General features: G+C 68.1%; 53 protein-coding genes and 1 pseudogene (1 of these 54 only partly in view). 26 read left to right on the forward strand and 28 right to left on the reverse strand.

The window, feature by feature from the left end; translation table 11 throughout:
* Positions 1 to 470 precede the first annotated feature (470 nt).
* Complete coding sequence (locus tag DFQ15_RS13965) at positions 471 to 1418, reverse strand: LysR family transcriptional regulator (protein WP_110466569.1); 948 nt, start codon at positions 1416 to 1418, stop codon at positions 471 to 473.
* 104 nt (positions 1419 to 1522) lie between these two features.
* Between DFQ15_RS13965 and DFQ15_RS13970 the strand changes: the two genes are divergently transcribed.
* Positions 1523 to 2530, forward strand: a complete 1008-nt coding sequence (locus DFQ15_RS13970; protein ID WP_110466570.1) for a bile acid:sodium symporter family protein — start codon at positions 1523 to 1525, stop codon at positions 2528 to 2530.
* A 128-nt stretch (positions 2531 to 2658) separates the two neighbouring features.
* Here the strand turns inward: DFQ15_RS13970 and DFQ15_RS13975 are convergent, their stop codons facing one another.
* The 10 genes from DFQ15_RS13975 to DFQ15_RS14020 form a co-directional block, all read right to left on the reverse strand.
* On the reverse strand, positions 2659 to 4311 hold the full coding sequence (locus DFQ15_RS13975; protein ID WP_110466571.1) for a Na/Pi cotransporter family protein: 1653 nt from the start codon (positions 4309 to 4311) through the stop codon (positions 2659 to 2661).
* A gap of 82 nt (positions 4312 to 4393) precedes the next feature.
* A complete protein-coding gene (locus DFQ15_RS13980) occupies positions 4394 to 5236 on the reverse strand; it encodes a phosphodiesterase (RefSeq protein WP_110466572.1) in 843 nt (280 codons plus the stop codon).
* On the reverse strand, positions 5233 to 6366 hold the full coding sequence (locus DFQ15_RS13985; RefSeq protein WP_110466573.1) for an ABC transporter ATP-binding protein: 1134 nt from the start codon (positions 6364 to 6366) through the stop codon (positions 5233 to 5235). The genes DFQ15_RS13980 and DFQ15_RS13985 overlap by 4 nt, the downstream gene beginning before the upstream one ends.
* Positions 6356 to 7153: an ABC transporter permease gene (locus DFQ15_RS13990; RefSeq protein ID WP_110466618.1), complete on the reverse strand. Its 798-nt coding sequence runs from the start codon at positions 7151 to 7153 to the stop codon at positions 6356 to 6358. Before DFQ15_RS13990 ends, DFQ15_RS13985 begins: the two co-directional genes overlap by 11 nt.
* A gap of 39 nt (positions 7154 to 7192) precedes the next feature.
* Positions 7193 to 8008: an ABC transporter permease gene (locus DFQ15_RS13995; protein ID WP_110466574.1), complete on the reverse strand. Its 816-nt coding sequence runs from the start codon at positions 8006 to 8008 to the stop codon at positions 7193 to 7195.
* A 40-nt stretch (positions 8009 to 8048) separates the two neighbouring features.
* Positions 8049 to 9059, reverse strand: coding sequence for an ABC transporter substrate-binding protein (locus tag DFQ15_RS14000; protein ID WP_110466575.1), 1011 nt, complete (start codon positions 9057 to 9059; stop codon positions 8049 to 8051).
* Between the two features lie 74 nt (positions 9060 to 9133).
* Positions 9134 to 10153: a LacI family DNA-binding transcriptional regulator gene (locus tag DFQ15_RS14005; protein ID WP_110466576.1), complete on the reverse strand. Its 1020-nt coding sequence runs from the start codon at positions 10151 to 10153 to the stop codon at positions 9134 to 9136.
* Positions 10154 to 10239: 86 nt separating this feature from the next.
* Complete coding sequence (gene lspA / locus DFQ15_RS14010) at positions 10240 to 10758, reverse strand: signal peptidase II (RefSeq protein WP_110466577.1); 519 nt, start codon at positions 10756 to 10758, stop codon at positions 10240 to 10242.
* A gap of 61 nt (positions 10759 to 10819) precedes the next feature.
* A complete protein-coding gene (gene ileS, locus DFQ15_RS14015) occupies positions 10820 to 13723 on the reverse strand; it encodes an isoleucine--tRNA ligase (protein ID WP_110466578.1) in 2904 nt (967 codons plus the stop codon).
* A 136-nt stretch (positions 13724 to 13859) separates the two neighbouring features.
* Positions 13860 to 14921, reverse strand: coding sequence for a bifunctional riboflavin kinase/FAD synthetase (locus DFQ15_RS14020; RefSeq protein WP_110466579.1), 1062 nt, complete (start codon positions 14919 to 14921; stop codon positions 13860 to 13862).
* A gap of 307 nt (positions 14922 to 15228) precedes the next feature.
* Here DFQ15_RS14020 and DFQ15_RS14025 point away from each other — a divergent pair, with 307 nt between their 5' ends.
* Complete coding sequence (locus tag DFQ15_RS14025) at positions 15229 to 15786, forward strand: HNH endonuclease (RefSeq protein ID WP_110466580.1); 558 nt, start codon at positions 15229 to 15231, stop codon at positions 15784 to 15786.
* Between the two features lie 107 nt (positions 15787 to 15893).
* On the opposite strand, the gene DFQ15_RS14030 is transcribed toward DFQ15_RS14025, so the two are convergent.
* The 5 genes from DFQ15_RS14030 to DFQ15_RS14050 form a co-directional block, all read right to left on the reverse strand.
* On the reverse strand, positions 15894 to 16958 hold the full coding sequence (locus DFQ15_RS14030; protein ID WP_146228754.1) for a hypothetical protein: 1065 nt from the start codon (positions 16956 to 16958) through the stop codon (positions 15894 to 15896).
* Positions 16959 to 17689: 731 nt separating this feature from the next.
* Complete coding sequence (locus tag DFQ15_RS14035; RefSeq protein WP_110466582.1) at positions 17690 to 19093, reverse strand: alpha/beta fold hydrolase; 1404 nt, start codon at positions 19091 to 19093, stop codon at positions 17690 to 17692.
* A 103-nt stretch (positions 19094 to 19196) separates the two neighbouring features.
* On the reverse strand, positions 19197 to 20312 hold the full coding sequence (locus tag DFQ15_RS14040) for an acyl-CoA dehydrogenase family protein (RefSeq protein ID WP_110466583.1): 1116 nt from the start codon (positions 20310 to 20312) through the stop codon (positions 19197 to 19199).
* 93 nt (positions 20313 to 20405) lie between these two features.
* Positions 20406 to 21587 carry an acyl-CoA dehydrogenase family protein gene (locus DFQ15_RS14045; RefSeq protein ID WP_110466584.1) on the reverse strand — a complete coding sequence of 394 codons (1182 nt, stop codon included), beginning with the start codon at positions 21585 to 21587 and terminating at the stop codon, positions 20406 to 20408.
* Positions 21588 to 21661: 74 nt separating this feature from the next.
* Positions 21662 to 22315, reverse strand: a complete 654-nt coding sequence (locus DFQ15_RS14050) for a YceH family protein (RefSeq protein ID WP_110466585.1) — start codon at positions 22313 to 22315, stop codon at positions 21662 to 21664.
* Positions 22316 to 22328: 13 nt separating this feature from the next.
* Between DFQ15_RS14050 and purN the strand changes: the two genes are divergently transcribed.
* Entirely contained in the window at positions 22329 to 22913 is a 585-nt protein-coding gene (gene purN, locus DFQ15_RS14055; protein ID WP_110466619.1) for a phosphoribosylglycinamide formyltransferase, read from the forward strand.
* A 77-nt stretch (positions 22914 to 22990) separates the two neighbouring features.
* Here purN and DFQ15_RS14060 read toward each other — a convergent pair whose 3' ends face one another.
* Entirely contained in the window at positions 22991 to 24118 is a 1128-nt protein-coding gene (locus DFQ15_RS14060) for an EF-hand domain-containing protein (RefSeq protein WP_158529076.1), read from the reverse strand.
* Positions 24119 to 24327: 209 nt separating this feature from the next.
* Between DFQ15_RS14060 and DFQ15_RS14065 the strand changes: the two genes are divergently transcribed.
* The 6 genes from DFQ15_RS14065 (at position 24328) to infA (ending at position 29989) form a co-directional block, all read left to right on the forward strand.
* Entirely contained in the window at positions 24328 to 25041 is a 714-nt protein-coding gene (locus DFQ15_RS14065; protein ID WP_110466620.1) for a response regulator, read from the forward strand.
* 39 nt (positions 25042 to 25080) lie between these two features.
* The gene (locus tag DFQ15_RS14070) at positions 25081 to 26304 is read left to right on the forward strand and encodes an ATP-binding protein (RefSeq protein WP_110466587.1); all 1224 of its coding nucleotides are present in this window, start codon (positions 25081 to 25083) and stop codon (positions 26302 to 26304) included.
* A gap of 70 nt (positions 26305 to 26374) precedes the next feature.
* Positions 26375 to 27652: an RsmB/NOP family class I SAM-dependent RNA methyltransferase gene (locus DFQ15_RS14075; protein WP_110466588.1), complete on the forward strand. Its 1278-nt coding sequence runs from the start codon at positions 26375 to 26377 to the stop codon at positions 27650 to 27652.
* A gap of 167 nt (positions 27653 to 27819) precedes the next feature.
* Entirely contained in the window at positions 27820 to 29034 is a 1215-nt protein-coding gene (locus DFQ15_RS14080; protein ID WP_110466589.1) for a DesA family fatty acid desaturase, read from the forward strand.
* A 426-nt stretch (positions 29035 to 29460) separates the two neighbouring features.
* On the forward strand, positions 29461 to 29706 hold the full coding sequence (locus tag DFQ15_RS14085) for a hypothetical protein (RefSeq protein WP_110466590.1): 246 nt from the start codon (positions 29461 to 29463) through the stop codon (positions 29704 to 29706).
* Positions 29707 to 29740: 34 nt separating this feature from the next.
* Positions 29741 to 29989, forward strand: a complete 249-nt coding sequence (gene infA / locus DFQ15_RS14090) for a translation initiation factor IF-1 (protein ID WP_055834461.1) — start codon at positions 29741 to 29743, stop codon at positions 29987 to 29989.
* Positions 29990 to 30367: 378 nt separating this feature from the next.
* Here infA and rpmG read toward each other — a convergent pair whose 3' ends face one another.
* From rpmG to trxB, 3 genes are all read right to left on the reverse strand, one after another.
* Entirely contained in the window at positions 30368 to 30538 is a 171-nt protein-coding gene (gene rpmG / locus DFQ15_RS14095) for a 50S ribosomal protein L33 (RefSeq protein ID WP_055834453.1), read from the reverse strand.
* Between the two features lie 14 nt (positions 30539 to 30552).
* Entirely contained in the window at positions 30553 to 30786 is a 234-nt protein-coding gene (rpmB, locus tag DFQ15_RS14100) for a 50S ribosomal protein L28 (RefSeq protein ID WP_057676948.1), read from the reverse strand.
* Between the two features lie 148 nt (positions 30787 to 30934).
* Positions 30935 to 31894, reverse strand: a complete 960-nt coding sequence (gene trxB / locus DFQ15_RS14105) for a thioredoxin-disulfide reductase (RefSeq protein WP_110466621.1) — start codon at positions 31892 to 31894, stop codon at positions 30935 to 30937.
* A 200-nt stretch (positions 31895 to 32094) separates the two neighbouring features.
* Between trxB and DFQ15_RS14110 the strand changes: the two genes are divergently transcribed.
* From DFQ15_RS14110 to DFQ15_RS14120, 3 genes are all read left to right on the forward strand, one after another.
* Positions 32095 to 34452 carry a DNA translocase FtsK gene (locus tag DFQ15_RS14110; protein ID WP_110466591.1) on the forward strand — a complete coding sequence of 786 codons (2358 nt, stop codon included), beginning with the start codon at positions 32095 to 32097 and terminating at the stop codon, positions 34450 to 34452.
* 71 nt (positions 34453 to 34523) lie between these two features.
* Complete coding sequence (gene lolA, locus DFQ15_RS14115) at positions 34524 to 35147, forward strand: outer membrane lipoprotein chaperone LolA (RefSeq protein WP_110466622.1); 624 nt, start codon at positions 34524 to 34526, stop codon at positions 35145 to 35147.
* 138 nt (positions 35148 to 35285) lie between these two features.
* Positions 35286 to 36587 carry a replication-associated recombination protein A gene (locus tag DFQ15_RS14120; RefSeq protein ID WP_110466592.1) on the forward strand — a complete coding sequence of 434 codons (1302 nt, stop codon included), beginning with the start codon at positions 35286 to 35288 and terminating at the stop codon, positions 36585 to 36587.
* A gap of 52 nt (positions 36588 to 36639) precedes the next feature.
* Here DFQ15_RS14120 and DFQ15_RS14125 read toward each other — a convergent pair whose 3' ends face one another.
* Entirely contained in the window at positions 36640 to 37818 is a 1179-nt protein-coding gene (locus DFQ15_RS14125) for an alginate lyase family protein (RefSeq protein WP_110466593.1), read from the reverse strand.
* Between the two features lie 376 nt (positions 37819 to 38194).
* On the opposite strand from DFQ15_RS14125, the gene DFQ15_RS14130 reads away from it, so the two are divergent.
* The 4 genes from DFQ15_RS14130 to DFQ15_RS14150 all read left to right on the forward strand — a co-directional run bounded on the left by DFQ15_RS14130 (position 38195) and on the right by DFQ15_RS14150 (position 42043).
* Positions 38195 to 39124 (forward strand): branched-chain amino acid ABC transporter permease, encoded by a 930-nt coding sequence (locus DFQ15_RS14130; protein WP_110466594.1) that lies wholly within the window; start codon positions 38195 to 38197, stop codon positions 39122 to 39124.
* Positions 39125 to 39137: 13 nt separating this feature from the next.
* A complete protein-coding gene (locus DFQ15_RS14135; RefSeq protein ID WP_110466595.1) occupies positions 39138 to 40337 on the forward strand; it encodes an ABC transporter permease subunit in 1200 nt (399 codons plus the stop codon).
* Between the two features lie 22 nt (positions 40338 to 40359).
* Positions 40360 to 41130 (forward strand): ABC transporter ATP-binding protein, encoded by a 771-nt coding sequence (locus DFQ15_RS14140; protein ID WP_110466596.1) that lies wholly within the window; start codon positions 40360 to 40362, stop codon positions 41128 to 41130.
* Between the two features lie 148 nt (positions 41131 to 41278).
* Positions 41279 to 42043: an ABC transporter ATP-binding protein gene (locus DFQ15_RS14150; protein ID WP_110466597.1), complete on the forward strand. Its 765-nt coding sequence runs from the start codon at positions 41279 to 41281 to the stop codon at positions 42041 to 42043.
* An 87-nt stretch (positions 42044 to 42130) separates the two neighbouring features.
* On the opposite strand, the gene DFQ15_RS14155 is transcribed toward DFQ15_RS14150, so the two are convergent.
* The gene (locus DFQ15_RS14155; RefSeq protein ID WP_110466598.1) at positions 42131 to 42577 is read right to left on the reverse strand and encodes a TM2 domain-containing protein; all 447 of its coding nucleotides are present in this window, start codon (positions 42575 to 42577) and stop codon (positions 42131 to 42133) included.
* A gap of 34 nt (positions 42578 to 42611) precedes the next feature.
* On the reverse strand, positions 42612 to 43136 hold the full coding sequence (locus tag DFQ15_RS14160; RefSeq protein ID WP_110466599.1) for a GNAT family N-acetyltransferase: 525 nt from the start codon (positions 43134 to 43136) through the stop codon (positions 42612 to 42614).
* 129 nt (positions 43137 to 43265) lie between these two features.
* Between DFQ15_RS14160 and rpsP the strand changes: the two genes are divergently transcribed.
* From rpsP to DFQ15_RS14195, 7 genes and pseudogenes are all read left to right on the forward strand, one after another.
* Entirely contained in the window at positions 43266 to 43529 is a 264-nt protein-coding gene (rpsP, locus tag DFQ15_RS14165) for a 30S ribosomal protein S16 (RefSeq protein ID WP_110466600.1), read from the forward strand.
* A gap of 4 nt (positions 43530 to 43533) precedes the next feature.
* On the forward strand, positions 43534 to 44148 hold the full coding sequence (rimM, locus tag DFQ15_RS14170; RefSeq protein WP_110466601.1) for a ribosome maturation factor RimM: 615 nt from the start codon (positions 43534 to 43536) through the stop codon (positions 44146 to 44148).
* Between the two features lie 42 nt (positions 44149 to 44190).
* Positions 44191 to 44883: pseudogene (trmD, locus tag DFQ15_RS14175) on the forward strand (tRNA (guanosine(37)-N1)-methyltransferase TrmD); the annotation flags it as partial.
* A gap of 116 nt (positions 44884 to 44999) precedes the next feature.
* Complete coding sequence (gene rplS, locus DFQ15_RS14180) at positions 45000 to 45395, forward strand: 50S ribosomal protein L19 (protein WP_110466603.1); 396 nt, start codon at positions 45000 to 45002, stop codon at positions 45393 to 45395.
* A 90-nt stretch (positions 45396 to 45485) separates the two neighbouring features.
* Positions 45486 to 46211: a CoA pyrophosphatase gene (locus tag DFQ15_RS14185; protein WP_233504532.1), complete on the forward strand. Its 726-nt coding sequence runs from the start codon at positions 45486 to 45488 to the stop codon at positions 46209 to 46211.
* Between the two features lie 54 nt (positions 46212 to 46265).
* The gene (locus tag DFQ15_RS14190) at positions 46266 to 47252 is read left to right on the forward strand and encodes a CobD/CbiB family protein (protein WP_110466604.1); all 987 of its coding nucleotides are present in this window, start codon (positions 46266 to 46268) and stop codon (positions 47250 to 47252) included.
* Between the two features lie 118 nt (positions 47253 to 47370).
* Entirely contained in the window at positions 47371 to 48390 is a 1020-nt protein-coding gene (locus tag DFQ15_RS14195) for a TraB/GumN family protein (RefSeq protein WP_146228755.1), read from the forward strand.
* 89 nt (positions 48391 to 48479) lie between these two features.
* Here DFQ15_RS14195 and rsgA read toward each other — a convergent pair whose 3' ends face one another.
* From rsgA to DFQ15_RS14210, 3 genes are read right to left on the reverse strand one after another with little or no spacing between them, the layout of a single operon-like run.
* Positions 48480 to 49418 carry a ribosome small subunit-dependent GTPase A gene (gene rsgA / locus DFQ15_RS14200; protein WP_110466606.1) on the reverse strand — a complete coding sequence of 313 codons (939 nt, stop codon included), beginning with the start codon at positions 49416 to 49418 and terminating at the stop codon, positions 48480 to 48482.
* Entirely contained in the window at positions 49415 to 49753 is a 339-nt protein-coding gene (locus DFQ15_RS14205; protein ID WP_110466607.1) for a 4a-hydroxytetrahydrobiopterin dehydratase, read from the reverse strand. Before DFQ15_RS14205 ends, rsgA begins: the two co-directional genes overlap by 4 nt.
* Positions 49754 to 49783: 30 nt before the next feature.
* Complete coding sequence (locus DFQ15_RS14210; protein ID WP_110466608.1) at positions 49784 to 51076, reverse strand: M48 family metallopeptidase; 1293 nt, start codon at positions 51074 to 51076, stop codon at positions 49784 to 49786.
* A gap of 39 nt (positions 51077 to 51115) precedes the next feature.
* Here DFQ15_RS14210 and orn point away from each other — a divergent pair, with 39 nt between their 5' ends.
* A complete protein-coding gene (gene orn / locus DFQ15_RS14215) occupies positions 51116 to 51706 on the forward strand; it encodes an oligoribonuclease (protein WP_110466609.1) in 591 nt (196 codons plus the stop codon).
* 37 nt (positions 51707 to 51743) lie between these two features.
* On the opposite strand, the gene DFQ15_RS17200 is transcribed toward orn, so the two are convergent.
* The gene (locus DFQ15_RS17200; protein ID WP_146228756.1) at positions 51744 to 52013 is read right to left on the reverse strand and encodes a hypothetical protein; all 270 of its coding nucleotides are present in this window, start codon (positions 52011 to 52013) and stop codon (positions 51744 to 51746) included.
* On the opposite strand from DFQ15_RS17200, the gene DFQ15_RS14220 reads away from it, so the two are divergent.
* Together DFQ15_RS14220 and greB are read left to right on the forward strand one after the other, a co-directional pair.
* Positions 52012 to 53949, forward strand: a complete 1938-nt coding sequence (locus tag DFQ15_RS14220) for a DEAD/DEAH box helicase (RefSeq protein WP_110466624.1) — start codon at positions 52012 to 52014, stop codon at positions 53947 to 53949. The genes DFQ15_RS17200 and DFQ15_RS14220 overlap by 2 nt on opposite strands.
* A 108-nt stretch (positions 53950 to 54057) precedes the next feature.
* The gene (gene greB / locus DFQ15_RS14225) at positions 54058 to 54639 is read left to right on the forward strand and encodes a transcription elongation factor GreB (RefSeq protein ID WP_110466610.1); all 582 of its coding nucleotides are present in this window, start codon (positions 54058 to 54060) and stop codon (positions 54637 to 54639) included.
* Between the two features lie 12 nt (positions 54640 to 54651).
* Here greB and DFQ15_RS14230 read toward each other — a convergent pair whose 3' ends face one another.
* Positions 54652 to 55257, reverse strand: the 3' end of a protein-coding gene (locus DFQ15_RS14230) for a RelA/SpoT family protein (RefSeq protein ID WP_110466611.1). It continues 1668 nt past the right edge of the window; the window shows 606 of its 2274 coding nt (coding positions 1669-2274); its start codon lies off the right edge, out of view; it ends in the stop codon at positions 54652 to 54654.

Here is a 55257-nt window from a genome sequence, read left to right on the forward strand (position 1 = left end):
TGTACCCACCACAAGGCTTGTTTGCTTCATGCCTCTATCGTCTCAGCACTTGGCGCAGATGCCAACCATGGGCGCGAGGGATTTATGCAGACCTTCCTTAACGCAAGCGACAAATCATGCACTTGTCGCGCGGGCGAGTAAACAAGGTGGGGGGGGCAAGCAACCAAAATACTTACATTTTTATCCGAGGAAGCCCGGCCCCAACTTACCCAGTGCAAAAAATTGCAGTCACATAACGTGTGGGCAGGGGAAAGTCGTGCCGCCATAATGGTTAGCACGCTACTTCGGACGCATAGAAGTCCATGCGCCAGCAGACCTGCTTATTGGCTGCAAGTCACTTAGGCAGCAGCCAAGCCATGGGCATGCCTTGTGCTCAGTTCACATCCGGTATATCGCTGTCGGTCTTCTATTCGAATACACCGTTTGCCGAAAGAATTTTTGTCGGGATGGCTGATCAGGCAGGCGCAGGCTCAAGCGCCACCCGGTGTGAGCGCCGGGTGGTCGTCGCTGCCCTCCAGCGCGATACCGGGCAGCGTCTGCGCCACCACGCTCACCAGTTGCCACGCCTGGGCAGCCAGCGGCGACAGGCTCCGGTGGCGGCGGTGGACCAGCATCAGGCGGTGGTCCACCTGCGGGGTGAGCGCACGCACCACCAGGGAGGGTGGCAGTGTGCAGTGCAGCGCCAAGGCCGGTAGCACCGCCAGGCCGATGCCGGCCTCCACCATGCGGAGGACGGTGGTGGGATGGCCCAGCTGCTGCACGACTCTCGCTTGCACTGCGTGATGCACCAACGCCTCATCGATGAGCCGCCGGCTGCCGGATGCATGGTCGAGCAGCACCAGACCATGGCCGTCCAGGGCCTGCCATGCGACACATGGACGTCCGGCCAAGGGGTGCCCGTGCGGGCAGACCAGACAAAACGGCTCGCGGAACAGGGTTTCGCAGTGCAGGTCTTCGGCCATGGCCGGGTCCACGACCACGCCGAAATCGACATCGCCGGTGCGCACGCTGTCGAGTACGTCCTGCTGGATCCGATCCAGCAGCACGATCTCCACGTTCGGCGCGCTGCGGGCCGATGCGGCGATGCAGGCCGGCATCAGGCTGGCCGAGAGCGTCGGGCTGCTGCCCACCCGCACCCGGCCGCGCCGCAGCTGGGCCATGCCGCGTACGTCGAGCAGGGCCGCCTCCAGGTCCTCCAGCACCCGCTCCAGGTGGCTGTGCAGCCGCCGGCCGGCATCGGTCAGGGCCACCTCGCGGGTGGTGCGGTCCAGGAGCCGCAGGCCGAGCGACTGCTCCAGCTCGCCGATGGCGCGGCTCACCGCGGGCTGGGTGATGCCGATGCGCTCGCCGGCCTTGCTGAAGTTGCCGGCCTCGGCGACGGCCAGGAACACCTTGAACTGGCGCAGGCTGGTATTCATCACGCGGAATCATATATTCATCAAATAAATCCATTTGTGTTTTGAATCGCGGGCGTGTGCAATCGCGGCTTCCCGATTCCGCCACGTCTTGCGCCGCCGACCCCATGAGCCGATCCCGCTTCCTGCCCGACAACTTCACCCTGTCCCTGCTGGCCACCGTCGCGCTGGCCAGCCTGCTGCCGGCCTCCGGCTCGGTGGCGCGGGCGTTCGAATGGATCACCACCGGCGCGATCGCGCTGCTGTTCTTCCTGCACGGCGCCAAGCTCTCGCGCGAGGCGGTGGTGGCGGGGCTGACGCACTGGCGGCTGCACCTGGTGGTGGTGGGCACCACCTTCGTCCTGTTCCCGGTGCTGGGACTTTTGCTCAAGCCGCCGCTGCTGCTGCTGGTGACGCCGGCGCTCTACACCGGCGTGCTCTACATCTGCGTCCTGCCGGCCACGGTGCAGTCGGCGATCGCGTTCACCGCGCTGGCCCGGGGCAACATGCCGGCGGCGATCTGCAGCGCCTCGGCCTCGACGATGCTGGGCGTACTGATCACGCCGCTGTTGGTCAAGCTGATCGTGCAGCCCGGCGGCGACGCGCACCAGTCGTTCGACGCGGTCGGCCGTATCGTGCTGCAGCTGATGGTGCCCTTCGTCATCGGCCACCTGATGCGCCCTCTGCTGGCCAGCACGATGAAGCGCTGGTCGCCGGTGCTGCGGATGGTCGACCAAAGCTCGATCCTGCTGGTGGTCTACACCGCCTTCAGCGCCGCGGTGATCGAGGGCCTGTGGCGCCAGGTGCCGCTGAGCAGCCTGGCCGGGCTGGTGGTCGTCTGCGCGGTGCTGCTGGCGATCGTCCTGACCTTCACCACCTGGACGGCGCGCCGCCTGGGCTTCTCGAAAGAAGACGAGATCACCATCGTCTTCTGCGGCTCCAAGAAGAGCCTGGCCAGCGGCGTGCCGATGGCCGAGGTGCTGTTCGCCTCGCATGCGGTGGGCGCGATCGTGCTGCCGCTGATGCTGTTCCACCAGATGCAGCTGATGGTCTGCGCGGTGCTGGCGCAGCGCTACGCACGGCGACCCGATGCGCCGGCGGCGCTCGAAACGCCCGCCGCGCGGTCCGCGCCGTAGCGCTTCGCGCCGCGCTGCCGGCTGCGCCGCCCGGCGGCCCCCGTGGCGACTCATAAACGAAATATGCCTCTAGCCGGCGCCGCACGCCGACCACTAGCTATCAATTCAGTAGCATGCGATCTGCGGCGTCACGCCGGCGGCACCTGATCGCGCAACCGGTTCGGCGCCAGCACCCCGGCCGAGTCCAGGATCGGGTAGGCGATCGAGCAGATGTGGGAGTTGATCCGCTTCAGATCGCTGATCAGGTCGATGTGCAGCGAGCTGGTCTCGATGCTCTGCACCGTGTTGTCGGAGAGCCGCCCCAGGTGGGTGGTGGCGTAGGCCCGCTCCAGGTCGCGGAACAGGGCCTTTTGCTCCAGCAGCTTCTGCGCGTCGCGCACGTTGCCGTTGAGGAACACGCTCATGCCGAGCCGCAGGTTGTCGATCAGCCGCTGGTGCAGCTCGGCGATCTCGGCCATGCCGGCGGCCGAGAAGTTGCGGCCCTTCTTGATCTTCTTGTCCTCGATGTCCTGCAGCACCCGCTCGATGATGTCGCCGATCTGCTCCATGTTGATGGTGAAGCTGATGATGTCGGTCCAGCGCCGGCCTTCCTCCTCGCCCAGCGCCTCGCGGGAGATCTTGGTCAGGTAGTACTTGATCGACGAGTAAAGCTCGTCGACCGTATCGTCCATCTTGCGCAGCTGTTCGGCACGCTGCAGGTCGTTCTTGCGGATCACGTCGAGCACCCCGATCAGCATCGTCTCGACCAGGTCGGCCTGGTGCAGCGCCTCGCGCGCGGCGCAGGACATCGCCAGGCTGGGGGTGGAGAGGGCCGACGGGTCCAGGTGGTGCAGCCGCTGGTGACCGTTGCCGGCCCTGGGCGCGGGCAGCACCCACTGCACCAGCCGCGCCACCCGGTTGGTCAGGCCGATGAAGCCGATGCTCACCACGATGTTGAAGGCCAGGTGGAACATCACCACGCCGTAGGTGGCATCGGGCAGGCGCGGTTGCACATGGCGCAGCCACAGGCCGATGAAGGGCGCCACCAGGGCCACGCCCATCAGCTTGAAGACCAGGTTGCCGACGGTCACCTGCCGCACCTCGGCCGGAGACTTGGCTGTGGTCAGCACCGCCAGGATGCCGCTGCCCAGGTTGGCACCCAGCACCAGACCCAGGGCCACGTCGAGCGGCACGACGGTGGAGCTGGCCATGGCCGCGATCAGCAGCACGATGGCCAGGCTGGAGTAGGCCACCACCGCCAGCACCGCGCCGAGCGCGATCTCCATCAGCAGGTCGCTGGTCACCGATACCAGCAGGGCACGGATGGCCGGCGAGGCCAGCAGCGGCTCGGTCGCCTCGACCACCAGGCGCAGGGCCAGCAGCATCAGCCCCAGGCCGATCAGCACCCGGCCCACCCGGCCGGCGGTGCCCGCCTGGCGCGCGACGAACAGCACCACGCCGACGAAGATCATCAGCGGCGACAGCCACGACAGGTCGAACGAGAAGAACACCGACATCAGCGCGGTGCCCACGTCGGCCCCGCGCATCACCGCCAGGGCCGAGGGCAGGGTGATCAGCCCCTGGCCGACGAAGGACGAGGTCATCAGCGAGGTGGCGGTGCTCGACTGCACCAGGGCGGTCACGCCGATGCCCGAGAGGGCGGCGGTGAAGCGGTTGCCCACGCTGCGGGCCAGGATCTTGCGCAGGTTGGCGCCGAACACCCGCAGCACGCCGGTGCGTACCAGGTGGGTCCCCCAGACCAGCAGCGCCACGGCCGCGAGCAAATTCAACAGATGCTTCATGTACGAGCGCCCGGACGCGCATGTCTCCTTGCGACGCCGGACCCGCGGGGAACGAAGAATGTCGGCTAGCGGAACGTCGGCGTCAATCGATCAGTGTGCCATTGTCGTAGAAGGGATAGGGCCCCTCGGTCTCTGTGCTGGAAACCAGGTGCGTCACCAGCGGCCCGGCCGCCGGCTGCGCCAGGATGCGGAACTGCGCCGGCTCCACCACCCACTGCGAGGCGGCGTCCTCGGCCAGGTCCAGGAACACCGCATGCGCCGGCGCCGGCGAGGTGCAGGCGATGGTGCCGCCGAAGCGCGCGTCCACCGCCCGGTGCACATGGCCGGCGACGACCCGCTCGACGTTCGGATGCCGCGCCACGATGGCCTCGAAGCGGGCGGCGCCCTCCAGCAACCCCTGCCGGTCCATGTGCCCGATCAGGGTGGCGAAGGGCGGATGGTGCAGGGCGACGACCACCGGCCGGCCCCGGCTCGCCTCCAGCGTGGCCTCCAGCCAGTCGAGCCGCGCCTCGCACAGCGCGCCGTGGCCGTGGCCCTGCGTGACCGAATCGAGCGCGACCAGCCGCAGGCCGCCGATGTCGACGGTGTACTGGACGAAGGGGCCGGTGCCCAGGTAGGCGTGATCGGGGAAGCCCGCCCGCAGGGCCGCCCGGTCGTCGTGGTTGCCGGGCATCAGGTAGACCGGCATCGGCAGCGGGGCCAGCAGCTCCCGCAGGTAGGCGTATTCGGCCGGGCGGCCGAAGTCGGTCAGGTCGCCTGTGACGACGACCGCGTCGGGCCGCTGCACCAGCCGGCCGACGGCGGCGACGGTGGCGCGCAGGTAGGCGGCGGTGTCGATCCGGCGGTAGGCCAGGCGGCCGGGCTCGCGGATGTGCAGGTCGGTGAGCTGCACCAGGAAGGTGGTGGGGCGTGGGGTGGCGGTCATGCGGTTGCGGTGGAGGAAGAAAGGGAGGGTGCATCGGCCGGGCCGGGCATCAGCCGGCCGGGCGCGATCTGGATGCCGACCGCGTCGCCCAGCTGCCACGGGCTGTCGCGGTCCACGTCGGCGACCAGCAGGGCGGGCTGGTCGGCCAGGGCCAGCCGCAGCTGCACCCGCTCCCCCAGGAAGGTGCGGCGCGCCACCGTGGCCCGCGCGGCGGTGCCGTGCGGCGCGACGATGCGCACGTCCTCCGGCCGCACCAGCAGCGTGGCATGGCCGGCCAGGCCCTCGGGGCAGGCCAGCGTGGTGCCGCCCAGCAGCACCGTGTTCTGCGCCCGCTGGGCCGGCGCGCGCGCGAGCCGGTTCACCCGGCCCAGGAATTCGGCGACGAAGGCGTGCTGCGGCGCGCGGTAGAGCTGCTCGCCGTTGCCGATCTGCACGATGCGGCCGGCCTGCATCACCGCCAGCCGGTCGGCGATGGCCAGTGCCTCCTGCTGGTCGTGGGTGACGTGGATCGCGGTGATGCCCAGGCGGCGCAGCAGGTCGGCCAACTCGTCGCGGAGCGACTCCTTGAGCTTGGCGTCGAGCGCGGTCAGCGGCTCGTCGAGCAGCAGCACACGGGGCCGCACCGCCACCGCGCGGGCCAGGGCCACCCGCTGGCGCTGGCCGCCCGAGAGTTCGGCGGGGCGCTTCTTCTCCAGCCCGCCGAGCCGCACCAGGTCGACCAGCTCGCCCACCGCGCGGCGACGCTCGGCCTCGGCCACGCCGCGGATCTTCAGGCCGTAGCCGATGTTGGCCTCGACCGTCATCTGCGGAAACAGCGCGTAATGCTGGAACACCATGCCCACGCCGCGCTGCTCGATCGGCAGGCGGGTGACGTCCTGGGTGCCGAAGGCGATCCGGCCGCCGGCATCGGGAAGTTCCAGCCCGGCGACCATGCGCAGCAATGTAGTCTTGCCGCAGCCCGAGGGGCCGAGCAGCGCCAGCACCTCGCCGGGCTCCACCTGCAGGGTGGTGGGCTGCAGGCTGCGGGCGCCGTCGGGGTAGGTCTTGGCGCAGTCGGTCACCTGCACGCCGGTGCGGGCACGGGCGAAGGCCGAGGCGGCGCCGGAAGGGGTGGCGGTATCAGTTTCCATGGCGGCGTTGCAGCAGGTTGGCCAGGTGCTGGAGGGCCCAGAGCACCGGCAGGATCACGATGAAGAAGACCAGGGTGTAGGCCGAGCCGATCTCGATCCGGGCCGAGGCGTAGCTGTCGGCCAGGCCCACCGGCAGGGTGCGGGTGAGCGGCGTGTGCAGCATCCAGGTCAGGTTGAACTCGCCCACCGACAGGGTGAAGACCATCAGGCAGCCGGCCGCGATCGCGGGCAGCACCGCCGGCACCAGCACGCCCGCCAGGCACTGCCAAAAGCCGGCGCCCAGGGAACGCGAGGCCTCTTCCAGCGCCCGCAATTCGCGCCGCTGGAAGGCCGAGCCCACCACCCGCACCATGAAGGGCAGGGTGAACACGATGTGGCCCACCAGGATGAAGGCGAAGCTCCGCCGGAACGCCGCGATCTGCCCGTAGGCCAGGATCAGCGCCAGCGCGGTGGCCAGGCCCGGCACGGCGACCGGCAGGGTCAGCAGCTCCTCGAACACGCCGGCCCAGCGCGAGCGGCTGCGGGCCAGCGCATAGGCGCAGGGCACGCCCAGCAGCAGCGTCGCGACGACGGTGCCGACGGCGATCGCCAGCGACCCGCCGATGGTGCCGCCGTAGCCGTCCAGCACCTCGGCCAGCCAGCGCAGCGTGAAGCCGCTGGCGATGCCCCGGCTGTAGTCGTTCACCAGCCCGGCGACGACCGACAAGGCCATCGGTGCCAGCATGAAGACGGCCACCGCGAGGGTGGTGGCCAGCAGGAAGGGGGAAGCGGTGCGGGAGACGCGCATGGTCATCGGGCCTGTGGAAAGGGAGGGGCGGCGGATCGGCTACAGCGGCGCGGCGCCCAGCCGCCGGGCCACGAACAGCACCAGCCAGGTCACCAGGCCGAGCGCGATCGACAGCGACGCGGCCAGCGCGAAGTTGGCGTAGTTGGTGAACTCGTCGTAGATGGTGATCGGCAGCACCTCGAACTTGCTGGCCAGCGTGAAGGCGGTGCCGAAGGCGCCCATGGCGGTGGCGAACAGGATCGCGCCGCAGGCCAGCGTGGTGGGCGCCAGCTCGGGGATCCACACGTCGCGCAGTACCCGCAGCCGCGAGGCGCCGAGCGAGCGGGCGGCTTCCTCCAGCGCCAGGTCCATCGCCTCGGCTGCGGCGGTGTAGGTGGCGATGGCGCGCGGCAGCGAGAAGTACAGGTACGCCAGGAAAAGCCCCAGCAGCCCGTAGGCGAAGGTGATCCGCCCCCGGCTCGCCGCATCGGTCAGCCCGGCGACCACGCCTTGCCGGCCGCCCAGCAGGATCACGAAGAAGCCGACGATCACGCCCGGGAACGACAGCGGCAGCGTCAGCAGGGCCAGCAGCACCTGCCGGCCGGGGAAGCGCCGCCGCGCCAGATACACGCCCACCGCGCCGCCCAGCAGCAGCGTGGCGAGCGTCACCGTCACCGACAGCACCACCGTGTCGAGCAGGCTGGCGAGGTAGCGCGGATGGGTCAGCACCGCGAAGTAGCCCTCCCAGCCGTCGCGCGCCGGCAAGCCCACCAGCAGCACCACCGGCAGCAGCCAGAAGGCGGCGAAGAAGATCGCCGCCGGCGCCAGGCAGGCGAACAGCAGCGGGCGCGATGCGGTGGCGCTGGGAGGGGTCATGGTGGTGGTGCGAAGTCTGCGTTGCGAACAGCGGCAGCGCTCAGCGCACGGCCTGCAGGTACTGTTCCGAGAAAGCCTTCTGCACGGTGGCCATCTGGCCGTAGTCGACCGTCCTGGCGCGGGCGTAGTCGGCGGCGGGCAGGAACTGCGCCTCGACGTCGGCCGGCATCGCGTCGGCGCGCACCGGGCGCAGATAGGCGCGGGCCCAGATGGCCTGACCTTCCTCGGAGAGGACGAAGTCGAGCGCCTTCCTGGCATCGGCCGCGTGCGGCGCCTTGGCGACCATGCCCATCACGTAGGGCACCACCAGCGTGCCTTCGGCGGGAATCACGAATGCGACGTTGGCCTTGTCCTTGTACCTGGCGCGGTAGGCGTTGAAGTCGTAGTCGAGCAGGATCGCGATCTCGCCCGACAGCACCCGGCCGTAGGCGGTCTGCTTCGGCACGATCGGCTCGTTCTGCTGCAGCGCCTTGAAGTAGTCGAGTGCGGGGCCGAAGTTCTCCAGCGTGCCGCCGCGCGCCTGGTTCACCGCCACCGCGCCGACGTAGCCGACGAAGGCCGACGACGGATCGAGGTAGCCGACCAGGCCCTTGTACTCGGGCTTGAGCAGGTCGGCCCACGACTTCGGCACCGGCTTGCCCTTGAGCGCGTCGACGTTGACCATGAAGCCGAGGGTGCCCGAGTGGATCGAGAACCAGTGGCCCTGCGGGTCCTTCAGGCCGTCGGGGATCGTGTCGAAGCCGGCCGGCTTGTAGGGGGCGATCAGGCCGTCCTTCTGCGCCTGGATCGCGAAGGTCACGCCCAGGTAGGTCATGTCGGCGACCGGGCTGGCCTTCTCGGCGGTCAGCTGGGCGAGCGACTGGCCCGAGTTCTTGTTGTCGGGCGGCACCGTCACGCCGGTTCTGGCCTTGATCGCCTTGATCTGGGTGCCCCAGTCGGCCCATTCGGTCGGGCAGTTGTAGCAGATGGCGGTCTGGGCCATGGCGGAGCCGCCGGCGAGGCCGAGGGCGAGCAGGCCGAGACGGGCCCAGTGGGTGAGAGCGTGGCGCATGGGAGGGGAACCTTGTGCGTTGGGGGTTGGAGAGGAAAGCGCGAGGGGAGATGCGGAGAGACGAATGCGGTGCGTCAGGCGGCGACCCGCGCGGGTGCCACGGCGGCCGGCGCGGTCGATTCGCCGTCGCGAAAGCCATGGGCCAGCAGCTCGCTGTCGGCGCCCGAGGGCCGTGCGTCGCGCGCCAGTGCCGCCACCAGGATGTCGACGCCGCGGCGGCCGATCTCGTGGTGCGGCTGCACGACCGTCGAGAGGATCGGGGTGAGTTCCTCGCCCAGGGCGATGCCGTCGAAGCCGACCACGCTCAACTGCTCCGGCACCCGCAGGCCCAGCAGGTGGGCGGCGCGCAGGCAGCGGATGGCGAGCAGGTCGTTGGAGCAGAAGAGGGCGGTCGGCCGGTCGGCGGGCGCCAGCAGCGCGGCCACCGGGCCGGCCGCGCTGGCGACGAATGGCACCTCGACCAGGCGCGCACGGCTGCCGGGCACCGCGGCCATGCCGTGCAGGAAGCCGTCGCGGCGCTGCCGGGCCCGGTCGGAGGCGGCGAGCGGGCCGCTCACCATCGCGATGTTGCGGTGGCCTTGGCGCGCCAGCCGCTCCACCACCGCGGCGACGGCGGCCTCGCTGTCGACCGAGACGCAGGGGTGCGCCGCATGCCGGTTGTAGAGCAGCACGTAGGGCACGCCGTCGGCCTGCAGCCGCTCCAGCACCGCCGAGCGGGCGGGGTCGGCCACCACCAGCAGCATGCCGGCGGCGCCTCCGGCCAGCAGTTCATTCGCGGCCTGTTGCTCGTGGGCGAGTTCGTAGTCGGTCGTGACCGGCAGGATCGCGTAGCCTGCCGCACGCGCCGCCTGGGCGATGCCGTCGAGGCATTCGGCGAAGACCGGGTTGTGCAGCGTCGGCAGCACCACGCCCAGCACCCGGCTGCGCTGGGTGCGCAGGGTGCGGGCGCTGGAATTGGGCAAATAGCCGAGCGACCGGGCGGCGGCGAGCACCCGGTCGCGGGTGACGGCGGCCACCCGGTCCGGGAAATTGAAGACCCGCGAGACCGTGGCGACGGAGACGCGGGCGTGCTGGGCGACGTGCTGGATGCTCATGTGAAAACGATGTAAACGTTTTCATTGGAGCCTCCGGCCGTGACACGGCGATGACGCCCGCGGTCAGGCGGGCGCCGCCGTCTGCATCAGGGCGTCTTGTTGCGCCGCATCCGCAGCAGCTCGTCCAGGATCAGGCACGCCGCGCCCAGCGAGATCGCCATGTCGGCGATGTTGAACGCCGGGAAGTGCCGGCCGCCCAGGTGGAAGTCCAGGAAATCGACCACGTAGCCGTGCATCATCCGGTCGACCACGTTGCCCACCGCGCCGCCCAGGATCGCGGCCAGCGCGAAGGAGAACAGCCGCTGGCCCGCATGCGCACGCAGCAGCCACAGGATGAAGCCCGCCGCCGCCACGCCGATGCCGGTGAACAGCCACCGCTGCCAGCCCGACGAATCGGCCAGCAGCGAGAACGCCGCGCCGGTGTTGTGGGCCCGCACGATGTTGAAGAAGCCGGTGATCGTGGTGCTGTCGCCCAGCCGGTAGCGCGCCAGGATCATCGACTTGGTGACCTGGTCGGCCACGAAGAGCAGGGCGGCGAAGCCCAGCCAGGGCAGCATGCCGGCGATGCGGGAGCGGTTGGTGTCGAGTGCGGTCGTGGCGTTCATAGAGAAACCTTCATGCTGCGCATTGCGGTGCGAGCCCCCTTCGGAGCGGCCGGGCGGGGGCTCATGCATGGCTCCGGACTTCGCCGGCACCGAAGAGGTTGCTGGTGCAGCGGCCGCAGATGGTCGGATGCGCCGGGTCGTGGCCCACGTCGGCGCGGTAGTGCCAGCAGCGTTCGCATTTGGCATCGGATGTGGCGCTGGCCGTGATGGCGAGAGGACCTCCAGCTACCAATTCGATAGCAGAAGCGATGAAGACGAACTTCAGGTCGTCGCCCAGCCCCTGCAGCAGCGCCAGGTCCGCCGGCTCGGCCGCGATCCGCAGGTTGGCCTGCAGCGACGAGCCCAGCCGGCCCGCGGCGCGCAGGGCCTCGATCTCCTTGTTGGCCAGGTCGCGGATCTCGCGCAGCCGGGTCCACGGTGCCAGCAGGGCGTCGTCGGTGTCGTCGAAGCGGGCGAAGGTCTCCAGGAAGATGGTGTCGGAGCTGCCGACGATCTTCCAGGCCTCCTCGGCGGTGAAGCTCAGGAACGGCGCCATCCAGCGCAGCATCGCCTGGGTGATCTTCCACAGGGCGGTCTGCGCGCTGCGGCGGGCCGGCGATTTCGGCGCGGTGGTGTAGAGCCGGTCCTTCAGCACGTCCAGGTAGAAGCCGCCCAGATCTTCCGAGCAGTAGAGCTGCAGCTTGGCGACCACCGGGTGGAATTCGTAGACCTGGTAGTGCGCCAGGATCTCGGACTGGAACTGCGCGGCGCGGGCCAGCGCGTAGCGGTCGATCTCCAGCAGGTCGGCGTCGGCGACGCCGTCCGTCGCCATGTCGAAGTCGCTGGTGTTGGCCAGCAGGAAGCGCAGCGTGTTGCGGATGCGGCGGTAGGCATCGACCACCCGGGCCAGGATCTTGTCGTCGCCGGCGATGTCGCCGGAGTAGTCGCTGGCGGCCACCCACAGCCGGATGATCTCGGCGCCCAGCTTGTCGGCGGTGACCTGCGGATCGACGCCGTTCTTGAGCGACTTGCTCATCTTGCGGCCCTGGCTGTCGACGGTGAAGCCGTGGGTCAGCAGGCCCTTGTACGGCGCCCGGTCGTACATGGCGCAGGCGGTGAGCAGCGAGCTGTGGAACCAGCCGCGGTGCTGGTCGTGGCCTTCCAGGTACAGGTCGGCCTCGGTGCCGTGGGTGTGGTGGCCCTCGTCGCGCCCGCCACCCTGGGCGATGCTGTCGTCGAAGTGCGAGCCGCGCAGCACGTGGAAGTGGGTGGTGCCCGAGTCGAACCACACGTCGAGGATGTCGTTGCCCTTGGTGTAGTGCGCCGCGTCCTCCGCGCCCAGGATCTCCTCGGCGGTGGCCTTGCTCCAGGCCTCGACGCCGCCGGCCTCGACCATTTCGGCGGCGCGGTCCATCAGCTCCATCGTGCGCGGGTGCAGCTCGCCGGTCGCGTTGTGCAAAAAGAAGGGCAGCGGCACGCCCCAGTTGCGCTGGCGCGAGATGCACCAGTCGGGCCGGCCGGCGATCATGTCCCGCAGCCGCGCCCGGCCGTTCTCGGGGAAGAAGCCGGTCTGCTCGATCGCGTCGAGCGCCAGCTGGCGCAGCGTCTTGCCGGCCTTGTCCTGGGTGAAGACGCCTTCGCCCTCGTCCATCCGCACGAACCACTGGGCCGCGGCGCGGTAGATCACCGGCGTCTTGTGGCGCCAGCAGTGCGGGTAGCTGTGGACGATCTCGGTGCTGGCGAAGAGGCGGCCCGCGTCGCGCAGGGCCTCCACGATCACCGGCGCGGCCTTCCAGATGAACTGGCCGCCGAAGCGCGGCAGTTCGTCCACGTACACGCCGTTCGCCTGCACCGGGTTCAGGATGTCGTCGGTGGTGAAGCCGTTGGCGACGCAGGAGTTGAAATCGTCCACCCCGTAGGCGGGCGACGAATGGACGATGCCGGTACCGTCGTCGGCGGTGGCGTAGTCGGCCAGGAAGACCGGCGACAGGCGGCGGTAGCTGTAGGCACCGGTGCCGGCATCGGCCACGTCGTGCAGCGGATGCTTGAAGCGCAGGCCGCCCAGCTTCTCGCCGGGCACGGTGGCCAGCACCGTGCCTGCGAGCTGGTAGCGGGCCAGCGCCTTCTCGACCAGGGCCGCGGCCAGCACCAGCAGGCCGCGCGGCGTGTCGACCAGCGCGTAATCGAGCGCCGGGTTGAGGTTGAGCGCCTGGTTGGCCGGGATGGTCCAGGCGGTGGTGGTCCAGATGACGGCGAAGGCCGGCTTGTCGAGCGCGGCCAGGCCGAAGGCGGCCGCCAGCTTTTCGGGTTCGGCCGATTCGAAGGCCGCGTCGATCGTCCGCGACTTCTTGTCGGCGTACTCGATCTCGAACTCGGCCAGCGACGAGCGGCAGTCGAAGCACCAGTAGACCGGCTTCAGCCCACGGTAGACGAAGCCGCGCTCCATGATGCGTTTGAGCGCCCGGATCTCGTCGGCCTCGTTGCCGGGGTTCATCGTCAGGTACGGGTCTTCCCAGTCGCCCAGCACGCCCAGGCGTTTGAAGTCTTTTTTCTGCAGGCCGATCTGCTCGGTGGCGTAGGCGCGGCTCCTGGCCTGCACCTCGTCGCGGCTCAGGTTGCGGCCGTGCAGCTTCTCGATCTGGTTCTCGATCGGAAGGCCGTGGCAGTCCCAGCCGGGCACGTAGAGCGCGTCCATGCCTTCGAGCTGCCGCGCCTTGACGATCATGTCCTTCAGGATCTTGTTGACCGCGTGGCCCATGTGGATCTGGCCGTTGGCATACGGCGGGCCGTCGTGCAGCACGAACTTGGGCGCGCCGCAGCGGGCCTCGCGCAGGCGCTTGTAGATGCCTTGGTCCTCCCAGTCCTGCACCCAGCCCGGCTCGCGCCTGGGCAGGTCGCCGCGCATCGGGAACGGCGTGTCGGGCAGGTTCAGGGTGGCGCGGTAGTCGGTCGCGGCGGCGGCGGAAGCATCGTGGGCGTCGGACATGGAGAAACTTCGTCGAAGGGGGTTTCGACAGGCTCGGCCCGAACGGGGAGGGTGGTCGGAGCGGGGAGGGTCAAGCCGTTCGCCCTGAGCCTGTCAAAGGGCGGCAGCGGTGCCGGTGCGGCACGGCGGGCTCGGGTCAAATTCGGTCGCGCGAGGTCTGGCGGTGGGTCTGGCCATGGTTGCGCTCGTGGGCCTCGGCCTGGCGCCGTGCGAAGAAGGCACGCGCGTCGTCGCAGTCCCGCGCGATGCCTGCGGTCAGGGCATCGAGGCTGGGGTAGCGCAATTCGTCGTGCAGTTTGTGCAGCAGGTCCACGCGGATGATTTTACCGTAGGCCCCTTCGGCGCCCAGCGCGGCGGGCCAGTCGAGGCAGTGGGTTTCCAGCAGCACCCGGCCGCCGTTGACGTCCGCCGGGTCGAGCGAGGGCCGCACGCCCATGTTGGCCACGCCCGGCAGCGGCACGGTGCCCAAGCCGTGCACCTGCACCGCGAAGATGCCCGCTGCCGCCGGCTTCCAGTGCGAAAAGCGCAGATTGAGGGTGCGGAAGCCGTCGCCCTGCCCGGCGGCCGTGGCACCCAGCTCGCGCCCGAGTTTGCGGCCGTGCACCACGTGACCGCTCAGGCTGTAGGGCCGGCCGAGCAGGCGGGTGACGTCGTCCATCCGGCCGGTGGCCAGCGCCTCGCGCACCGCCGAGCTGGAGACGCGCAGGCCGCCCACCTCGTAGCTGTTCATCCGGGCCACGTCGAAGCCGGCATGCGCGCCGGCGGCGTCCAGCATCGCGTAGTCGCCCATCCGCTGGGCGCCGAAGCGGAAATCGTCGCCCACCAGCACGTAGCGGGCGCCCAGGCCCTCCAGCAGCACCCGGTCGATGAAGGCCCGCGGCGTCCGCAGGGCCAGTTCGGCATCGAAGCGCAGCACGATCGCCTGGTCGATGCCGCAGCGCGCCAGCTCTGTCAGTTTGTCGCGCAGGGTGGCGATGCGGGCGGGTGCCAGGCTGGCCTTGCCGGCGGTGGCGGCGAAATAGTCGCGCGGATGCGGTTCGAAGGTCAGCACGCAGCTCGGCACGCCGCGGTGCTCGGCCTCGTTGCGCAGCAGCGCCAGCATCGCCTGGTGGCCCCGGTGCACACCATCGAAATTGCCGATGGTCAGCGCGCAGGCCTGTGACACGCCAGGATGGTGGAACCCTCTGAATACGTTCATCTCGACTTTCACTCAGACCCGGCGCGTCGCAAGGCATCCACCGCCGCGACCCACTTCCGGGACCACCGCGAGGAGGGTGGCGAAGACACGCAGTGCGAAGCCTGGGGGAGAGCCGGTGTTATGGTTTTGATAGCAAAGGCCGCAGCCGGGGCGCGCGGCAGACGCCGATTTGTCATGAACGGGGTATATTGTGACCCAGCGTGCACGCGTCCTGGCAAACCGCGCGCTCCGTCCGAACCATCTGAAATGCGTGCCGGCGACCTTCGTCTGTCGAGAGAGTGATGCCGGCCTCTTGAGGAGCCGTGTCGTGAAGGTATTGAAGTTGTCGGCCCAGGGACTGCCCCAGTCCTGGATCAGCCTGGAGCAGGCGGTGATCCACTACGCGTCCGACGAGGTCCGGTGGGAGTCGGGCGCCCAGATCGCGGTGTTCCACGGCGGCACCAACGCGATCACCGGCCTGCAGTCCAGGATCGCTGTCAACAGCATCATCGGCACCCGGGGCGTTCCGCGGATCAACCCGTTCGAGATGCGCCCCGGGCTCACCAACGCGAAGCTGTTCGCCCGCGACCGCAACGTCTGCGCCTACTGCGGCCAGCACTTCCACGAGACCGACCTGACCCGCGAGCACATCAAGCCGTTCGCGCAGAAGGGCGCCGACACCTGGATGAACGTGGTGACCGCCTGCAAACCCTGCAACCACCGCAAGAGCCACCGCACCCCCGAGCAGGCCAACATGCCGTTGCTCTACACCCCGTACGTGCCCAGCCTGTGGGAAGACTTCATCCTGCGCAACCGCCGCATCCTGGCTGACCAGATGGAGTTCCTGATGGCGCATGTGCCGCGGTCTTCGCGGCTGGTGGATTAGCGGCTGCCGTGCGTGTGGGGGTGTGCCGCTTTTCGGAGGGGATGAGGCTTTAGCCGGCTGTATGCCACCGTTTGTGGAGCGGTTGGCACCACCGTCTCTCGCAAGCATCAGATACCCCGCTGCGTCTCCGACCTCTGGGTGGCCCACTCTGGCCCGGAAGGAGCTTCTCGCGTGAGGAGCGCAGTGCGGGACTGCTGAACAGATTCGATGAGACTTTGTCGCGTCGCCGAATGTACCGGCAAACCAAAGGAACGCGCGATCCCGGCGGCCTCAATACTTGCTGCGAGAGATTGGCTGGAGGCCCGAAGGGAGGCTTCGCTCATGAACTCAGGCTTCAGATTGAGAGGCACCGCCCTTTCCGCACCGACGGCTCCGGTGCGGGTGAAGTTGCTCCAAGAAAGTGCCTCGCCAGGCACCGTGAGCGCCGACAACGTGTCGATTTCCTTTAGCCGCGCCGACAGATGCGAGATGACGTCACGCATCCAGGATCGCGCCGACCCGCGGGCGAACTCGGCGCGGGTTTCGGTAGATGCGCTGCCGCAGTGCGAATCCTCGCGCAGATGCGCAGGCGTCCTCATCCAAGCATCCATCATGATGTCATCGTCGCGCAGTTCAGTTCTCGATGACAGCGCTTCGGCCCAAGCGTGGTCCACACCGTTCATGCGCGCGATCCGTAAGGACTCTGGCGACTCCGACAAGCCCAACCGGGCATTGGCCACGACGCGGGCGTGTTCGCCACAGTTGCCGGCAGCGGACATGCTCGCAGCGACAGTCTTGGTGATGAAGTCGAGTGCGGCCTCGGAGGCCTTTTCGTCCGGGAAGTGGTATTTGAGCGACCGGGCAAAATTGGGCGGCCAACACCCACTCAACTGCGTCATGTTGCGGGTGAGCTGCGACACGCGTCCGGTGGTGGATGCTGGCCGGTAGCTTGCCGAGCGCTTCAAGAACGCCTCTGCGTCTCTCAGCGTCTGAACTCCAACGTATGACCGGCCTTCACTGGCGCTGATATCCGATGCCACGTTGCCGCGGCCGTAGTACAGAGTCTCGATGCCCGCAACGACGGCCTGTTGCCCTCGACGCAGGGCACTGATCGTATCGGAATCATCGACTCTCCGACCGACGGATGCCCGGGCGAGCAGGTATCCGGCAAGAGGAAGTTCCTGCGAAGACACAGTGGCATTGCTTGCGGAGTATCTGCGCTGTCGGTCGTCGGGACCATATCCCTGGCCACCTCGAGAGTAGCTCGCAAGCGTTTGTGCAATCGCGTGCGAGTCGGCGGTCCGCGTCGAAGTGCTGGCATCGCTGCCACGATAACTGGGTTCATAAGAACGGGTGGCCGTCCTTGTGGAGATATCCGATCGAGGGAGTGACGAAGTACGTCTGCTCGTATGTAAAAGCGCATCTGTTACGGGGAAAGTCGAAGACGTACGGTATGTACTGCTCCGAGAGGATGCGTTTTGACGGTCTTCCTGTTCGTCGAAGCTGCTCTGAATACCTGAGTTTGCGGCGCTGCTGACAGTCGATGTGTTTCCTGGCATCTGGTTTCCTCCCGTGTTTGGCCGCTTCGGCTCCTGTCAACATCTGCGCAGCAGCCATTCGGCAGCCAGCTGGAAGATTGGACCGGTTCGCGGGCGGGGGTGGGCCTCGATCCGAAGTGCCATGCGTCCGGGCGAAAAAAGTCGGTCGCAGTCTTGGGCTTCGAGGCGGTTGGATCGACCAGATGTGCCCTCCATGAATGTCCGACTGAGGACAAGATCGAAGGGCCGGCTTGTGCAAGCCATCTTCAGACTAAGAGCGGCTAACACAACCCTTCTGGCGTCGTTGCCGCACCTTGTCGTACTACTCGTACTGTCTGCGATGCGGTGCCTAGCCAGAACCGCTTCGCTGGGTTGTGTTAGCCGCTCTAAGGACCGTGTGAACCTCGGTAGGTCAGCTCGAGAAACGCCAGGTGCCCGCCGGCTAGCGGCCAGGTCCGCCCCACCACTTTCTCGCCATTGAAGGTGCCGACGATCGCCCGGTCGGCTCCGTCGGCGAGCAGGCGCTTCGATGCCGCCACGCCCGCGCCGCTGGTGGGCGGCACGTCGGGCAGGGTGCTGCTCCCGTCGAAGGTGACGGTGTCGCGCTGCAGGTCGAAATAGCCGCGCGGACGGGTGAAGCTGACGACGGCTTGGGCGCTGCGCTCGGTGTCCACGATGCGTTCGGCGCGCAGGTGGACGATGTCGCTCGACCGCGGGAAGCCGCTGCGGTAGATGTGGGTGATGGCATAGCCCTGCGCGGTGACGACGAACTCGTACGGCGTGCCGGGGGTGGCGGTGAACGGGCCCCAGCGGCCGTCGGCGCCGACCGTCCGGCGGTGCGCCGTGCCGCCGCAGCGGGCGCCTGTGTCGGGGTCGGTCGCGTAGATCTCCACCGTGGCGCCGGCCACCGGCAGGTTGTTGCTGACGTTGCCGGGGGCGGCGTTGCCGGCCACGCCCACGCCGCTGACGATGCCGTCGAGCACCGGGGCGGCCTCGGCCTGCACCGTGGTCGAGAGCGCCGCGGCGCCGGTCAGGAAGCGCCAGCCCGCGTCGAACGCGGCGGGCGAGTACGAGGTTTCGCGGGGGTCGATCTTCGGGATCACCACGTTGGTCGCGCCGCGCAGCTCGGGGCCGGCGGCGGTGACGAAGGTGGGCAGGCCGGGCCGGCCGATCCACAGGCCGTCGGGCTGGGCGAATTTGTCGTTGCCGTCGGAGCGCACCGTGAGCCAGCGGGCGGGGCCGTCGATCTCGTCGCCGGCGGCGTTGCGGGGCGCGTTGAGCGCCTTCAGGAACGGGCCGGTGCCGGAGAACTCGCTGCCTTCGCGGTAGCCGGGGATCGCCCACACGCCGTGGTTGGGCGTGCCGCCCAGCACCACCTCGCGCACCTTGGCCGCACCGCCGCCGCGGGCGATGTAGTTGCGGATCGCATAGCCGCCGCGCGAGTTGCCCATCAGCACCACCTGCTGCGCGCCGGTGCGGGCCAGCACCGCGTCGACCTCGCTGCGCAGAAAGGCCATGTGCTCGGCGGTGGAGGTGCGGCCGGCCTGGGCCACGGTGTCGTCGTCGCGGGCGCTCGGGTAGGGCACGTTGATCGCATAGAGACGGTCGCGCGGCCAGCCGTTGGATTCGAAGCGCCACATCGTCGTCTGCCACAGCGCGGCGCTGTCGCCGTTGCCGTGCACGAAGACGAGCGGCGGATAGTCGACGGCCGAGGGGTTGGACGAGCAGCCGGCCAGGGCGGCGGCGGCCAGGCCCAGTGCGGTGAGTACGGTGCGGCGGGAGGTCGTCATGGTCGGGTCCTGTTGCGGGGACGGTCGAGAGCGTAGGCCACGAAAAAGGCCTGCGTACGACGCAGGCCCGGCAGCGGTGGGTGGGCAGCGCCGGCGGCGGCGCTCAGGCGAAGACGCCGGCGGTGTCCTGCATCCGGGCCGACACCTCGCCCAGGTGGTGCAGCGTGTCGCCGAAGGTCATCTCCAGCTGGGTCAGCCGCTTGAAGTAGTGGCTGGCGATGTACTCGTCGGTCATGCCGATGCCGCCGTGCAGCTGCACCGATTGCTGGCCCACGAAGCGCATCGACTGGCCCAGCTGCACCTTGGCGCGCGCGAGGGCGCGGCCGCGCTCCTCGGCGGGCGCCTCCAGCTTCAGCGTGGCGTAGTAGCCCATCGAGCGGGCCAGCTCCAGCTGCATCTTCATGTCGGCCAGCCGGTGGCGCAGCGCCTGGAAGCTGCCGATCGCCACGCCGAACTGCTTGCGGGTGTTGAGGTACTCGACCGTCAGCGCCACCGCCTTGTCCATCGTGCCCACCGCTTCGGCGCAGACCGAGGCGATGCCGATGTCGGCCGCGTGCCGCAGCGCCGTCAGGCCGTCCTGCACCGCCAGCTGGGCGGGCGTGTCGGCGAGCGCGACTTCCGCGGCGCGGCTGCCGTCCTGCGTCAGGTAGCCGGTGGCGGTGGCGCCGGCCGCGCCGCGCTCGACCACGAAGAGGGCGATCCGGCCGTCGAGCTGCGCGGGCACCAGCCAGGCGTCGGCGGCGTCGCCGGCCGGTACTATACTTTTGCTGGCAGTCAGCCGGTATCCGTCGACGGCTGCGACCGCTTTCGCTTCGCAAACGTCGAGCCGGTAGCGCGCCTTGCGCTCCTGGTGGGCCAGCACGACCAGCGCCTCGCCGGTGGCGATCTTGGGCAGCCAGGCGGCCTTGGCCGCATCGGTGCCGTAGGCGCCCAGCACGCCCGAGACGATCAGCGTCTGGGCCAGCGGCTCCAGCACGATGCCGCGGCCCAGCTCTTCCAGCACCACCATGCCGTCGACCGGGCCGAAGCCCAGGCCGCCGTGTTCCTCGGCGATGTGGAGGCCGGCCAGGCCCAGCTCGGCCAGCTCGCCGTAGGCCTCGCGCGAGAAGCCGCCCTCGGCCACGATGCCGCGCCGGCGCTCGAAGCCGTAGCCCTTGTCCACCCAGCGGCGCACCGCGTCGCGCAGCTGTTCCTGGTCGTCGGAAAAATCGAAATCCATATCTTGTCCTAGCGAAGCTCTTGCGGGAGCCCCCTCTTGGAGGGGGTGCGGGGGAGCGGTGTTGTCGCGCTTCGCGCGGACCGTTCTACGGCTTCAGCCGAGAACGGTCTGCGCGACGATGTTGCGCTGGACCTCGTTGGATCCGCCGTAGATCGTGGTCTTGCGCATGTTGAAGTAGTTGGCGGCCAGCGGGGCGTGCGACACGTCGCCGCCGGGGAAGTCGCCCTGCCAGCCGGCCTCCATCGCCTCGCGGATGAAGGGCAGGCTCAGCGGGCCGGCGGCCAGCATCATCAGCTCGGTGTAGCGCTGCTGGATCTCGCTGCCCCTGATCTTGAGCAGGCCGGCGATGTCGAGCGCGTTGCGGCCCGATTTCTCGGCCGACAGCACCCGCAGGACCAGCATTTCGAGCGCCACCACGTCCACCTCCAGCAGCGCGATCCGGTCGAGAAAGCGCGTGTCGTCCCAGACGCCTTCGGCCCGGGCGATGCGTTTCAGGCGCTCCAGCTCCCGCTTGGCGCGGTTCACGTCGGCGATGTTGGTGCGCTCGTGGCTCAGCAGGTGCTTGGCATAGGTCCAGCCCTTGTTCTCCTCGCCGATCAGCTGGTCGGCGGGCACCTCGACGTTGTCGAAGAAGACCTCGTTGACCTCGACGCTGCCGTCGAGCAGCTTGATCGGCCGCACCGTCACGCCGGGCGATGTCATGTCGATCAGCAGGAAGCTGATGCCGGCCTGGGGCTTGCCCTCGGTGCCGGTGCGCACCAGGTTGAACATCCAGTCGCCGTACTGGCCGAGCGTGGTCCAGGTCTTCTGGCCGTTGACGATGTACTTGTCGCCCCTGCGCTCGGCGCGGGTCTTGAGCGACGCCAGGTCGGAGCCTGCGCCCGGCTCGCTGTAGCCCTGGCTCCACCAGACCTCGCCGCTGGCGATGCCGGGCAGGAAGCGCCTGTGCTGCTCGGGCGTGCCGAAGGCCATGATCACCGGCGCCACCATCACCGGGCCGAAGGGCACGATGCGCGGCGCGCCGGCCAGGGCGGTCTCTTCCTCGAAGAGGTGTTTCTGGATGGCCGTCCAGCCCGGGCCGCCGAATTCCTTGGGCCAGCCATAACCCAGCCAGCCCTTCTTGCCCAGGATCCTGGCCCAGCGCTGCATGTCGTCGCGGGTGAGATCGACGGCGTGGTGTACCTTGTGCGCGATGTCGGCGGGCAGGTTGTCGCGCACCCAGGTGCGGATCTCCTCGCGGAACGCCTGTTCTTCGGGGGTGAATGCCAAATCCATCGCTTGTCTCCTGTCGATCGACAGGTTTTAGCACGGTCGTTCGCATGCCCGTGTCCGGGCTGCGACAAGGGCGATCAGGCCGGCGCGCGGTCGCCGCGGAGTCCGGCCAGTTCGGCCTTCAGCGCGGCGACCGCCGCCTCCAGCGCCTCGACCCGCGCGGCCAGGCCGGTCGCGGGCGCGGCGCCGTCGGCGGGCCCCGCTTGCGCATAGCTCTGCACGTCGACCGGGCCCCCGACCAGTTGCACCCAGCGCGCCTCGCGGGCACCCGGCGCGCGTGGCAGGCGCAGCACCAGCGGTCCGCCTTTTTCTTCCGAGCGCTCCGACAGTTCGTCCAGAAACGCCTCGACCGAGCCGATGTCGGCGAAGCGGTGCCAGCGCTCGCCGTGGATGCGCAGTTCGCCGGCGGTCTGCGGTCCGCGCAGTATCAGCAGGCCGAGCAGGGCGGCGGCCGCGCCGGGCACCGCGTAGGCGCGCTCGACGTTGTGTTCGTACCGCGTCGCGCGGCCTCCGCTGGTCTCGAAGACCAGGCTCAGGCGCTTGAGTTCGTCGAGCGCCTCCTGCGCCTCGCCGTCGGTCACCTGCATCGCCGGCTCGCGGCTGGATTTCTGGTTGCAGCCCGAGACCACCGCGTTGAGCGTCAGCGGATAGCTGTCGGGCACGGTGCGCGCCTTTTCCATCAAGGTGCCGAGCACGCGCTGTTCGAGAGGGGAGAGAGGTCTGATCGCCATAATGCCGGCCCACATGAAAAACCAAAACCTCGTCATTCTGATCTCCGGTGCCGGCTCCAACATGCGGGCCATCGTTCAGGCTGCGGAACGCGAGGACTGGCAGGGACGGTTCGAGGCCCGGGTGGCGGCGGTGGTCAGCAACAAGGCCGACGCGCCGGGCCTGGCCTGGGCGGCGGAGCAGGGCATCGCCACCGCGGCGCTCGACCACAATGCCTATGCGAGCCGCGAGGATTTCGACGCCGCACTGGCCGCGGCGATCGACCTGCACGCGCCCACGCTGGTGGTGCTGGCCGGCTTCATGCGCATCCTGACGCCGGGCTTCGTCGCCCGCTACGACGGCCGGATGGTCAACATCCATCCCTCGCTGCTGCCCGCCTTCCCCGGCCTGCATACCCACGCCCGCGCGATCGCCGCCGGCTGCGCCTTCGCCGGCGCGACGGTGCACCGGGTGACGGCCGAGCTGGACCTGGGCCCGATCCTGGGCCAGGCGGTGGTGCCGGTGCTGCCGGGCGACACGGCCGACGCGCTGGCGGCCCGGGTGGTGACGCAGGAGCATCTGCTGTATCCCCGGGTGTTGGCCGGTTTGCTATTAAATTGATAGCTGGATGCCGTCGTCGCACGTCGGCTGCAGGCACTTTCTGTCTGGAAATTGCCGGGTGTGGGCCTCGGCGGCGGTCAGGCGACGGCGCTGAGGGTGGAGCCGGTGCTGCCGACGGTTGTGCTGCCGGCCGCTCCCACCTGCTGGTACTGCTTGAGGACCAGCTGCGACAGGTCGAAGCCGCGTCGGCCGTCGTCGCTGTCGCTGCCGTCGGCCGTGGTCGTGCCGCCGGTGCTCAGGGCGGTCAGCGCGTCGGTGATCTTCTGCGACAGCACCTCGGCCTCTTCGCGGCCGATGCGACCGTCGCCATCGCCGTCCACCGCCTTGAACAGCGCCTGCAGCGGATCGGTGCTGGTGCCGGTGCCTGTGGTGGAGGCGGTGCCGGTGGCGGACGCGGTCGCGCCGGTGGTGGTGGCATCGGTCGCGGTGGCGGCCATGCGCTCGGCGGCGGAGACGGTGCCGTCTTCGTTGGTGTCCTGCGGGTCGTAGGTGGTGCTGGCCGATGCGCTCGCACCACCTGCGCCGCCGGGTCCACCGGGGCCGCCCGGCGGTGGCGGCGTGCCGCCGGCTGCGCCTTGTGCGCCTGCCGTCTGGCCGCCGGCACCCGAGGGCCGGCCGGCGTCGAATTCGGCCGCGCTCAACGTGCCGTCGTCATCGGTGTCGAGCCTGGCGAACTGCTCGCCGGCATCGGTGCCGGAGGTGCTTGAAGCGGAGGACGCGGACGCGCCCGTCTTGCCCGACATCCGGTCCTGCAGCGCCTGGAATTCGGTGGCGCTCAGGCTGCCGTCTGCGTCGCTGTCGACTTTGCCGAACAGGTCGTCGCCGGCGCTGCCGCGGGCTGCCGTGGCGCCGGTGCCGCCGCCGGCCGCAGCGGTGCTGCGGGCCTGGGCGAAATCGACCGTCGAGCGCTGCGGCATCAGGCTTTCCATCGCCTTGGCCAGCTGGTCCTTGTCCAGGGTGCCGTTGGTGCCGAACTTGCCGACCAGGTCCTCGGCGGTGGCGGTGGCGGTGGCGGTGGTGCCGCGGGCCTTGGCCGCCCCTTGCAGCAGGCCCTGCAGCTCGGTGCCGTCCACCGTACCGCTGCCGTCGGCATCGGTCCTGGCGAACATCGCGTCCTGCATCCGGCTGCGCTGCGCCTGGCGCGCGGCCTGCAGGGCGGCCCAGTCGCGGCCGGTGCTGCTGGCGGCTCCGCTGATGGTGGTCATGGGGGTGGTCCTTTCCGGAGTGAATGCTGGCGGCAGGGGTGCCGTGGGGCGATGCGACGATTCTGAAAACGGGGGGTAAAGCGTTCTTGTCCGCTGTGTACCGAAGCCGATACACAAGGCCCTTCGAGGCCGCGAACTGGCCCGAGCCGGCCGGGCATCTCGGGCGTTCGCGGCGCGGCGGCGGGTGTACATTGCGGCGCATCACCGCCATGAAAACCGCAGCCCCCCAGATACTGATCGTCGACGACGACCAGGACATCACCACCCTCCTGCGCGACTACCTCGCCCGCTTCGGCCTCGCGGTGCATATCGCCGCCGACGGCGACGGGATGCGCCGGCAGATGGCCCGCCACCCGATCGCGCTGCTGGTGCTCGACATCATGCTGCCCGGCACCGACGGCCTGGCCCTGGCCCGTGAGGTGCGCGCGGCGTCGCCGGTGCCGATCATCATGCTGACCGCCCGCGGCCACGCCTTCGACCGGGTGCTGGGCCTGGAGATCGGCGCCGACGACTACATGGCCAAGCCCTTCGAGCCGCGCGAGCTGGTGGCCCGCATCCAGACGGTGCTGCGCCGCGTCGCCGCCTCGCCCGAGGGCCCGCTGCAGGACGTGGCCCGCTTCGACGGCTGGGCGATGCACCGCCAGGAGCGGCGGCTGGTGTCGCCGCAGGGGGTGGTGGTGCCGCTGTCGAATGCCGAGTACCGGCTGCTGTGCGTCTTCCTGGCCTCGCCCGGCCGGCTGATGACCCGCGATCAGCTGATGGAGCAGGCCCGCGGCCGCAGCATGGACGCGTTCGAGCGCAGCATCGACCTGCTGGTCTCGCGCCTGCGGCAGAAGCTGGGCGGCGGGGCCTACGCGCCGGCGCTGATCAAGACGGTGCGGGGCGCCGGCTACATCTTCGATGCGCACTCGGTCCATGCCTGACGGCCGGCCGGCCGGGGGCGCTGCGTCTTTCTGCGTCCGATGAGCACCGCAGCGCCGTCCCCGCGGACATGCCGGAAGGCCCTGGGTGCCCGCATCGAGCGCCTGCTGCCGGCCACGCTGTTCGGCCGGCTGGTGCTGCTGCTGTTCGTGACCGCGCTCGCCAGCCATCTGCTGGCGCTGACCCTGCTGGTCGAGCTGCAGCCCGACGGGCCGGCCGACCCGCGGCAGGGCGGCGGCGCGCCGCCGGCGATGCCGGCCGGGCCTGCGGATGGCGGGGCCGGCCTTCGGCGCCCGCGGGGCGGCGAAGGGCCGCTGCCTTTTGCGCCACCGGGCGTGCGCACATCCGATTTCCGCGGCGGGCCACCGCCGGCCGGTGGGCCCTTCGGCTATCCGGGCCTGGTGATGGACATCGGCGTGCGGCTGCTCGCGCTGCTGCTGGCGGCCTGGGTGGGCGCGCGCTGGCTGTCGCAGCCGGTGCGTCGGCTGGCGGCCGCGGCCCGGGAGCTGGGCCGCGATATCCACCGCGCACCGCTGGCCGAGGACGGCACGGTGGAATGCCGAGAGGCCACCCGGGTCTTCAACGGCATGCAGGCCCAGATCCGCCGACAGCTCGACGACCGCAACCGCTTCGTCGCCGCCGTGTCGCACGACCTGCGCACGCCGCTGACCCGGCTGCGGCTGCGTGCCGAGGTGCTGGAGCACGCGGCCGACCGCGAAAGCTTCGGCCGCGATATCCGCGAAATGGATGCGATGATCCGCTCCACCCTCGACTACCTGACGGGCGAGGCCGACCCCGAGGCGCACGAGCCGCTCGACCTGCCGGCCCTGCTGACGAGCATCGCCGACGACCTGTGCGATGTCGGCCACACGGTGCGCGTCTCCGGCACGGCGGTGCCGCTGCGGTTGCAGCCGCTGGCCATGCGCCGCTGCATCTCGAACCTGGTCGAAAACGCGATCCGCTACGGCGGCAGCGCCGGGATCGCCGTGCACGACGGCCTCGAGGGCGTGCGCATCGAGGTCGCCGATCCCGGCCCCGGCATTCCCGAGGCCGAGCTGGAGAAGGTGATGGCACCGTTCTACCGGCTGGACGCGTCGCGCAACCGGCACTCGGGCGGGGTGGGGCTGGGCCTGTCGATCGCGCACGACATCGCCGTGCGGCACGGCGGACGGCTGACGCTGCGCAACCGGGCCGCAGGTGGGCTGGTCGCCACGCTGGAGTTGCCGCGCGACGGCCGGGTGCCGCCGGCCGGTGCGGGCGGCTGAGCGCCAGCCCGGCTCCAGCGGGGCGAAGCGTGCGCGACGGGGCCGGGCAAGCGGATGGGACAATCCCGGCATGCACCCAAAAGTATTGCTCGATGCCTGCGCTGAACTCGTCAAGCGCACGCTGACCTTCGAACACCCGGCCGACGCCGTCGTTTCCCGCTTCTTTCGCGACAATCGCGGCCTGGGCCCGCGCGAGCGCGCCACCCTGGCCGAAACCGCCTATGCGGTGCTGCGGCAGAAGTTGCGCTTCGAGCACCTCGCCCGCTCGGGCAGCGGCGCCAAGGAGCGCCGGCTGGCGATCCTGGGCTTTTACGGTCCACGCGACTTTCTGAAAAGCGCCCTGACCGACCAGGAGAAGACCTGGCTCGACCAGTGCGACACGGTGACCGACGCCGACCTGATGGAGCCGCACCGCCACAACCTGCCCGAGTGGCTGGCCGCCCCGCTCAAGGCGCAGGTGGGTACCGACTTCTGGGCGCTGGCCGCCAGCCTGCAGCAAAACGCCCCGCTCGACCTGCGGGTGAACGCGCTGAACGCCAAGCGCTCCGAGGTGGCGGCCGAGCTGAAGAAGGCGGGCGTCGAGTCGGTCGCCACGCCGTACTCGCCCTGGGGCCTGCGGATCGAGGGCAAGCCCGCGCTCACCAGGACGGACGTCTTCGCGCGCGGCGCGATCGAGGTGCAGGACGAAGGCTCGCAACTGCTGGCCCTGCTGCTGGACGCCAAGCGTGGCGAGATGGTGGTCGATTTCTGCGCCGGTGCCGGTGGCAAGACCCTGGCGGTCGGCGCGAAGATGCGCAGCACCGGACGGCTCTACGCCTTCGACACTTCGGCGCACCGGCTGGACGCGCTCAAGCCCCGGCTGGCCCGCAGCGGCCTGTCGAACGTGCATCCGGCGGCTATCGCCCACGAGCGCGACGACCGGGTCAAGCGCCTGGCAGGCAAGATCGACCGGGTGCTGGTCGATGCGCCGTGTTCCGGTCTGGGCACCCTGCGCCGCAATCCCGACCTGAAATGGCGCCAGTCGCCGCAGGCGGTGCAGGAACTCACCGCCAAGCAGACCGCGATCCTCGAGAGCGCCGCCCGCCTGTTGAAGCCGGGCGGCCGGCTGGTGTACGCCACTTGCAGCATCCTGCCGGAAGAAAACGAGGCGATCGCCGCGGCGTTCTCCGGCAAGCATGCGGCCGACTTCGAGCCGGTGGACGCGGCCGAACTGCTGACGCGGCTCAAGGTGGAAAAGGCGGCGTTCTTATGCCAGGGCCCGGTGACGGGCGGCGAATACCTGCGCATGTGGCCCCACGTCCACGCGACCGACGGGTTTTTCGCGGCCGTCTGGACCCGCAAAGGCTGATCGTTTTCCTGTCAAGGGGGTCGAACGGTCATAAAGCCGTAAAAAACCCGGGGCCGACCGAACTTTAACGTGGCAACCCCACACTAAAATCCAGTTGCTGAATTTTTCGGCAACTTCGGGCTGCGTGTCGCACCTCGCGGCTTTCCTCGTCACAAGGTTTTCAGACTATGTTTCTTCCCGAATCGGCTTTTTTCAACGCAGCCATCGACTGGGTCGGCAATGGATTGCTGAACTGGTCGTGGTGGGAGATCGTGCTGTACGCTCTGGTGACGACCCACATCACCATCGTTTCGGTCACCGTCTTCCTGCACCGCACGCAGACGCACCGCGCCATGGAATTGGGGTCTGTGCCCTCGCATTTCTTCCGCTTTTGGCTGTGGATGACCACCGGCATGGTCACCAAGGAATGGGTGGCGATCCACCGCAAGCACCACGCCAAGTGCGAAACCGAGGAAGACCCGCACAGCCCGCAGATCAAGGGCATCGACGAAGTGATGTGGCGCGGCTCCGAACTGTACCGCGCCGAGTCGAAGAATCTGGACACGATCTCCCGCTTCGGCCACGGCACTCCCAACGACTGGCTCGAGCGCAACCTCTACACCCGCTACAGCTGGCAGGGCGTGGGCTTGATGCTGATCATCGACGTGGCGCTGTTCGGCGGCTTCGGCGCCGCCGTGTGGGCGGTGCAGATGGCATGGATTCCGTTCTGGGCTGCAGGCGTGGTCAACGGTATCGGTCACTTCTGGGGCTACCGCAATTTCGAAGCGCAGGATGCAAGCACCAATCTGGTGCCTTGGGGCATCATCATCGGTGGTGAAGAACTGCACAACAACCACCACACCTATCCGACCTCGGCCAAATTCTCGGTCAAGAAGTACGAGTTCGACATCGGCTGGGTCTACATCAGCCTGCTGCAGGCGGTGGGTTGGGCCAAGGTCAAGAAAACCGCGCCGAAGCTCCAAATGGGCGAGGTGAAGCCGGTCGCCGACGAGAAGACGCTCGAAGCGCTGATCGCCAACCGCTATGAAGTGATGGCTGGCTATGCCCGCGGTGTCCGCGACGCATGCCGCCAGGAAATCGATCAGCTGCAAGGCCGCAAGGCCGACGCGTCGAGCCTGAAGCTGGCCAAGCGCTGGTTGCACCGCGACGCCGAGAAGGTGCCTGCATCGGCCCTGCCGCAGATCCAGCAGGCCCGTGCCGCCCATCCTGCGCTCGACAAGATGCTGGTGATGCGCGAGGAGTTGCGTCAACTGTGGCTCAATACCACCCAGTCGCGGGAACAGCTCACGGCCGATCTGCAAGCTTGGTGCCGCCGGGCGGAGGAGAGCGGCATCGCGGCGCTGCGCGAATTCTCGATCCGGTTGCGCGCCGCCCGCGCCTGATCCCCGAGGCTCCCGCCACGCCCGCCGCCCGTTGTTTTCAAGCAACCGGCGGCGATTTGTTTTACCGACTGGTTCTTCTACCGTCGGTTCGGCACCACGCGCGGCTCAGCAGGAAAAGCTACAAAACAGTACAATGACGGCCCGCAGTGGCCATGGCCCTGGGGGCGACTGCTGTAAGCGACGCTCCGGTGACGTCTCCCTGTTCCTGGTATTTGCGAAGCCTCAATTTTCCGGCTCGCTGCTGCCGCCTGCTGCAATGCCGCGCCCTTCCTGCGTTATGGGGCGTGCAGGCAAGACCCGCTGTTCGTGCTGTCCCCTGCTGCACCACGGCGTTGTTCAGATGCAGCTCGCACGTCGTACGGGCCGGGCGCCGTATATGTCCCGAATCCGCTCTGGCAATCCTGTTGCCGGGCTCCAAATGTGTCTATGCATACCAATATCTCTTCCGGCCGATACCTGATATCGCCTCTGACCCGCAAGCTGGACGATGGCTCCTTCGCCGCGTCCGTCTCCATTCGCTCGGGCCAAGGCCAGAGCACCCACGACCGCATCATGCGATTCTCCATGCCCTTCATGTCCAGCGCCGCGGCGGCCTGCTATGCCCTGAACCAGGGGCTTGGTTGGGTCGAAATTCACGGTGTCGCCGGCCCTATGCCGCTCCTCGTGGCCTGAGCTGCCTGATTCTGTATTCAACCCAAAGGAAGCAATGTCGAAAGAAGAACTGATCGAAATGCGCGGCAAGGTCGACGAAGTGCTGCCGGATTCGCGCTATCGCGTCACGCTGGAAAACGGCCACCAGCTCGTGGCCTATACGGGCGGCAAGATGCGCCGCCACAATATCCGCGTGATCGCGGGCGATGCCGTGTCGCTGGAACTGTCTCCTTACGACCTGACCAAGGGCCGTATCACGTTCCGCCACATCGCCGGACGTCCGCCGATCTCGCCGCGCCGTTAACAGGCACTGCCGCCGAGCAGGCGCGGGGCGGACGACCCGCTTTGCCAGAGAGAGCCGCCATGCCCCGGGGTACGCGCGGTTTTCTTGAGTGTGTGTTTACGCAGCAGTTCTTGCAGGATGCTGTTCTCGAAAACCGATCGATACGGCGGCTTCGTGCGGGCCTCGCCGCTGCATGCGGTTGTCGCCCGACGTGGAGGCCGCGTACCGGAACCTGGGGCGATGCCTTGTGTCGCAGCAGACGGGCTGAGGACGAAATGCAGGCCTGGCGCTGCCCTCTTTTTTCAGCAGTCGCATCGGCTGCCCATGAGCGGCTGCCCATGAGAAAAGCCGCCGGTACATCGAAGTGCCGGCGGCTTTTCTTCGGGCAAACAGGCCGAATTACTTCAGCTTGATTTCCTTGTATTCCACGTGCTTGCGTGCCTTGGGGTCGAACTTGGTGATCAACATCTTTTCAGGCATTGTCTTCTTGTTCTTGGTGGTGGTGTAGAAGTGGCCGGTACCCGCAGTGGATTCCAGCTTGATCTTTTCGCGTCCGCCTTTGGTAGCCATGGTGTGTGCTCCTGTTAGGCTTGGCCACGGGCGCGCAGGTCTGCGAGCACGGAGTCAATGCCGTTCTTGTCGATTAGGCGGAGGGCGGCGCTGGAAACGCGCAGGCGCACCCAACGGTTTTCGGTCTCGACCCAGAAACGACGGTATTGCAGGTTCGGCAGGAACCGGCGCTTCGTTTTGTTGTTGGCGTGGGAAACGTTGTTCCCGACCATCGGGCCTTTGCCCGTTACTTCGCATACGCGTGCCATGTGGACACTCCGATACTTCAAACGGCTGCCACGGGGAGTGTGGGAGCCTGACCTCGCCAGGAATGGGTGGCGGTAACCCGAAAATTTACCGGAAAAAGCCCGACTGGACAGGCCGGCCAAGTTCAGCAAAGCCTCGGATTATATCCCATCAAATAGCACCTTCCTGTTCGAGGAAGCGCTGGGCATCGAGCGCGGCCATGCAGCCGGTGCCGGCGCTGGTGATCGCCTGGCGGTAGATGTGGTCCTGCACGTCGCCCGCGGCGAAGACGCCGGGAACGCTGGTCATGGTCGCAAAGCCCTGCAGGCCCGACTTGGTGAGGATGTAGCCATCCTTCATGTCCAGCTGGTTCTGGAAGATGTCGGTGTTCGGATGGTGGCCGATCGCGATGAAGCAGCCCTGCAGCGCGATGTCCTCGGTGCCGCCGCCGTCGGTGGCGCGCAGCCGCACGCCGGTCACGCCGCTCTGGTCGCCCAGCACCTCGTCCAACTCGCGGTGAATCTTCAGCTCCATCTTGCCGGCGTTGACCTTCTCGGCGACCTTATCGAGCAGGATCGGCTCGGCCCGGAACTTGTCGCGGCGGTGGACAAGGTAGACCTTGCTGGCGATGTTGGAGAGGTACAGCGCCTCTTCGACGGCCGTGTTGCCGCCGCCCACCACGCAGACTTCCTGGTCGCGGTAGAAGAAGCCGTCGCAGGTGGCGCAACCCGACACGCCACGGCCCATGAAGGCCTGCTCCGACGGCAGGCCCAAATACTTGGCCGATGCGCCGGTGGCGATGATCACGGTGTCGCAGGTGTAGGTGCCGCTGTCGCCGGTGAGGGTGAACGGCCGCTGGCTGAAATCGACCTTGCCGATGTGGTCGAAGACGATCTTGGTCTTGAAGCGCTCGGCATGCTCCTGGAAACGTTGCATCAGCGCCGGGCCCTGCACGCCGTGCACGTCGGCCGGCCAGTTGTCGACCTCGGTGGTCGTCATCAGCTGGCCGCCCTGGGCCATGCCGGTGATCAGCAGGGGATCGAGGTTGGCGCGGGCGGCGTAGACAGCGGCGGTATAGCCGGCCGGGCCGGAGCCGAGAATGAGGACTTTGGCGTGTTGGGTGGTGGTCATGGTCATGTGTCGGGGGAGAACCGGATGCGGGGCGTCGATTGGCGCCTCGGGCATGGCGTTCAAGTATGGCGCGCCTCCCGGGATTGCCGAGGGCGCCTTTTCGATCGGGCCGATTGTAAGAAGCCATCGGTGCCGTCGGCGGGCCCGGTCGCCGATGCCCTGTCGGCGACAGGCCATCAGGTAAGCTCTGTATGCCTCTTATGACGTACTCCCTCAATACCCTGAACAACTCCTCAACGCGCAAGGGCGAACCCAAGAGCCTGGCCAGCGGATTCGCCCACGAACTCGCGCTGGTGGTCGGCTTGATCGCGATGGTGTTCTGGCTGATCGCGATGCTCACCTACGCGCCGCAGGACCCGGCGTGGTCCACCACCGGCGCGCTCGGCGCACCGGTTACCAACTGGGGCGGCCGACTGGGCGCGATCCTGGCCGATACAAGCTATTTCCTGCTCGGTTTCTCCGTGTGGTGGTGCCTGGCGGCGGCGGTGCGTGCCTGGCTGGCATCGCTCGCGCGGTGGATGCGCGGCGGCGACGCGATCGAGCCCAAGAGCTGGAACTTCACCCGCATCGCGTTCTGGGTCGGACTGGTCATCCTGCTGTGCAGCAGCACAGCGCTGGAGTGGTCGCGGCTCTACCGTTTCGAGGGCCGCCTGCCTGGCGGCCACAGCGGCGGCGTGCTCGGTTTTATCACCGGGCCTGCCAGCGTGAAGTGGCTCGGCTTCACCGGCTCGGGGCTGCTCTGCATCCTGCTGGCGGTGTTCGGCGCGGCGCTGGTCTTCCGCTTTTCGTGGGGGCATCTGGCCGAGCGGCTCGGCGGCTGGCTGTACGTATTCTTCGAAACCCGCCGCGAGCAGCGCGAGATCGCCGAAGACAAGGCCCTCGGCAAACGCGCGGCCCGCGAACGCGAGGAGGTGGTGACCGAGGAGCGCGCCGAGATCGACCACCACTCCCTGCGGCCGGCCGCGCCGCCTCCGCCACCGTTCGTGGTGGTGGAGCCGGCGATGACCGAAGTGCCGCGCAGCGAGCGGGTGGTGAAGGAGCGCCAGAAGCCGCTCTTCAACGAGATGCCCGACAGCAAGTTGCCGCAGGTCGACCTGCTCGACGGCGCGCAGGCGCGGCAGGAAACCGTCTCGCCCGAAACCCTGGAGATGACCAGCCGGCTGATCGAGAAGAAGTTGAAGGACTTCGGCGTGCAGGTGCATGTGCTGGCCGCGCTACCCGGCCCGGTGATCACCCGCTACGAGATCGAGCCCGCCACCGGCGTGAAGGGCTCGCAGATCGTCGGCCTCGCCAAGGACCTGGCTCGGTCGCTGTCGCTGGTGTCGATCCGGGTGGTCGAGACGATTCCCGGCAAGAACTTCATGGCGCTTGAGCTGCCCAACGCCAAGCGCCAGACGATCAAGCTGAGCGAGATCCTGGGCTCGCAGGTCTACCACGAGGCCAAGTCGATGCTGACCATGGGCCTCGGCAAGGACATCGTCGGCAACCCGATCGTGGCCGACTTGGCCAGGATGCCGCACGTGCTGGTGGCCGGCACCACCGGCTCTGGCAAGTCGGTGGGGATCAACGCCATGATTCTGTCGCTGCTCTACAAGGCCGAGGCGCGCGACGTGCGGCTGCTGATGATCGATCCGAAGATGCTGGAAATGTCGGTCTACGAAGGCATCCCGCACCTGCTGGCGCCGGTGGTCACCGACATGAAGCATGCGGCCAACGGCTTGAACTGGTGCGTCGCCGAGATGGAGCGCCGCTACAAGCTGATGAGCAAGCTGGGCGTGCGCAACCTGGCGGGCTACAACGTCAAGATCGACGAGGCCCGGGCCAACGAACAGTTCATCTACAACCCGTTCAGCCTGACGCCCGACAGCCCCGAGCCGCTCGATCGGTTGCCGCACATCGTGGTGGTGATCGACGAGTTGGCCGACCTGATGATGGTCGTCGGCAAGAAGATCGAAGAGCTGATCGCCCGCCTGGCCCAGAAGGCGCGCGCCGCCGGCATCCACCTGATCCTGGCGACCCAGCGGCCGAGCGTCGATGTGATCACCGGCCTGATCAAGGCCAACATCCCGACCCGCATCGCGTTCCAGGTTAGCAGCAAGATCGACAGCCGCACCATCCTCGACCAGATGGGCGCCGAGGCGTTGCTCGGCATGGGCGACATGCTCTACATGGCCAGCGGCACCGGCCTGCCGATCCGGGTGCACGGCGCGTTCGTGAGCGATGAAGAAGTGCATCGCGTCGTGAATTATCTGAAAGAGCAGGGCGGCGAGCCCAACTACATCGAGGGCGTGCTGGAGGGCGGCGTGTCCGAGGGCGACAGCACCGATTTCCCCGGTGGCGAAGGCGATGCGGGCGGCGAGAAGGACCCGATGTACGACCAGGCGGTCGAAGTGGTGCTCAAGAACCGGAAGGCCAGCATTTCGCTGGTGCAGCGTCACCTGAAGATCGGTTACAACCGCGCCGCGCGGCTGGTCGAAGATATGGAAAAGGCGGGTCTGGTCAGCAGCATGAACGGTGCGGGCCAGCGCGATATCCTGGTCCCTTCGCGGGACGAATGAGGGCCGCAGGGCCAGCTGGGTTTTCTTCGATGCGTATCTCCTTTTTCCGCCGCAAGTCCCTCGGTCGCACGATGATTGCTGCACTTTCGATAGTCGCCAGCCATGGAGTCGCCTGGGCCGACGGCCTCTCGGGCCTGGAAAGCTTCATGCGCGATGCGCGCAGCGGCCGGGCCGCGTTCACCCAGACCGTCACCGCGCCGGCCAAGGAGGGTCAGGCCGCCCGCAGTAAGACGTCGTCGGGCACCTTCGAGTTCCAGCGGCCGAGCCGCTTCAAGTTCGTCTACGCCAAGCCGTTCGCCCAGACGCTGGTGGCCGACGGCAAGACGCTGTGGATGTACGACGTGGACCTGAACCAGGTCACCGCACGAGAGCAGTCGAAGGTGCTCGATTCCACGCCCGCGGCGCTGATAGCCTCGGCGCCCAACCTGCAGGCGCTGCAGAAGGATTTCACCCTGGCCGCCGAGCCCGAGCGGGACGGCCTGCAGTGGGTCCTGGCCACGCCCAAGAGCCGCGACGGGCAACTGCAGAGCGTGCGCGTCGGTCTCAAGGATGCGCAGCTGGCGACGCTCGACATCGTCGACAACTTCGGTCAGCGCTCGGTGCTGAAGTTCTCCGACGTGCAGACCAACGCGGCCCTGCCGGCCGACACTTTCGATTTCAAGCCGCCCGCCGGCGCGGACGTGATCCGCCAATAGCGCTTTTGCCCGCCGCTGCGGCGCGGGCCAACGGCCCTGCCGCAGCACCCCGAGGAATCGAGGGCCAAGACTATCAACAGCGAAGGAGGGTGCTTGTGCAGATTTTCGGGCTTCCCCGTTCTCGTGAGGTGGTGAAGCATGGCTGATCTGTTTGCACAGGATCCCTCCGCTCCGCTCGCCGAAGCGCTTCGCCCCAAGGCCTTGGACGAGGTGGTCGGGCAGTCTCACTTGCTGGGGGAGGGCAAGCCTCTGAGGTTGGCCTTCCAGTCGGGCAAGCCGCATTCCATGATCTTCTGGGGGCCGCCGGGTGTGGGCAAAACCACGTTGGCACGTCTTACGGCCACGGCCTTCAAGTGCGAGTTCATAGCCCTGTCTGCGGTGTTCTCTGGTGTCAAAGACATCCGGGCGGCCATGGAGCAGGCCCAACATAACCTCTCTCTGGGCAAGCACACAATCTTGTTCGTGGACGAGATTCACAGGTTCAACAAGTCGCAGCAAGACGCTCTTCTTCCCTATGCGGAAAGTGGCTTGGTGACTTTTATCGGCGCCACGACGGAGAACCCTTCGTTCGAGGTCAACTCGGCTCTGCTGTCGCGGGCACAGGTCTATGTTCTGAAATCGATCACAGACGAAGAACTGCGGCTGCTTCTGAAGCGAGCGCAAGACATTGCCCTTGGCCATCTTCGGTTCGACGACCTGGCGACGGACACCATCATTGGCTACGCGGACGGTGACGCGAGAAGGTTCTTGAACCTGCTGGAACAGACCAGCACAGCCGCCCATGCCTCTGGCCTGACCACGATCACGGCCGACTTCTTGCAGAACGCCTTGACCTTGAACAGTCGGCGTTTTGACAAGGGCGGTGATAACTTCTATGACCAGATTTCTGCCTTGCACAAGTCGGTGCGTGGTTCGCACCCTGACGCTGCCCTCTACTGGCTCACGCGCATGCTGGACGGTGGAGCCGATGCGAGGTATTTGGCGCGGCGCGTCGTTCGCATGGCGTGGGAAGACATTGGTTTGGCTGATCCAAGGGCCATGCAGATAGCCAACGATGCTGCCTTGACCTATGAACGGCTGGGAAGTCCTGAAGGAGAGTTGGCCTTGGGGCAGGCTGTGATCTACCTGGCAGTGGCTGCGAAGAGCAACGCCGGCTACAACGCCTACAACCAGGCCAAGGCGTTCGTGAAGAAGGACAAGAGTCGTGAGGTGCCGGTGCATCTGAGAAATGCACCCACGAAGCTCATGAAGGAATTGGGCTATGGGCACGAGTACCGATATGCCCACGACGAACCCGATGCCTACGCTGCCGGCGAAACCTATCTCCCCGACGGGATCGCGGAACCGCGTTGGTACCGGCCCGTGCCCCGCGGCTTGGAACTCAAGATCGGCGAGAAGCTGGCCGCGCTGAGAAAACTCGACAAGGATGCGAGCGAATGACGCAGGATGAACCGCATGGCCGGCGCGGGTCGCTCAGTGCCCGGCCGTTTCGTCACGGCAGGGAGTAGGTCAGCGTTCCATACCCCAGCTGGTCGAATCCTCCGCTGTTGGGGCCGTAGTTTCCGCCGCCGCCCTCCGGACGAATCTTCTTGGCATACATCTCCAAGTACGGCGCTTTCAAGCCCTTGAAAATCACATAGTGGTTGTAAAAAAGTTCCCAGACAGGTCGCGTGTCGCCACGCCCGACATCGGAAATCTTGGGTTGGACCACATCGCTGTTCTGGTAAGACGTGTAGGGAACATCGAATCCCAGGTTGTATTTGGCGATGTACTCGACGCCCTTCAGTACCCGGTTGTCTTCATAACCGAACAAGTCTTCGTTCTGGTTCCAGGCCATCTGGCAGATGGCACCGAGCAAGCCGACATTCAGTGTGTTGTGGCCTTGGTCCCGGCCACTCTCCTGCGTCTGTCCGAGGCCATCCGGATATATTTTCCAGACGAGTTTGTCGATAGCGCCGTTGCCTTTTCCATGTTTGAAATAATCCACGGCCTCGGCAAATGTATCTTCTCTATCCGCCAAGATGCCGATCGCCATCATCGATGCCATGTTTGCCAAGTCCCAGTTCGCCCAGTAATGGTCGGTTTTGGCTCCGTTATGGTTCGCTAGGAAATCGTGGTTCATCGGGTAGAAAACCGCCAGCAGCATCTGCTGAAAATGCAAAAACTTATTCTTCGGCCAGTTCTTGTAGGTGCGCATGATTTCGCCGGCATTGGCTAGCTGGTAGCCGTAGATTCCCGATGCCAGAAATTTGTCGGAGGTCCCCCGAATGCCGATGAGCTGATCGGCCCACGCGTCCAGGACCAGGATGGCCTTGTCGGCGTAGGCATCGTCGCCGCTCACCTTCCAACGCAAGGCCAATGCGTAGGCCGCAGCGGCATCGTTGAACAAGTTGCTGTAGTTTTCCTCGTGCCCGGCACCATCTTCGCCCCGGTACACCATTTCGACAGGGCGCGGTGTCCATTTCACGGACGAGTGAGGGTTGGCGACCAGAACATTCCATCCAGCGATCCAGGGCTCTTCTCCCAGCGAAACCTTATCTTTCATGCGTACTAAATCGGATGAGGTGTGGAGGCCGCCCGGGTGGTCGAACGCCGTGGCATGCAGGCTTGCACCGACTGTCGCGCATAGGAAAATCGACCGCATAATATTTTTGGGGGGGTTGAATGCCATTTGGAAGCTCGATGGGTGTGTGCCGGAAGGCACGGGCGACTGGTTCCAAAGTCGATAGACAATACGGGCTGCGCGCGAGTTCCAGCCGCAATGGAATTTTGCAAACCTGCCGGACATGCGCTGACCCGTGGGTTCGCCCACCGGCTGTCACGTCCCGCGCGGCCCTGCCGCCCACTCGTTCGCGCCCATCCGCCCGAGAGGTAAAACCCCAGGCCACCGATTGGAGGCGGACACCCGGCCTGTCTAGAATCCGTCCCCGAACCCGCCGTGACGTATTTGCCTGGCGGGTTTTTTGCTAGCCCTTCCACAGGCCACACACCGGAGTGGCTCGACGCCCTGCCACCGCGGGACACGCCACACACGAAAGACGCTCTCTATGGAAATCTTGCTGCAGCAGATCATCAACGGTCTGGTCCTCGGCAGCATGTACGCTTTGGTGGCCTTGGGCTACACCATGGTGTACGGCATCATCAACCTCATCAACTTCGCGCATGGCGAAGTGCTCATGGTGGGGGCGCTCACCAGTTGGACCATCATCGGTCTCATGCAGGAGTCGATGCCCGCGGCGCCCGGCTGGCTGATACTGCTGGTCTCCCTCGTCATCGCGTGCATCGTCGCCGCGGCACTCAATTTCACGATCGAGAAGGTGGCCTACCGGCCGCTGCGCAACGCGCCCAAGCTGGCGCCCCTGATCACCGCCATCGGCATGTCGATCCTGCTGCAGACGCTGGCGATGATCATCTGGAAGCCCAACTACAAGGTCTACCCGACGCTGCTGCCCACCACGCCGATCGACATCGGCGGCGCGGTTATCACGCCGACGCAGGTGCTGATCCTGGGCCTGACCGCCATATCGCTCGCGGTGCTGACCTGGCTGGTCAACTTCACCCGCCTGGGCCGCGCGATGCGGGCCACGGCCGAGAACCCGCGCGTCGCCGCCCTGATGGGCGTGAAGCCCGACATGGTGATCTCCGCCACCTTCATCATCGGCGCGGTGCTGGCCGCGATCGCCGGCGTGATGTATGCCGCCAACTACGGAACAGCGCAGCACACGATGGGGTTCCTGCCCGGACTCAAGGCCTTCACCGCGGCCGTGTTCGGCGGCATCGGCAATCTGGGCGGCGCGGTGCTCGGCGGCATCCTGCTGGGCCTGATCGAATCGATCGGCTCGGGCTACATCGGCCCGCTGACCGGCGGCCTGCTGGGCAGCCAGTACAGCGACATCTTCGCCTTCGTCGTGCTGATCATCGTGCTGACCCTGCGGCCGTCCGGCCTGCTGGGCGAGCGTGTGGCAGACCGTGCCTGACCGGAGCCCCGCCATGACCACTACCACCACCGCACGCGGCGACAAGAAATTCCCGGTGATCGGCTATGTGCTGGCCGCCGTGGCCCTGCTCATACTGCCGCACATCCTGCAGTACTTCGGCAACGCCTGGGTCCGCATCGCCGACCTGGCGCTGCTCTACGTGCTGCTGGCCTTGGGCCTGAACATCGTGGTCGGCTACGCCGGCCTGCTCGACCTGGGCTACGTCGCCTTCTACGCCGTCGGCGCCTACCTGTTCGGCCTGATGGCCTCGCCGCACCTGTCGGAGGCCTTCCCCGCCTTCCAGGCGATGTTCCCCGACGGGCTGCACGTGTCGCTGTGGTTCATCATTCCGCTCGCGGCGGTGGTGGCGGCGGTGGCGGGTGCGCTGCTGGGCGCGCCCACCCTGAAGCTGCGGGGCGACTACCTGGCGATCGTCACCCTCGGCTTCGGCGAGATCGTGCGCATCTTCCTGAACAACCTCGACCATCCGATCAACCTGACCAACGGCCCCAAGGGCATCGGCCAGATCGACTCGGTGAAGTTCTTCGGGCTCGACCTGGGCAAGCGGCTGACGATCGGCGACTACGACATCTCCTCGGTCACCCTCTACTACTACCTGTTCCTGGCGCTGGTGGTGATCAGCGTGGTCATCTGCTCGCGCCTGGCGGATTCGCGCATCGGCCGCGCCTGGATGGCGATCCGCGAGGACGAGATCGCCGCCAAGGCGATGGGCATCAACACCCGCAACCTGAAGCTGCTGGCCTTCGGCATGGGCGCGAGCTTCGGCGGCGTGTCGGGCGCGATGTTCGGCGCGTTCCAGGGCTTCGTGTCGCCCGAATCCTTCAGCCTGATGGAGTCGGTGATGATCGTCGCGATGGTGGTGCTGGGCGGCATCGGCCACCTGCCGGGCGTGATCCTGGGCGCGGTGCTGCTGTCGGCGCTGCCCGAGGTGCTGCGCTACGTCGCCGGCCCGCTGCAACAGATGACCGACGGCCGGCTGGATGCCTCGATCCTGCGCCAGCTGCTGATCGCGCTCGCCATGATCGTCGTCATGCTGCTGCGCCCCCGTGGCCTCTGGCCCGCGCCCGACCGCGGCAAGGTGCTGCGCGACGCCCCCGCGCCCGAAGGCCCGGGCCATGTGCATCCCGGCGTGCATTCGCCGGCCGATGCGCTGCCGGGCGACGCGTCGCGCCCGATGTCGATCAATTCCTGAGCGCCGAAGGTTTCACAACAGCATGGACAACACCATTCTCGACGTCCGCGGGATCTCGAAGCGCTTCGGCGGGCTGCAGGCCCTGTCGGACGTGGGCATGACGATCGAACGCGGCCAGGTCTACGGCCTGATCGGCCCCAACGGCGCCGGCAAGACCACCTTCTTCAACGTCATCACCGGCCTCTACACGCCCGACAGCGGCAGCTTCCAGCTGGCGGGCCGGCCCTACCAGCCGACGGCGGTGCACGAGGTGGCGCGCGCCGGCATCGCCCGCACCTTCCAGAACATCCGCCTCTTCGCGGACATGACCGCCGAGGAGAACGTCATGGTCGGCCGGCATGTGCGAAGCAAGTCGGGCCTGCTGGGCGCGATCTTCCGCACGCCGGGCTTCAAGGCCGAAGAGGCGGCGATCCGCGCCCGGGCGCGCGAGCTTCTGGAGTACGTCGGCATCTACCGCTACGCCGACTACAAGGCCCGGACGCTCTCCTACGGCGACCAGCGCCGTCTGGAGATCGCCCGCGCGCTGGCCACCGATCCGCAGCTGATCGCCCTCGACGAGCCGGCCGCCGGCATGAACGCGACCGAGAAGGTGCAGCTGCGCGAACTGATCGACCGCATCCGCGCCGACAACCGCACCATCCTGCTCATCGAGCACGATGTGAAGCTGGTCATGGGCCTGTGCGACCGGGTGACGGTGCTCGACTACGGCAAGCAGATCGCCCAGGGCACGCCGGCCGAAGTCCAGAAGAACGAAAAAGTGGTCGAGGCCTACCTCGGCACGGGAACCCATTAGATGACGCACACCCCCAGGCTGCGCGCACCGCGTGTCGCTTCGCCAACCCCCTTGCAGGGGGCGACACCGGCGGCCCGGCAGAGCCGGTTCCGCGGTATCCCTGATGTTCGGTCGCGCAGTTTCCTGCGCAGCGCCACGGAGAATTGACATGGTCCAAACAACAACGGTGCCCGCAGCAGCGGCTGCATCTCCCGACAGCCGCAAGGTCCTGCTTCAGGTCAAGAGCCTGAAGGTCGGCTACGGCGGCATCCAGGCGGTCAAGGGCATCGACTTCGAGGTGCGCGAGGGCGAACTGGTCTCTTTGATCGGCTCCAACGGCGCCGGCAAGACCACCACGATGAAGGCCGTCACCGGCACGCTGCCCCTCGTGGACGGCGACGTGGAGTACCTCGGCGCCAGCATCCGCGGCCGTGGCGCCTGGGACCTGGTGAAGCTGGGACTGGCGATGGTGCCGGAAGGCCGCGGCGTGTTCGCGCGCATGACCATCCTCGAGAACCTGCAGATGGGCGCCTACATCCGCAGCGACAAGGCGGGCATCGCGGCCGACATCGACAAGGTGTTCGTCACCTTCCCGCGCCTGAAGGAGCGCCGCGACCAGCTCGCCGGCACGATGAGCGGCGGCGAGCAGCAGATGCTGGCGATGGGCCGCGCGCTGATGAGCCGGCCGCGGGTCCTGCTGCTCGACGAGCCGTCGATGGGCCTGTCGCCCATCATGGTCGACAAGATCTTCGAGGTGATCGCCGACGTGTCCCGCCAGGGCATGACGGTGTTGCTGGTCGAGCAGAACGCCAGCCGCGCGCTGCAGATCGCCGACCGCGGCTACGTGATGGAGTCGGGCCTGATCTCGATGCACGGCACCGGCCTCGAGCTGCTGAGCGACCCCAAGGTGCGCGCCGCCTACCTGGGCGAGTAGGGCAGGGCGCCCAGACCGCGCACATTTGCTCGTGTGCTATTAAAAAGATAGCTAAAGGTCGGCGCGGTGCGCCGGCTACAGCCATTTTCATTGCGAAATCTTGCGCGCTTCCTCGATCTGGTACTGGAAGAAGTGCTCGAAGCTGTAGGCCAGCGTCGCCATCAGGATGCCGGTGCCGATCAGCAGTGCACCGGCCACCGCGAAGACCGTGCCCCAGTGGGTGCGGCCGGGCGGGGCGTCGGCCGCGGCCTGGGGGTTGTAGCGGGCGTTCCATTTCTCGGGCGCCATCAGGCCGTAGACAATGGCGGTCAATGCGCAACCGGCAGCGGTGAAGCCCAGCAGCGGGATCAGCATCCAGCTCCAGGCGTCGTCGATCCCGTACTGCTTGACCCGCTCGATCCCGTAGAGGCCCAGCGCGGTGGGCAACGGCAGCAGCCAGCCCGGCATGTCGCCGAAGCCCCGCAGGTAGAAGCGGTGCAAGCCGAGCGGCCCGCCGAGAAAGGCCAGCCAGGCGGCGACGGTTTTGTTCTTCATGGTGGGTCCATTATTGATGGCGCCACCCTGGCTCCTAGTCCGGGTCGGTCGTGTCGGCCGCACCCAGGGGCTTTTCCATCAGCACGATGTCGCGCCAGGCGCCGAACTTCCAGCCCACCGACTTCAGCACGCCGACCTGGGTGAAACCCGCCGCCCGGTGCACGCCGATCGAGCCGGCGTTGGCCGAATCGCCGATCACCGCGATCAACTTGCGCACGCCGGCCGCCTCGGCCTGCGCCACGAAGGCGGCCAGCAGGCGCTTGCCGATGCCGCGCCCGCGCGCCGCGTCGGCCAGGTAGATCGAATCCTCGGCCGAGAAGCGGTAGGCCGGCCGCAGCTTGAACCAGTTGCCGTAGGCGAAGCCCAGCACCGTGCCGGCGTCGTCCTCGGCCACCAGGTAGGGCAGGCCCTTGGCCAGCACGTCGGCGCGGCGGGCGGCCATGTCGGCGAGGCTGGGGGGATCGATCTCGAAAGTGCCGGTGCCGTGGAGCACGTGGTGTGCGTAAATCGTGGTGATCGCGGGAAGATCGGCGTCTTGGCTGGGTCGGATGGTGGGCATGGGGGGCCGGGAAAGATATAATCGCGGGCTTTGCTGCGTGTCGCTGGCCGGGTGGCCATGTCGCGTGTCTCAACGCCGCAAGAACCGAAACGGGCGATCCTGCTCCGTTTCCCACCCGAAGGATAAATCATGGTCGTCATTCGACTCTCCCGCGGCGGCTCCAAAGGTCGTCCTTTCTTCAACATCGTAGTCGCCGACAAGCGCACCCGCCGCGACGGCCGTTTCATCGAGCGCCTGGGCTTCTACAACCCGACCGCGCGCGGTGGCGAAGAAGGCCTGCGCATCGCGCAAGACCGCCTGAGCTACTGGCAAGGCGTGGGCGCGCAAGCATCCCCCACCGTCGAACGCCTGATCCGCCAGAGCGCCAAGGCCGTGCCGGCCGCAGCCGCCTGAGCGCATGGCCTCGTCCGCGCCGCCGCGTGCGGACACCTTCGTGGCATCGCCCGCCCTGCTGACCGGCCTGGAGCCGGTGGAGCTTCCCGCAGATGCGGTCGAGGTGGGGCGCATCGGCGATGCCTGGGGCATCAAGGGCTGGTTTCGCGTCCTGCCCTACAGCGCCACGCCCGAGGCGCTTTTTTCTTCCAGGCGCTGGTTCATCCAGCCGACCGAGCGCGGCGCCAAGACCTTCACCGGCACGCGCAAGCTCGCGATCAAGGAAGCCAAGGAACATTCCGATTCCGTCGTCGCCACCGCGCACGACATCCCCGACCGCGACACCGCCGAGGCACTGAAGGGCGCGCGCGTCTTCGTCGCCCGCTCCAGCTTTCCGTCGACCACCGAAGACGAGTTCTACTGGGTCGACCTGATCGGCCTGGACGTGGTCAACCGCGAGGGCCTCGCGATGGGCCGGGTCAAGGAACTGCTCTCCACCGGCCCGCAGACCGTCATGGTTTTGGCCTTCGAGGCCGAGGGCAAGCCGCAGGAGCGGATGATTCCGTTCGTCGCCGCCTTCGTCGACGGCGTCGACCTGGTTGTGCGCCGCATCACGGTCGACTGGCAGCCCGACTACTGACCCTGTCGGCGCAAGCCGGCTGCATCTTCTTGCGCCGCACCCATGCGCTTCGACATCCTCACCCTGTTCCCCGAACTGTTCGCCCCCTTCCTGCAGGTGGGCGTGACCCGGCGCGCGTACGAGACCGGGCTGGTCGACGTGCGCCTCTGGAACCCGCGCGACCATGCCGACGGCAACTACCGCCGGGTGGACGACCGGCCCTTCGGTGGCGGCCCGGGCATGGTGATGATGGCCGAGCCGCTGGCGCGCTGCCTGGAAGCGGTGCGGGCCGATCGCGCCGAGCCGGCGGAGGCCGCGGCCCCGGTGGTGCTCTTCTCGCCGATCGGCGCGCGGATCGACCATGCCGGCGTCGAGCGCTGGTCGGCCGGCACCGGCGCGGTGCTGGTCTGCGGCCGCTACGAGGGCATCGACCAGCGCTTCATCGATTGCTTCGTGGATGTGCAGCTGAGCCTGGGCGACTTCGTGCTGTCGGGCGGCGAGATCGCGGCGATGGCGCTGCTCGACGCGGTCGCGCGCCTGCAGCCCGGCGTGCTGAACGATGCCGGCAGCCACCAGCTCGACAGCTTCAACCCGGCGCTCGACGGCCTGCTGGACTGCCCGCACTACACCCGGCCCGAGCAGTGGCAGGGCGAGGGCGTGCCGCCGGTGCTCACCTCGGGCGACCACGCGAAGATCGAGGCCTGGCGGCGGGCGCAGCGCGTCGCGCTCACCACCCGGCACCGGCCGGATCTGCTGCCGCCGAAAAAGCTATAATGCCGGGTTACCGATCCTCTACCTGGCCGCGGCGGGGCTTTCAAAGCCCGACCAGCCGCCCTTAGTGCAGCGCAGGCACGATCGACATACAGGAAACCATGGCCAATCTCATCCAGATCCTCGAGCAGGAAGAAATCGACCGTCTCGCCAAGACGATTCCCCAGTTCTCGCCCGGCGACACCGTCATCGTCAGCGTGAACGTGGTCGAAGGTACCCGTAAGCGTACCCAGGCATTCGAAGGCGTCGTGATCGCCAAGCGCAACCGTGGCCTCAACAGCGGCTTCACCGTGCGCAAGATCTCCAGCGGCGAAGGCGTGGAGCGTACGTTCCAGACCTACAGCCCGCTGATCGCCAGCATCGAAGTCAAGCGCCGCGGCGACGTCCGCCGTGCCAAGCTGTACTACCTGCGCCAGCGCAGCGGCAAGTCGGCACGCATCAAGGAGAAGCTGCCGGCCCGCGTCAACAAGCAGATCGCGCCGGTCGCCGCCGCGTAAGCTGCCGGAAGCCCCGCGCTTCTGCCGAAAGCCGCTGCCGCACCGCGCCAGCGGCTTTTTTCATTCCCGTGAGCCTCGTCCGTGAGCCAGTTGCCTGCCGCCCCTGCACCGTTTTTCGCCGCACCCGACGTGCCGGCCGGGTCGATTCCCGGCTTCGATCCGCGCCGGGTGCCGGTCAGCGGCACCGATGCCCACCTGCCCGCGGTGCCCTTCGAACGCTGTACGCCCGAGGCGCTGCGGCTGCGCTTCCGCACGCCGCCGGCCTGGCAGCCCGATGTGCGGCGCGAGCCCTCGGCCGGCACGCGGGCGCCGGCGGCGGCGTCGGTGCTGCTCGGCATCGTGCAGCGGCCCGAGCCGACGGTGCTGCTGACCGAGCGCACGGCGCACCTCAGCACCCACTCGGGCCAGGTGGCCTTCCCCGGCGGCCGTGCCGATCCGGGCGATGCCGATGCCGCCGACACCGCGCTGCGCGAGGCGCAGGAAGAGGTGGGCCTGGAGCGCCGCTGGGTGCAGGTGCTGGGCCAGCTGCCCACCTACGCCACCATCACCGCCTTCGTCGTCACCCCGGTGGTGGCGCTGATCCAGCCCGGCTGCGTGCTGCGGGCCAACCCCGACGAGGTGGCCGACGTGTTCGAGGTGCCGCTCGCCTTCCTGATGGACCCGGCGCACCACCGGCGGCACGTGGTCGAAGGCGGCGAGGGCCGGCGCGAGTGGTTCTCGATGCCCTGGACCGATCCGGCCACCGGTAAGGAGTATTTCGTCTGGGGCGCCACCGCCGGCATGCTGCGTAACTTCTACCGCTTCCTGGCCGCCTGACGCGGTGGTCGCCGGCGGATGCACCGCGGCGGTGCTCGCATATCATCCTGCCCCATGAGTTTCTTCGCCATCCTGTTCGCCCTTCTGCTCGAGCAGGCGCGGCCGCTGGCCCGGACCAACCCGATCCACGGCGGGTTGCGGGCCTGGGCGCTGTCGGTGAGCCGCAACTTCGATGCCGGCAAATCGCACCACGGATGGGTGGCCTGGGGCCTGGCGGTGCTGGTGCCGTCGCTGCTGACGCCCGGCATGCACTGGCTGCTGCTCTGGGGCCTGGGCTGGCCCTTCGCGGTGCTCTGGAGCGTGGCGGTGCTCTACGTCACGCTGGGCTTTCGCCAGTTCAGCCACCACTTCACCGCGATCCGCGACGCATTGCTGGAGGGCGACGAGATGCGCGCTCGCGAGCTGCTGGCGCACTGGCAGCAGGTCGATGCGAGCGAGCTGCCGCGCCGCGAGATCGTGCGCCACGTGATCGAGTACTCGGTGCTGGCCGCGCATCGCCACGTGTTCGGGGTGCTGGTCTGGTACACGGTGCTGGCGGCCTTCGGCTTCGGGCCGGCGGGCGCGGTGTTCTACCGCCTATCGGAATTCGTCTCGCGTCACTGGAAGCACAAAAGCCGCCTGCAGGTGCCACCGGCCAGCCCGTCGCTGCAGCGGGTGGCGGCTGTGACCTGGACCGTGGCCGACTGGCTTCCGGCCCGCATCACCGCGCTCAGCTTCGCGGTGGTCGGCAATTTCGAGGAGGCGATCGAAGGCTGGCGCTACCACGCGCAGCGCTTTCCCAACGACAACGACGGCGTGATCCTGGCCGCCACTTCGGGCGCCATCGACGTTCGCCTGGGCGGCGGCGCGCTGCGCTCGGCCGAACCCGATACGGTTCTGCTGATCGACGCCGACGGCGAGCCCGGCATCGACTCGGCCAGCACCCCCGGCCGCGAGCCCGAGCTTTCGCACCTGGCCCAGGTGGTGGGGCTGGTGTGGCGGTCGGTGGTGGTGTGGCTGGGCCTGCTTGCGCTGCTGACGCTGGCCCGCCTGCTCGGCTGACGGCCCGGCAGGGTTTTTTGAGCGAAAAGTGCCTGTGGCCGTTAATCCACGTCGACCTATAGCTATCAATTCAGGAGCAAACGTGCCTCTCCCGTCCCCGGCCGCCTGGAGGCCCGTGGTGGCCACACTCGTGCCCTGCATGACCGGTGGGTGGCGCATCGCCGCGGCGGTCGTGCTCGGTGCGGCGTGCATCGGCGCAGCAGTCCCGGCGGCAGCGGGGGCCTGCCCGCCGGCGCCCGCCGTCCCCGGGCCGGCGGCGCTCGCGCAGATGCAGGCCCAGGCGCAGGACCGCGGCTTTCTCTGGCGTGTCGGCAAGAGCGGGCGCGCGGGTTATCTCTACGGCACGGTGCACGTGGGCCGGCAGGCATGGGCCATGCCGGGGCCTCGGCTGACCCGGGCCCTGCTGGCGAGCCAGGTGCTGGCGCTGGAGCTGGACCCGCTCGATCCGACGGTCCAGCGGCGCATGGCCGCGCTGGCGACCCGCCATGCGGGCGAATGGCCGCCGGGCATGCAGGCCCGCATGCGGGCACAGGCCGCCCGAGTCTGCCTGCCCGACGCTGTGCAGGCTACGCTGCACCCGGCCATGGTGCTCACCACCATCGAGCTGTACGCGCTGCGGTCGCAGAAGCTCTATGCGGAGTACGCGCAAGAGTACGTGCTGTCGGGCTGGGCGCGGGCGCGGAGCGTGCCGGTGGTGTCGCTGGAAACGCCCGAGGCGCAGATGCGCGCGTTGGTGGGGTCGCCCGACCAAGTCGATGCCCAGGCCCTGGAAGACGGCCTGGAAGCGCTCGAGCAAGGGCGCTCGGCCGGCGTCGCGCGCACCCTGACGGGCATCTGGTCCACCTCCGATCTGCCGCGCCTCGCCAACTATGCGGTCTGGTGCGGCTGCATGGACGCCCCACGCGGCCGCGCCCAGGTGGAGGCCCTGCTGGACGACCGCAACCCGGCGCTGGCCGACGGCATCGACCGGCTGCAGGCCGAGGGCAAACCCTGGCTGGTGGCGGTGGGCGCCCTGCACATGATCGGCCCCCAGGGCCTGCCCGCACTGCTGCAGGAACGCGGCTATACGGTGGAATACCTGCCGCCTGCCGAATCTCTGCCTAAAAAGGCGCCCGCCCAAAATGGGAAAGAACCGTAGCGAGCATGCCCGAGTGTGCGCCCTGGTTCGGTACGGTGAGGACCCCGGACGCGCAATCGGGCTGCGCAGCAGATTCCCTCACATTTTCTTCAGTAGCGGGGCGGCTGGCTGAGCTCTTCGTGAAGCTCGCCGTAGATCTTGTAGCGGTGCGGGTCGATGCTGCCCTCTGCATCGCCCGGTGCCACGTGGGCACGCACCGCGCAGCCCGGCTCGTGCAGGTGGCTGCAGTTGTAAAACTTGCATTCCTGCATGTACCTGGCCAGGTCCGGCATGCAGGCCGCCAGCCGCGCCGCCGGGATGTGGTGCAGGCCGAATTCCTGGAAGCCCGGCGAATCGATCAGCGCGGTGGTGCGGGCCGCGTCCACCCAGTACCAGGTGGTGGTCGTGGTGGTGTGCTTGCCGGAGTTGAGCGCCTGCGAGATCTCGCCGGTGGACGCGAGGGCACCGGGCACCATCAGGTTGATCAGGGTGCTCTTGCCGGCGCCCGAAGGGCCCAGCACCAGGGTGGTCCTGCCCTGCAGCAGGGCGGTCAGCTCGGTCAGTTCGGCCAGGTCGGCTTCGCCCGACGAAGCCTTGAGCGACAGCGGCAGCACACGGTAGCCCATGCTCCGGTGCGGCTGCAAGCGCTCCCAGGCCTGGGCGAAAGGGCCGGCCAGGTCGCGCTTGTTGAGCGCGATGATCGGCACGATGTGCTCGGCCTCGGCCGCCACCAGCGCACGGGCGAGCTGGTGGGCGCTGAACTCGGGCTCGGCCGCGACCAGGATCAAAATCTGGTCGAGGTTGGCGGCGAAGGACTTGGTGCGGATCTCGTCCTGGCGGTAGAACAGGTTGCGCCGCTCCAGCACCTTCTCGACGATGCCCTCGTCGCCCTGGTTCTCGGGCGGTGCCTGCCACAGAACCTTGTCGCCTACGACGGCCTGGCTCTTCTTGCCGCGCGGGTGGCAAATCCAGCGCACGCCCCCGGGCGTCTCGACCACGCAATGCCGGCCGTGGCTGCCGACGACCAGGCCTTCCTGGGGTCTGCTCATGCGGCGAGCAGTGCGTCGGCCGCGGTGGCGCAGGCGATGTCGGTCTCCGAAATACCTTTGACGTCGTGGGTGTTCCAGCGCACGGTGCAGCGGCCGTAGTGCACCGACAGGTCGGGGTGGTGGTCCTGCCGGTGGGCGACCAGCGCCAGCGCGTTGACGAAGGCCAGCGTCTGGTAGTAGTCGACGAAGCGGTATTCCTTCTCGATCGCCACGTCGTCGTCGTCGCCGGTCAGGCGCCAGCCGTCGAGCTGGGCGAGCTTTGCTACGATTTCGGTAGCGTTAAGTCGGCGCCGTTCAACGGCTTGCCAGTCCTTTTGTTTCAATTCTCGGGCCATGGCGGCGGTCCTTGCGATATGAAGGCCTGTTCAGGCCGGGGCCATGCGCGCCAGGCGCTCGGCGGCCGGCGGATGGGAGTAGTAGAAGCGGGCGTAGACCGGGTCGGGCGTCAAGGTCGAGGCGTTGTCCTCGTACAGCTTGAGCAGGGCCTGCGACAGGTCGGCACCGCTGGTCTGGGCCACGGCGTAGGCATCGGCCTCGAACTCGTGCTTGCGCGAGAGGCCCGCAGACAGCGGCCCGGCGAAGAAGCCGAAGACCGGCAGCACCAGCAGGTACAGCAGCAGCGCCAGCGCGTCGTTGGGTGCCGCCATGTTGGGCCGCACGCCCAAGCCCAGGTAGAACCAGCCCTGGGTCGAGAGCCAGCCGAGCAGCGCGAAGCCGACCAGGCTCAGCGCGAACATCGCCACGATCCGCTTCGGAATGTGGCCGTGGCGGAAATGGCCCAGCTCGTGCGCCAACACCGCGTCCACTTCGCCGGGCGAGAGCTTGGCCAGCAGCGTGTCGTAGAACACTACCCGCTTGGCCGCGCCGAAGCCGGTGAAGTAGGCGTTGGCATGCGCGCTGCGCCGGCTGCCGTCCATCACGTACAGGCCCTTGGCCGAGAAGCCGCAGCGCTGCATCAGCGCGGTGACGCGCGCCTCGAGCGATTCGTCGGCCAGCGGCTGGAACTTGTTGAAGAGGGGCGCGATGAAGGTGGGATAGACCACCAGCAACAGCAGGTTGAAGCCCATCCACACCGCCCAGGCCCAGAGCCACCAATAGCGCCCGGCGGCGCCCATCAACCAGAGCATCAGCGCCAGGATCGGCAGGCCGATCACCACGCCCACCGCCACCGATTTCAGCAGATCGCCCGCCCACAGCGCCAGGGTCATCTTGTTGAAGCCGAAACGCTCCTCCACCACGAAGGTCTTGTAGAGGGTGAAGGGCAGGTCGATCAGGCTGCCGATCGCGACGAAGGCGCCCACCAGCACCAGCTGCTGCAGCATGCCGCCGCCGAGCGCCTCGAAGAGCATGCGGTTGAGCCAATCGAGCCCGCCGAGCAGCGTCCAGCCCAGCAGCACCACCGTGGCGGCCGCCAGCTCCAGCAGGCCGAAACGGCCGCGGGCGATGGTGTAGGCCGCGGCCTTGCGGTGCGCCGCGGGCGACACCTTGCCGTCGAACGCGGCCGGCACCGCGTCGGCATGGCGGGCCACGTGGCGCATCTGCCGCGACGCCAGCCACAGTTTGGCGACCACGCTCAGCAGCAGGGCCAGGGCGAAAAAGGCGGTCAGCGCCAGGGGCGCGGGCAGGCCGAGGAGGGTGGTGGCGGGGGCGGCGGGCATGGGGGCGGCCAGTGTAGGCCATCGGTGACAATCGGCCCCATGCCCGACACGAACACCCCCACCGTACCCACGCTCGCCAAATCCGACCAGAACCTGGTCTGGCTCGACTGCGAAATGACCGGCCTCGAGCCCGACACCGACCGCCTGATCGAGATCGCGGTCGTCGTCACCGGCCCCGACCTGGAGCCGCGCATCGAAGGCCCGGTGTTCGTGATCCACCAGTCGGACGCGCAGCTCGACGCGATGGACGCCTGGAACAAGGGCACCCACGGCAAGAGCGGCCTGATCGACAGGGTCAAGGCCTCGACCGTGACCGAGGAGGAGGCCGAGCGGCAGATCCTGGCCTTCCTCGCCCCCTACGTCGGCAAGCGCACCGCGCCGATGTGCGGCAACAGCATCAGCCAGGACCGGCGCTTCCTGGTGCGCTACATGCCGAAGCTGGAGGCCTTCTTCCACTACCGCAACCTGGACGTGAGCACCTTGAAGGAGCTGGCCAAGCGCTGGCGGCCCGACGTGTACGCCAGCTTCAAGAAGGCGCAGAAGCACACCGCGATGGCCGACGTGCACGAGTCGATCGACGAGTTGGCGCACTACCGCACCCACTTCCTGCGCGGATCGTCCGACGCTTGAGCGACTCGACACCACGCCCACGTCGGCGCGGCCCGGGTCATTTGCGCCGCCTGCACAAAAGTGTTGCGGGAAAACCCCAATCCGTGCCATAATTGCGGGCTGCGCCGGAACAGGTCTTTTCAGACACCGGCACTTTTGCGCATCTCCCCTCATGCACCGGACCGGCTGAAGCAACTTCAGCAAAAAGAGTCCCCCGCTCGGCCCACAGGCCCTGCAGGCTTCGTTTGATGGTGGATGTTTTACTCACCATCACGAAGCGCCCGCCGGCAGCGCCAGCGGTTGCTATTCGTGTGAAAGAAAAATTCATGACCGACACGACCGTCGTGCAGGACGCTTGCGCGCCTGCCGAAAACCTTTCCATTTCCGATTCCCAAGCCGCCCAGCACGCCGCTGTCGCAGCGCAATCCGCCGCACTGGTGGCCCTGGTCGACGACGCACCCCCGGTCGTCAAGCCGGTGGGCGACGACACCACCGAAAAGCCGAACGGCTTCGTCCGCCTGGGCCTGGCACCCCAACTGGTGCAGGCCGTGGCCGACCTCGGCTTCACCCAGCCGACCGGCGTGCAGGACAAGGCGATTCCCCTGGCCATGGGCTCGGGCGAAGCCGGCAACCGCAAGTACATCGACCTGATGGTCTCCAGCCAGACCGGTAGCGGCAAGACCGCCGCCTTCTTGCTGCCCGTCCTGCACACGCTGATCCGCATGCAGGAAGAGGAAGAAGCCGAAGAGCGCGCCGCGTTCGACAAGGCCACGGCAGACGCCCTGGCCGCCGGCGAGCCGCCACCCAAGCGCGCCAAGCGCAAGGACCCGACCAACGCCCGCAACTTCAAGGCCGCCACCCCCGGCGCCCTGATCCTGTGCCCGACGCGCGAGCTGGCCCAGCAGGTGGCGCACGACGCCATCGGCCTGGTGCAGCATTGCCGCGGCATCCGCGTGGCCAACGTGGTGGGCGGCATGCCGTACCAGCTGCAGATCGCCAAGCTGCAGAACGCCAACCTGGTCGTCGCCACCCCCGGCCGCCTGCTGGACCTGCAGCGCTCGCAGCAGCTCAAGCTCGACCAGGTCAAGTTCCTGGTCGTCGACGAAGCCGACCGCATGCTCGACCTGGGCTTCTCCGACGACCTGGCCGAAGTCAACCAGCTCACCATCGAGCGCCACCAGACCATGATGTTCAGCGCCACCTTCGCGCCGCGCATCCAGCAGCTGGCCCACCGCGTGATGCGCGATCCGCAGAAGCTGCAGATCGACAGCCCGCAGGAAAAGCACGCCAACATCCAGCAGAAGCTCTACTGGGCCGACAACGCCCAGCACAAGCGCAAGATGCTCGACCACTGGCTGCGCGACACCACGATCAACCAGGCCATCGTCTTCGCCAGCACGCAAGTCGAGTGCGACGGCCTGGCCAACGACCTGCAGCAGGAAGGCTTCAGCGCGGTCGCGCTGCACGGCGCCCTGTCGCAAGGCCTGCGCAACCGCCGCCTGATGGCCCTGCGCCAGGGGCAGGTGCAGATCCTGGTGGCTACCGACGTCGCGGCCCGCGGCATCGACGTGCCCACGATCACCCACGTCTTCAACTTCGGCCTGCCGATGAAGGCCGAGGACTACACCCACCGCATCGGCCGTACCGGCCGCGCGGGCCGCGACGGCCTGGCCGTGACCTTCGCCGAGATGCGCGACCGCCGCAAGATCTTCGACATCGAGGGTTACAGCCGCCAGCAGTTCAAGGCCGACGTCATCGTCGGCCTGGAGCCGCAGCAGCGCGCCCCGGATGCCCGCGCACCGCGCGGTGACTTCGGCGGCCGTGGCGGCCGCGATGCCGGCCCGCGTGGCGGCGGTGCAGGCCGGTTCGCCGGCGGCGGCAACCGCGGCTTCGGCGGTGGTGGTGGTGGCTTCGGCGGCGACCGTGACCGTTCCGGCCCGGGCCGCGACGCGGCGCCTGGCGGCGGCAATGCCGGCGGCTTCGGTCGTGACGACCGCGGCGGTGGCGGTTTCGGCCGCAAGCCGGGCTTCGGCGACAACGCCGGCCCGCGTTTCGCACCGCGTGGCGGCGAGGGCTTCGGCGCTCCACGCCATGAAGGCGCCCGGGGCGACGCCTTCGGTGCCCGCGACGGCGGTCCGCGCAAGCCGGCCTTCGGTGGCGGCGCCCGTCCGGGCCCTGGCGGCTTCGGCGGCCGTCCGGCTCCGGCCGGCAAGGCCTATGTGCCGCACGACGGTCCACGCCGCACGGCCAAGCCCGCGCGCTGAGCCAGCGTCCCGCCGTGCGGCGGGACCCGCTGCCGGGTCGCCGGCACTCCTTCCTACGGGCCGCTGTTCTACAGTCGGCCCGTTGTCGTTTCAGCAGAGATACACCGGATGAACAAGGCCTTCACCAAGGAGCCCGAGGGCGACTTCGACGACGAGGACGATGCCGCCGGCGCGCCCGCGCTGCCGGCCGGCCGCAAGAACTACATCACGCCCGCCGGCTACGCGCGGCTGCGCGACGAGCTGCTCGACCTGATCGACAACGAGCGGCCCAAGGTGGTCGACGTGGTGCACTGGGCCGCCGGCAACGGCGACCGGTCGGAGAACGGCGACTACCTCTACGGCAAGAAGCGGCTGCGCGAGATCGACCGTCGCATCCGCTTCCTCACCAAACGCCTGGAGATCGCCGAGATCACCGACCCGGCGGTGCACCAAGGCAACGACCAGGTCTTCTTCGGCGCCACCGTCACCTACGAGGACGAGGCGGGCGACGCGCGGACGGTCACGATCATGGGGGTCGACGAGGCGGACACGGCCCGGCAGCAGGTGAGTTGGGTGTCGCCGGTTGCGCAGGCGCTGCTCAAGTCGCGGCAGGGCGACGTGGTGCAGCTGTTCACGCCTTCGGGTCCGCAGGACATCGAGATCCTCTCGGTAGCCTATCCGCCGCCGTCGCCGAGCACGTACAGACCCTAGCGCCGTACCCGGTCAAGCGGCGCTGGAAGGCCGGATACGCCGGATCCGCAGCACCGACGGCGTGCGGGTCAGGTTGCGGATCGCGGTCTCGAGGTGGGCGCTGTCGCGCACCTCGATCACGAAGCGCAGGTCGGTGGTGTCGAGGGCCGCCTCGTCGCCCATGTCGACATGGGTGATGTCGACCTCGGCCCGCGCCAGTTCGGCCGAGACCCGGGCCAGCACGCTCTTGCGGTTGGTCACCGTCACCACGATGCCGGTCTCGAAGGCGCGTACCGGATCGTCGGCCCACGACACGGCGATGAAACGCTCGCTGTCCTTGTGCAGCAACCGGGTCGCGACCGCGCAGTCGGCCACGTGCACCGTCAGGCCCTCGCCGCGGCCCAGGTAGCCGACGATGGCGTCGCCCGGCACCGGGCGGCAGCATTTGGCGTAGGTGACCGATGCGTTCTCGCTGCCGTCGAGCGTCACGCCGCCTTGCGACAGGCTCTCGTGGGAGCTGTAGCGCTCGCGGGTGAGCAGCATCGCGTCGGGCCGCCCGCCGTCCTCGGTCATCAGGATGGTGAGCCGCTTGGCGACGATGTTGGCGATCCGCTTGCCCAGGCCGATGTCGGTCAGCAA

The organism is Xylophilus ampelinus, from assembly GCF_003217575.1.
GTDB classification, from domain to species: domain Bacteria; phylum Pseudomonadota; class Gammaproteobacteria; order Burkholderiales; family Burkholderiaceae_C; genus Xylophilus; species Xylophilus ampelinus.

Bases quoted from the DNA above. Each gene is read 5' to 3' on its own strand.
- greB (WP_110466610.1), top strand. From the start codon at position 54,058: ATGAACAAGGCCTTCACCAAGGAGCCCGAGGGCGACTTCGACGACGAG.
- purN (WP_110466619.1), top strand. From the start codon at position 22,329: ATGAAAAACCAAAACCTCGTCATTCTGATCTCCGGTGCCGGCTCCAAC.
- lspA (WP_110466577.1), bottom strand. From the start codon at position 10,758: ATGAACGCCACGACCGCACTCGACACCAACCGCTCCCGCATCGCCGGC.
- rsgA (WP_110466606.1), bottom strand. From the start codon at position 49,418: ATGAGCAGACCCCAGGAAGGCCTGGTCGTCGGCAGCCACGGCCGGCAT.
- rimM (WP_110466601.1), top strand. From the start codon at position 43,534: ATGGCCTCGTCCGCGCCGCCGCGTGCGGACACCTTCGTGGCATCGCCC.
- DFQ15_RS14160 (WP_110466599.1), bottom strand. From the start codon at position 43,136: ATGCCCACCATCCGACCCAGCCAAGACGCCGATCTTCCCGCGATCACC.
- DFQ15_RS14125 (WP_110466593.1), bottom strand. From the start codon at position 37,818: ATGGCATTCAACCCCCCCAAAAATATTATGCGGTCGATTTTCCTATGC.
- DFQ15_RS13965 (WP_110466569.1), bottom strand. From the start codon at position 1,418: ATGAATACCAGCCTGCGCCAGTTCAAGGTGTTCCTGGCCGTCGCCGAG.
- DFQ15_RS14000 (WP_110466575.1), bottom strand. From the start codon at position 9,059: ATGCGCCACGCTCTCACCCACTGGGCCCGTCTCGGCCTGCTCGCCCTC.
- ileS (WP_110466578.1), bottom strand. From the start codon at position 13,723: ATGTCCGACGCCCACGATGCTTCCGCCGCCGCCGCGACCGACTACCGC.
- DFQ15_RS14205 (WP_110466607.1), bottom strand. From the start codon at position 49,753: ATGGCCCGAGAATTGAAACAAAAGGACTGGCAAGCCGTTGAACGGCGC.
- trxB (WP_110466621.1), bottom strand. From the start codon at position 31,894: ATGACCACCACCCAACACGCCAAAGTCCTCATTCTCGGCTCCGGCCCG.
- infA (WP_055834461.1), top strand. From the start codon at position 29,741: ATGTCGAAAGAAGAACTGATCGAAATGCGCGGCAAGGTCGACGAAGTG.
- DFQ15_RS13995 (WP_110466574.1), bottom strand. From the start codon at position 8,008: ATGACCCCTCCCAGCGCCACCGCATCGCGCCCGCTGCTGTTCGCCTGC.
- rpmG (WP_055834453.1), bottom strand. From the start codon at position 30,538: ATGGCTACCAAAGGCGGACGCGAAAAGATCAAGCTGGAATCCACTGCG.
- rpmB (WP_057676948.1), bottom strand. From the start codon at position 30,786: ATGGCACGCGTATGCGAAGTAACGGGCAAAGGCCCGATGGTCGGGAAC.
- DFQ15_RS14045 (WP_110466584.1), bottom strand. From the start codon at position 21,587: ATGGATTTGGCATTCACCCCCGAAGAACAGGCGTTCCGCGAGGAGATC.
- DFQ15_RS14035 (WP_110466582.1), bottom strand. From the start codon at position 19,093: ATGACGACCTCCCGCCGCACCGTACTCACCGCACTGGGCCTGGCCGCC.
- DFQ15_RS14220 (WP_110466624.1), top strand. From the start codon at position 52,012: ATGACCGACACGACCGTCGTGCAGGACGCTTGCGCGCCTGCCGAAAAC.
- DFQ15_RS14070 (WP_110466587.1), top strand. From the start codon at position 25,081: ATGAGCACCGCAGCGCCGTCCCCGCGGACATGCCGGAAGGCCCTGGGT.
- DFQ15_RS14150 (WP_110466597.1), top strand. From the start codon at position 41,279: ATGGTCCAAACAACAACGGTGCCCGCAGCAGCGGCTGCATCTCCCGAC.
- DFQ15_RS14060 (WP_158529076.1), bottom strand. From the start codon at position 24,118: ATGACCACCATCAGCGGAGCCGCCAGCAGCACCGGCCGCGACTGGGCC.
- DFQ15_RS13985 (WP_110466573.1), bottom strand. From the start codon at position 6,366: ATGGAAACTGATACCGCCACCCCTTCCGGCGCCGCCTCGGCCTTCGCC.
- DFQ15_RS14210 (WP_110466608.1), bottom strand. From the start codon at position 51,076: ATGCCCGCCGCCCCCGCCACCACCCTCCTCGGCCTGCCCGCGCCCCTG.
- DFQ15_RS17200 (WP_146228756.1), bottom strand. From the start codon at position 52,013: ATGAATTTTTCTTTCACACGAATAGCAACCGCTGGCGCTGCCGGCGGG.
- lolA (WP_110466622.1), top strand. From the start codon at position 34,524: ATGATTGCTGCACTTTCGATAGTCGCCAGCCATGGAGTCGCCTGGGCC.
- DFQ15_RS13980 (WP_110466572.1), bottom strand. From the start codon at position 5,236: ATGACCGCCACCCCACGCCCCACCACCTTCCTGGTGCAGCTCACCGAC.
- DFQ15_RS14130 (WP_110466594.1), top strand. From the start codon at position 38,195: ATGGAAATCTTGCTGCAGCAGATCATCAACGGTCTGGTCCTCGGCAGC.
- DFQ15_RS14050 (WP_110466585.1), bottom strand. From the start codon at position 22,315: ATGGCGATCAGACCTCTCTCCCCTCTCGAACAGCGCGTGCTCGGCACC.
- DFQ15_RS13975 (WP_110466571.1), bottom strand. From the start codon at position 4,311: ATGAAGCATCTGTTGAATTTGCTCGCGGCCGTGGCGCTGCTGGTCTGG.
- DFQ15_RS14040 (WP_110466583.1), bottom strand. From the start codon at position 20,312: ATGGATTTCGATTTTTCCGACGACCAGGAACAGCTGCGCGACGCGGTG.
- DFQ15_RS14140 (WP_110466596.1), top strand. From the start codon at position 40,360: ATGGACAACACCATTCTCGACGTCCGCGGGATCTCGAAGCGCTTCGGC.
- DFQ15_RS13990 (WP_110466618.1), bottom strand. From the start codon at position 7,153: ATGCGCGTCTCCCGCACCGCTTCCCCCTTCCTGCTGGCCACCACCCTC.
- DFQ15_RS14080 (WP_110466589.1), top strand. From the start codon at position 27,820: ATGTTTCTTCCCGAATCGGCTTTTTTCAACGCAGCCATCGACTGGGTC.
- rplS (WP_110466603.1), top strand. From the start codon at position 45,000: ATGGCCAATCTCATCCAGATCCTCGAGCAGGAAGAAATCGACCGTCTC.
- DFQ15_RS14190 (WP_110466604.1), top strand. From the start codon at position 46,266: ATGAGTTTCTTCGCCATCCTGTTCGCCCTTCTGCTCGAGCAGGCGCGG.
- rpsP (WP_110466600.1), top strand. From the start codon at position 43,266: ATGGTCGTCATTCGACTCTCCCGCGGCGGCTCCAAAGGTCGTCCTTTC.
- DFQ15_RS14085 (WP_110466590.1), top strand. From the start codon at position 29,461: ATGCATACCAATATCTCTTCCGGCCGATACCTGATATCGCCTCTGACC.
- orn (WP_110466609.1), top strand. From the start codon at position 51,116: ATGCCCGACACGAACACCCCCACCGTACCCACGCTCGCCAAATCCGAC.
- DFQ15_RS14110 (WP_110466591.1), top strand. From the start codon at position 32,095: ATGACGTACTCCCTCAATACCCTGAACAACTCCTCAACGCGCAAGGGC.
- DFQ15_RS14075 (WP_110466588.1), top strand. From the start codon at position 26,375: ATGCACCCAAAAGTATTGCTCGATGCCTGCGCTGAACTCGTCAAGCGC.
- DFQ15_RS14065 (WP_110466620.1), top strand. From the start codon at position 24,328: ATGAAAACCGCAGCCCCCCAGATACTGATCGTCGACGACGACCAGGAC.
- DFQ15_RS13970 (WP_110466570.1), top strand. From the start codon at position 1,523: ATGAGCCGATCCCGCTTCCTGCCCGACAACTTCACCCTGTCCCTGCTG.
- DFQ15_RS14020 (WP_110466579.1), bottom strand. From the start codon at position 14,921: ATGAACGTATTCAGAGGGTTCCACCATCCTGGCGTGTCACAGGCCTGC.
- DFQ15_RS14135 (WP_110466595.1), top strand. From the start codon at position 39,138: ATGACCACTACCACCACCGCACGCGGCGACAAGAAATTCCCGGTGATC.
- DFQ15_RS14155 (WP_110466598.1), bottom strand. From the start codon at position 42,577: ATGAAGAACAAAACCGTCGCCGCCTGGCTGGCCTTTCTCGGCGGGCCG.
- DFQ15_RS14120 (WP_110466592.1), top strand. From the start codon at position 35,286: ATGGCTGATCTGTTTGCACAGGATCCCTCCGCTCCGCTCGCCGAAGCG.
- DFQ15_RS14005 (WP_110466576.1), bottom strand. From the start codon at position 10,153: ATGAGCATCCAGCACGTCGCCCAGCACGCCCGCGTCTCCGTCGCCACG.